Source organism: Pedobacter fastidiosus (assembly GCF_014306625.1).
GTDB lineage: Bacteria > Bacteroidota > Bacteroidia > Sphingobacteriales > Sphingobacteriaceae > Pedobacter > Pedobacter fastidiosus.
In genome coordinates this window covers 25,509-83,179 of sequence record NZ_JACRYL010000016.1, presented here as the reverse complement: position 1 = coordinate 83,179, position 57,671 = coordinate 25,509, and the positions used below count along the sequence as shown (strand labels likewise).

38 protein-coding genes (1 of these 38 only partly in view) are annotated in these 57,671 nt (G+C 34.4%); 23 read left to right on the top strand and 15 right to left on the bottom strand.

What is annotated here, in order from left to right:
- From H7U22_RS17045 to H7U22_RS17030, 4 genes are all read left to right on the top strand, one after another.
- Positions 1–175: the end of a glycosyltransferase family 4 protein gene (locus H7U22_RS17045; protein ID WP_187072549.1), read on the top strand. Its footprint begins 950 nt before the window's first position; 175 of the gene's 1,125 nt are visible here — the last part of the coding sequence; its start codon lies beyond the left edge, outside the window; it ends in the stop codon at positions 173–175.
- Between the two features lie 62 nt (positions 176–237).
- Positions 238–813 carry a gluconate 2-dehydrogenase subunit 3 family protein gene (locus tag H7U22_RS17040; RefSeq protein ID WP_187072548.1) on the top strand — a complete coding sequence of 192 codons (576 nt, stop codon included), beginning with the start codon at positions 238–240 and terminating at the stop codon, positions 811–813.
- A 9-nt stretch (positions 814–822) separates the two neighbouring features.
- Positions 823–2,499 carry a GMC oxidoreductase gene (locus tag H7U22_RS17035; RefSeq protein WP_187072547.1) on the top strand — a complete coding sequence of 559 codons (1,677 nt, stop codon included), beginning with the start codon at positions 823–825 and terminating at the stop codon, positions 2,497–2,499.
- Positions 2,500–2,598: 99 nt separating this feature from the next.
- On the top strand, positions 2,599–3,951 hold the full coding sequence (locus tag H7U22_RS17030; RefSeq protein ID WP_187072546.1) for a lipopolysaccharide biosynthesis protein: 1,353 nt from the start codon (positions 2,599–2,601) through the stop codon (positions 3,949–3,951).
- Positions 3,952–4,186: 235 nt separating this feature from the next.
- Here the strand turns inward: H7U22_RS17030 and H7U22_RS17025 are convergent, their stop codons facing one another.
- Complete coding sequence (locus H7U22_RS17025; protein ID WP_187072545.1) at positions 4,187–5,488, bottom strand: hypothetical protein; 1,302 nt, start codon at positions 5,486–5,488, stop codon at positions 4,187–4,189.
- Between the two features lie 496 nt (positions 5,489–5,984).
- On the opposite strand from H7U22_RS17025, the gene H7U22_RS17020 reads away from it, so the two are divergent.
- From H7U22_RS17020 to H7U22_RS17000, 5 genes are all read left to right on the top strand, one after another.
- A complete protein-coding gene (locus tag H7U22_RS17020; protein ID WP_187072544.1) occupies positions 5,985–6,386 on the top strand; it encodes a cupin domain-containing protein in 402 nt (133 codons plus the stop codon).
- Positions 6,387–6,388: 2 nt separating this feature from the next.
- Positions 6,389–7,141: a class I SAM-dependent DNA methyltransferase gene (locus H7U22_RS17015; protein WP_187072543.1), complete on the top strand. Its 753-nt coding sequence runs from the start codon at positions 6,389–6,391 to the stop codon at positions 7,139–7,141.
- Between the two features lie 14 nt (positions 7,142–7,155).
- Positions 7,156–8,274, top strand: coding sequence for a DegT/DnrJ/EryC1/StrS family aminotransferase (locus tag H7U22_RS17010; RefSeq protein ID WP_187072542.1), 1,119 nt, complete (start codon positions 7,156–7,158; stop codon positions 8,272–8,274).
- On the top strand, positions 8,261–9,517 hold the full coding sequence (locus H7U22_RS17005; RefSeq protein ID WP_187072541.1) for a glycosyltransferase family 4 protein: 1,257 nt from the start codon (positions 8,261–8,263) through the stop codon (positions 9,515–9,517). Before H7U22_RS17010 ends, H7U22_RS17005 begins: the two co-directional genes overlap by 14 nt.
- Before the next feature lie 326 nt (positions 9,518–9,843).
- Positions 9,844–10,674 (top strand): DUF707 domain-containing protein, encoded by an 831-nt coding sequence (locus H7U22_RS17000; RefSeq protein WP_187072540.1) that lies wholly within the window; start codon positions 9,844–9,846, stop codon positions 10,672–10,674.
- A gap of 1 nt (position 10,675) precedes the next feature.
- Here the strand turns inward: H7U22_RS17000 and H7U22_RS16995 are convergent, their stop codons facing one another.
- The 3 genes from H7U22_RS16995 to H7U22_RS16985 all read right to left on the bottom strand — a co-directional run bounded on the left by H7U22_RS16995 (position 10,676) and on the right by H7U22_RS16985 (position 13,998).
- Positions 10,676–11,404, bottom strand: coding sequence for a glycosyltransferase family 2 protein (locus H7U22_RS16995; protein WP_187072539.1), 729 nt, complete (start codon positions 11,402–11,404; stop codon positions 10,676–10,678).
- Between the two features lie 31 nt (positions 11,405–11,435).
- Positions 11,436–12,287 carry a beta-1,6-N-acetylglucosaminyltransferase gene (locus H7U22_RS16990; RefSeq protein ID WP_187072538.1) on the bottom strand — a complete coding sequence of 284 codons (852 nt, stop codon included), beginning with the start codon at positions 12,285–12,287 and terminating at the stop codon, positions 11,436–11,438.
- An 85-nt stretch (positions 12,288–12,372) separates the two neighbouring features.
- Positions 12,373–13,998: a glycosyltransferase family 39 protein gene (locus tag H7U22_RS16985; RefSeq protein WP_187072537.1), complete on the bottom strand. Its 1,626-nt coding sequence runs from the start codon at positions 13,996–13,998 to the stop codon at positions 12,373–12,375.
- Between the two features lie 63 nt (positions 13,999–14,061).
- On the opposite strand from H7U22_RS16985, the gene H7U22_RS16980 reads away from it, so the two are divergent.
- The 4 genes from H7U22_RS16980 to H7U22_RS16965 are packed head-to-tail and all read left to right on the top strand — an operon-like array spanning position 14,062 to position 17,691.
- Positions 14,062–14,739 (top strand): HAD family hydrolase, encoded by a 678-nt coding sequence (locus H7U22_RS16980; protein ID WP_187072536.1) that lies wholly within the window; start codon positions 14,062–14,064, stop codon positions 14,737–14,739.
- 12 nt (positions 14,740–14,751) lie between these two features.
- Complete coding sequence (locus H7U22_RS16975; RefSeq protein WP_248284778.1) at positions 14,752–15,798, top strand: UbiA prenyltransferase family protein; 1,047 nt, start codon at positions 14,752–14,754, stop codon at positions 15,796–15,798.
- A gap of 23 nt (positions 15,799–15,821) precedes the next feature.
- Entirely contained in the window at positions 15,822–17,261 is a 1,440-nt protein-coding gene (locus H7U22_RS16970) for a GMC oxidoreductase (RefSeq protein WP_187072535.1), read from the top strand.
- Position 17,262: 1 nt separating this feature from the next.
- Positions 17,263–17,691 (top strand): hypothetical protein, encoded by a 429-nt coding sequence (locus tag H7U22_RS16965; RefSeq protein ID WP_187072534.1) that lies wholly within the window; start codon positions 17,263–17,265, stop codon positions 17,689–17,691.
- Here the strand turns inward: H7U22_RS16965 and H7U22_RS16960 are convergent.
- The 5 genes from H7U22_RS16960 to H7U22_RS16940 form a co-directional block, all read right to left on the bottom strand.
- On the bottom strand, positions 17,678–18,655 hold the full coding sequence (locus tag H7U22_RS16960; protein ID WP_187072533.1) for a glycosyltransferase family 2 protein: 978 nt from the start codon (positions 18,653–18,655) through the stop codon (positions 17,678–17,680). The genes H7U22_RS16965 and H7U22_RS16960 overlap by 14 nt on opposite strands.
- 74 nt (positions 18,656–18,729) lie before the next feature.
- On the bottom strand, positions 18,730–19,743 hold the full coding sequence (locus tag H7U22_RS16955) for a UbiA family prenyltransferase (RefSeq protein WP_187072532.1): 1,014 nt from the start codon (positions 19,741–19,743) through the stop codon (positions 18,730–18,732).
- 6 nt (positions 19,744–19,749) lie between these two features.
- Positions 19,750–20,802, bottom strand: coding sequence for a prenyltransferase/squalene oxidase repeat-containing protein (locus H7U22_RS16950; RefSeq protein ID WP_187072531.1), 1,053 nt, complete (start codon positions 20,800–20,802; stop codon positions 19,750–19,752).
- A 14-nt stretch (positions 20,803–20,816) separates the two neighbouring features.
- On the bottom strand, positions 20,817–22,001 hold the full coding sequence (locus tag H7U22_RS16945; RefSeq protein WP_187072530.1) for a glycosyltransferase family 4 protein: 1,185 nt from the start codon (positions 21,999–22,001) through the stop codon (positions 20,817–20,819).
- Positions 22,002–22,003: 2 nt separating this feature from the next.
- On the bottom strand, positions 22,004–23,815 hold the full coding sequence (locus H7U22_RS16940) for an ABC transporter ATP-binding protein (protein ID WP_187072529.1): 1,812 nt from the start codon (positions 23,813–23,815) through the stop codon (positions 22,004–22,006).
- 264 nt (positions 23,816–24,079) lie between these two features.
- Between H7U22_RS16940 and H7U22_RS16935 the strand changes: the two genes are divergently transcribed.
- Together H7U22_RS16935 and H7U22_RS16930 are read left to right on the top strand one after the other, a co-directional pair.
- Positions 24,080–24,991, top strand: coding sequence for a glycosyltransferase family 2 protein (locus H7U22_RS16935; RefSeq protein ID WP_187072528.1), 912 nt, complete (start codon positions 24,080–24,082; stop codon positions 24,989–24,991).
- Positions 24,992–24,996: 5 nt separating this feature from the next.
- Positions 24,997–26,163: a glycosyltransferase family 2 protein gene (locus H7U22_RS16930; RefSeq protein WP_187072527.1), complete on the top strand. Its 1,167-nt coding sequence runs from the start codon at positions 24,997–24,999 to the stop codon at positions 26,161–26,163.
- A gap of 3 nt (positions 26,164–26,166) precedes the next feature.
- Here the strand turns inward: H7U22_RS16930 and H7U22_RS16925 are convergent, their stop codons facing one another.
- The 5 genes from H7U22_RS16925 to H7U22_RS16905 all read right to left on the bottom strand — a co-directional run bounded on the left by H7U22_RS16925 (position 26,167) and on the right by H7U22_RS16905 (position 39,712).
- The gene (locus H7U22_RS16925; protein WP_187072526.1) at positions 26,167–26,865 is read right to left on the bottom strand and encodes a 4'-phosphopantetheinyl transferase family protein; all 699 of its coding nucleotides are present in this window, start codon (positions 26,863–26,865) and stop codon (positions 26,167–26,169) included.
- A gap of 13 nt (positions 26,866–26,878) precedes the next feature.
- Positions 26,879–30,874: a non-ribosomal peptide synthetase gene (locus H7U22_RS16920; protein ID WP_187072525.1), complete on the bottom strand. Its 3,996-nt coding sequence runs from the start codon at positions 30,872–30,874 to the stop codon at positions 26,879–26,881.
- 5 nt (positions 30,875–30,879) lie between these two features.
- Positions 30,880–37,500 (bottom strand): polyketide synthase, encoded by a 6,621-nt coding sequence (locus tag H7U22_RS16915; protein WP_187072524.1) that lies wholly within the window; start codon positions 37,498–37,500, stop codon positions 30,880–30,882.
- Between the two features lie 821 nt (positions 37,501–38,321).
- Positions 38,322–39,158, bottom strand: a complete 837-nt coding sequence (locus H7U22_RS16910) for an MBL fold metallo-hydrolase (protein WP_187072523.1) — start codon at positions 39,156–39,158, stop codon at positions 38,322–38,324.
- Between the two features lie 110 nt (positions 39,159–39,268).
- Entirely contained in the window at positions 39,269–39,712 is a 444-nt protein-coding gene (locus H7U22_RS16905) for a MarR family winged helix-turn-helix transcriptional regulator (RefSeq protein WP_187072522.1), read from the bottom strand.
- A gap of 170 nt (positions 39,713–39,882) precedes the next feature.
- Here H7U22_RS16905 and H7U22_RS16900 point away from each other — a divergent pair, with 170 nt between their 5' ends.
- The gene (locus H7U22_RS16900; RefSeq protein WP_187072521.1) at positions 39,883–41,112 is read left to right on the top strand and encodes an MFS transporter; all 1,230 of its coding nucleotides are present in this window, start codon (positions 39,883–39,885) and stop codon (positions 41,110–41,112) included.
- Here H7U22_RS16900 and H7U22_RS16895 read toward each other — a convergent pair.
- On the bottom strand, positions 41,109–42,122 hold the full coding sequence (locus tag H7U22_RS16895) for a LacI family DNA-binding transcriptional regulator (protein WP_262890371.1): 1,014 nt from the start codon (positions 42,120–42,122) through the stop codon (positions 41,109–41,111). The two genes, H7U22_RS16900 and H7U22_RS16895, sit on opposite strands and share 4 nt — an antisense overlap.
- A gap of 441 nt (positions 42,123–42,563) precedes the next feature.
- Between H7U22_RS16895 and H7U22_RS16890 the strand changes: the two genes are divergently transcribed.
- The 7 genes from H7U22_RS16890 to bglX all read left to right on the top strand — a co-directional run bounded on the left by H7U22_RS16890 (position 42,564) and on the right by bglX (position 57,528).
- Positions 42,564–45,701 (top strand): SusC/RagA family TonB-linked outer membrane protein, encoded by a 3,138-nt coding sequence (locus H7U22_RS16890; RefSeq protein WP_187072520.1) that lies wholly within the window; start codon positions 42,564–42,566, stop codon positions 45,699–45,701.
- Positions 45,702–45,705: 4 nt separating this feature from the next.
- Positions 45,706–47,400, top strand: coding sequence for a RagB/SusD family nutrient uptake outer membrane protein (locus tag H7U22_RS16885; RefSeq protein ID WP_187072519.1), 1,695 nt, complete (start codon positions 45,706–45,708; stop codon positions 47,398–47,400).
- A 38-nt stretch (positions 47,401–47,438) separates the two neighbouring features.
- Entirely contained in the window at positions 47,439–50,513 is a 3,075-nt protein-coding gene (locus H7U22_RS16880) for a SusC/RagA family TonB-linked outer membrane protein (protein ID WP_187072518.1), read from the top strand.
- Positions 50,514–50,524: 11 nt separating this feature from the next.
- Entirely contained in the window at positions 50,525–52,273 is a 1,749-nt protein-coding gene (locus tag H7U22_RS16875) for a RagB/SusD family nutrient uptake outer membrane protein (RefSeq protein WP_187072517.1), read from the top strand.
- A gap of 105 nt (positions 52,274–52,378) precedes the next feature.
- A complete protein-coding gene (locus H7U22_RS16870) occupies positions 52,379–54,208 on the top strand; it encodes a glycoside hydrolase family 2 protein (protein ID WP_187072516.1) in 1,830 nt (609 codons plus the stop codon).
- A gap of 8 nt (positions 54,209–54,216) precedes the next feature.
- The gene (locus H7U22_RS16865; RefSeq protein ID WP_187072515.1) at positions 54,217–55,293 is read left to right on the top strand and encodes an endo-1,4-beta-xylanase; all 1,077 of its coding nucleotides are present in this window, start codon (positions 54,217–54,219) and stop codon (positions 55,291–55,293) included.
- Between the two features lie 15 nt (positions 55,294–55,308).
- Complete coding sequence (gene bglX, locus H7U22_RS16860) at positions 55,309–57,528, top strand: beta-glucosidase BglX (RefSeq protein ID WP_187072514.1); 2,220 nt, start codon at positions 55,309–55,311, stop codon at positions 57,526–57,528.
- Positions 57,529–57,671 lie beyond the last annotated feature (143 nt).

Sequence of the window (57,671 nt, the reverse complement as noted above, 5' to 3'; positions counted from 1 at the left end):
AGTTCCCGTACAAAATCCTCAAAAATTGGCTGATGCCCTAGTTCTTGTCGCTAATGACGCAATACTTAGAAAGAAAATTGGAGATAATGCAGGTGAAACCATTCTTAAAAATTTTAGTGTGGCAAAAATGACAAGGCAAATAGAGTTTCAGTATGATAAGTTGGTAAATAAATAATTTATTTTAAGGATTATTTATTATAAATCAATTATTTTTGTTTGCAATCACCCTAAAGCTTAATGAACCGACGATCCTCTATAAAAAGTGCAATTCTTTTAGGAATTCTTGGTGTTTCAACTTTGTCAATTTATAAGTATAGAGTTTTAAATATAGAAGTTGATTTAAAACGTTTTTACGATTATCAAAAACTAATAGCTGAGTTAGCCGAATGTATAATACCTAAAAGTGATTCGCCAGGTGCTAAAGAGGCAAATGTTGATCAATATATAATTAATGTTTTAATTAATTGTACGCCAATAAAAGAGCAACATAAATTTTTGGATGGATTAGAATATTTGGAAACTTATACCAGAGACATGTACGATAAATCTTTTTTTAAATGTACTGAAAAGGAGAAATTAGACGTGCTTCAGTATTTTGAGGATAGAGATAATTACAATTTTTCTATCTTAAATAAGATTAACGCCAAATTTTTAGGACAATCCTTTTTTAACAAACTAAAACGCTTAACAATAGAAGGTTACTTTAGTTCTAATTTGGGAGCTACAAAATGTCTCTCTTATGATTATGTACCTGTTAATTATATAGCATGTAAACCGTTAGGTTTAAATCAAAAATCTTGGGCAACAAGATAAAATCTCAAAATGAATAAAAAAGTTGAAGATACTTACGATGCAATTGTAGTCGGCTCGGGCATTAGTGGCGGTTGGGCTGCTATGGAATTGTGTAAAAAAGGATTAAAAACTTTATTGTTAGATAGAGGTCGTGATGTAAAGCATATTGTTGATTATCCAACCGCATTTCTTAATCCATGGGATTTTAAAAATGGCTTTAACAACACCAATCAAGATAAAATAGACAATCCTATTCAAAGCCATAATTACAGCCCTGCAGATAAGCACTTTTATGTAAGTGATAAAGAGCATCCTTATATTCAAGAAAAGCCTTTTAACTGGTTAAGAGGGTATCAAATAGGAGGAAGATCTTTAGTTTGGGGTAGGCAATGTTATAGACTTAGCAATTTAGATTTTGAAGCAAACCTTAAGGATGGTGTTGCTGTTGATTGGCCAGTTCGATATGAAGATATTGCACCTTGGTATGATTATGTCGAATCCTTTGTTGGTATTAGCGGTCAGGCTGAAAATTTACCCCATCTTCCTGATGGCAAGTTTTTAGAGCCAATGGAGTTAAACTGTATTGAAAAGCATTTGGCAAATTCGATAAAAAAAAATAATGAAAAAAGAGTTTTAACTATAGCTCGGGTTGCAAATTTGACAAGGGGATGGGACAATCGAGGGCCATGCATGAACCGAAATTTATGTACTCGTGGTTGCCCTTATGGTGGTTATTTTAGCAGTAATAGTTCAACAATACCCGCCGCAATATCAACCAACAATTTAACGATAAGACCTTTTTCAATTGTTGCAGAAATTATTTATACTGATCAAACAAAAAAAGCAACTGGAGTTAGAGTTATAGATGCAATTTCAAAAGAAGAATTTATATTCAAGTCAAAAATTATTTTTGTTAATGCCTCAACTATTGCAACCACGGCTATTTTGCTTAATTCAAAATCAAAAAGATTTCCAAATGGCTTAGGAAATGATAGTGGAGAGTTGGGGCATAACCTTATGGATCATCATTCCTCTACAGGAGCAATGGGAATTCATAATGGTTTCAATAATATGTACTATAAAGGAAGGAGACCATGTGGCTTTTTAATCCCACGGTTTGTAGATGAAAATAATCCCAATTATTTGAGAGGATATAATATACAAGGAAGAGGAGAACGTCAAAACTGGGAAGACCGGGCTTTAAATATGAAAGGCTTTGGCCTTAACTTTAAAAATGAAATTTCTACTCCCGGTCCATGGTCTGTTTGGATGGCCGGGTGGGGAGAGTGTTTACCTTATCACGACAACAAAATTTCATTATCAGAAGAAGAAAATGATCAATGGGGTTTACCCCTTATAAAAATTGACTTCTCTTTTAAGGAAAATGAAAAATTAATGATGAAAGATATCATGAAAAACTCTGTTAACATTTTAGAGGCTGCTGGTTTTGAAAATGTTGAGGGATTCTCCTATGATAAGCCTGGAGGTTCAACCATTCATGAAATGGGTACGGCAAGAATGGGTAGAGATCCTGAAACATCTGTGTTAAATGGAAATAATCAAATCCATGCAGTTAAAAATGTTTTTATAACCGATGGAAGTTGTATGACTTCTTCTGCGTGCCAAAACCCATCTTTAACTTATATGGCACTAACAGCAAGAGCTTGTGATTTTGCTGTTAATGAGCTAAAATCAGGAAGGTTATAATTAGGTTCAGGTTGGAAATAATTATAATTTTATTTCAACTCAACCCTAATTGAAGCGATTAGATTTTTTTTATTGTATCTTCGAGAATTCCCGAAATTGATGAAGTCTACGTTTAAATTTTTATTTGGTGTACTTAAAAGTAAGCATACGCTCTCTTTAATAAGTAATGGAATTAATGCTCTTGTAGGGATTGTAACTTTCTCCATATTATATAGATTTCTTACCTCTGACGAAGTTGGAAACTGGGGCTTTTTCTTAACAATACTACTTCTTGTTGATACATTTAGATCAGGTTTTTTAACAACAGCTTTTGTTAAATTTTATGCAGGCTCGTCAGAAGATCGTCAAAATGAAATAGTTGGATCTAGTTGGTTTATTGCTATTTTAATTACCCTTGGCTTAATCGTTTTAAATATTCCAGCCTACTTTTTATCCATTTACGTTAAAGATCCAAGCTTCACGCTGTTTCTTAAGTTTTTTGGAATAAATTATATTTTATCCTTACCGTTTTTTGTTTCTAATTGTGTTTTACAAGGCAAACAAAGATTTGATAGGCTTTTAATTTTGAATTTTTCAAACCAAGGAACTTTTTTGATTTCATTGATCGTTGTTATTGCTCTCGGAAAGATTGATATTTATTCAACGCTATATTGCTATCTTTTTGCCAATTTACTCTCCAGCTTGATTGCATTATTTTCTGGATGGACTGGTTTTTCCAAATTACGTTTTAGAACATCTAGCGCTATAAAGGAAATCTATCACTTTGGGAAGTTCAGTGTTGGTACAAATTTAAGCGCAACATTATTAGGTACAGCAGACTCCTTCATCATAAAATTATTTTTAGGTCCGGCTGCGTTAGCAGTTTATGGAGCAGGCACCAAGCTTACACAAATTGTTGAAATCCCCTTAAGAAGCTTTATATATACTGCGATGCCTACTTTATCAGCTCGTTACAATTCTGGGCAAAAATCTGAAGTAATTAGAGTAATGAAAAAATATGTTGGGATGCTTAGCATTCTGCTTATGCCAGTATTTATTTTGGTATTTATTTTTGCTGATTATGCAATATTAATTATTGGCGGTAAAAATTATGCTATTACTGAGGCCCCAAATATTTTAAGGATATATATGTTCATTGCTATCCTATACCCAGCAGAGCGATTTTTTGCGCTAACATTAGATGTTATTCATCTTCCTAAAATTAACTTTAAGAAAGTAATATTAATGGTTTTGGTAACAGTTGTAACCGATTTAGTAGCTGTAAAATTAACGAATAGTGTTTATGGCATAGCAGTTTCATCAATTTTCACAACTGCCTCAGGCATGCTTATTGCTTTTTATGCCATCAATAGATACTATCAAAAGTTTACCTTAAAAGATCTTTATAAGGAAGGTTATCAAGAAGTTATACTCATGGTTAAAGATGTATTAAGTAAGTTAAAAGCGAAATAGCTTTTGTACTTACTATTCAACTATCATTAAAATGCCTATAGCATTTGATGGTGTTAAATAGTAAAGATTATTGCTTCAACTTTAAGATAGAATGCATTTCACATCTATTATAGGAAGTTTTTCAGTTTAACTTAACGGCTTAATGAATAAAAAAATCCTTATAAAAACAATAAACATAGTTTTTATAAGGATTTGAATATCAAGGTTTTTCTGCCTAAATTAAAATACTACTTCATTATCTTGTTGCACCAATACCTGCGAATACCGAAGTAAAAGTATTTAAATCTATTACAGCACCAGCTTGGGTTAATAGATACTTATTATTCTCTTCTTTTGTTATTATGGACTCACTCATATTGTTAATCATATTAGTAATGCCCCTATATGTATTGCTGGTGAAAAGACTGAAGCCAAGATTATTGTAATATTCTAGAGTTCCGCCAATGTTATAAAGATCTAAAATTTGCCCGTCCCAGTCTTTCGAAGTATTCATTAAACCTACAGTATTGTTATATACTTTTGCATTTGCGAAAGTTGTTTTTCCAGAATACATATTTCTGTCGAAAGATTGTAATTCAAAAGCTCCATATTTCCTTGTATTATAACAGATGTTGTTGTAAATTTCATTCGTAGCTGGTGTAGAACCTCTTGAGTATAACCACATTCTGATTGAGTTACCTTGATAATTTGTTAACTTGTTTGAATAAAATTTCCCATTTCCTTGCATAAAAAATACTCCATTATGATTATTATTGGTAGGGTTAATGTTGTTTACAACATTATCATGAACCAAATAGTCTTGAACATTTGAAAATGAACATACAGTACCCGCATTAGTATTTTGAAAAGTATTGAAAGCAATTTCAACATCTTTAAAGAAACCAGAGTCCTCTCCGGTATCCTTATTTAGTGCCCCGCCAAAAACCATTGTTCCGGTATTATCAAATAAACAATTTAGAACTTTGAAGTTTTCTGTACGAGTATCAGCAGAACCTGTATATTTTAAAGTAGAATTTTCAGATGTGATAACGTAATCTCCAACATTTTTAAAGCTTAAGCTTTTTAAAGTTAAATAATTCATCTTACCGTTTAACCGGAAAGCCCTAAATGCTATGTTTTCAAAATTAAATCCATAAGCAATACCATCAGTATTATCTCCAGATATTGTAACATAATTAAGGTTTTCGGTAGTCATTATTTCACTAATGTTTACCAGTCCATCATTTTTAATTACAATAGGTTGAGTTGAAGAACCAGTGATATTAGAAATCGTTATAGTTTTATATGAACCTGCTTTTACTTTTACCAACTTAATATTAGTAAAATCCATTGATTTTCCATCAATTACTAAATTACCCGAGCCTGTTCCAACTGAATAGAAAGGGATAATTGGAGAAGTTGGAGTTGTTGGGGGTGTAGGAACTATAGTAACTGGAGTTTCCTGGGCTATTTCTACAGGTGTCTCGGTTTTTTTGCATGCTGCAAATAGGATTATAAGCACGGATAAAAAAAGGTGCATTTGATTTTTTTTCGTCATTAAGTATCTCTAAATATAATGGATAATTTGTTTGTTATGTCTTAAACGACAATTGTAATAAATATTATACACAATTTTTAAAATGAACAAAAACAATTTATTGATTACTTTGTTGACAAAAGTCAAAAATCTACCCCTAAGGATTATCAAAAGGCATAACTCGTTAAAATTATATAAAAGAAATAAAATAATATGACTTTATTATGATATTCTTTGATTGCTTAACTTAATTTGATGTAAAGTGTTCATTATGTGAGTTTTATTCAATTTTATTAGAGTTTTATGATTGAGTTTGTATGATTAAAATGTCGTAAAAAACAATTTTTGTTGGAATTAACATCCTTTTTTCATAGGTTGCATTTTTGTTAAAAAAATTAGTTTTATTTTAATCTATGCATCTATTCTTTCTTTTGAAAGAAGATTCTATCTCAAACTTTTTCTTTCAGTATAAAGTAATTACCTTGCGGTATCAAATCTGAAAACCCCTCACTCTATTATGGTCGAAAAAGTTGAACATAATAATGCCTTACTGGCAATTATTATAAGGTCCAATTATCAAAAAGAAGGAATATCTTTTTTTACCCCCGATGATTTTTCGCAACAATTGGGTTATATGAATAGGAAAAAAGGATATATTATTGATCCTCACGTTCATAGATTAGTCGAAAGAAAAGTTACCCTAACGCAAGAGGTTTTGTATGTTAAAACAGGGAAAGTTCTAGTTAACTTTTATGATAATGACAAAAACTACCTAGAAGCTCGAATTATTGAGACTGGAGACGTTATATTGTTAGCGGATGGCGGACATGGCTTTGAAATGCTTGAAGATTCTGAAATGATCGAGATTAAGCAAGGCCCATACGTTGGTGAAGAGGATAAAGTAAGATTTAAGCATTAATTATGAGTGGAAACTTTAATGCCTATAGTTCTTATTACGATCTTATATATAAGGATAAAGATTATGTTGGTGAATCGGAATATATTCTAAATCTACTTAAAACGTATGGCAATAATGTACAAACAGTTGTCGAATTTGGATCTGGTACGGGTAAACATGCATTGCTTTTTTGCCAAAATGGTCTTTCTGTGGTTGGGGTAGAACCAAGTCAAGAAATGCTAAATATCGCTAATAACAATAGTCATCCTAATCTTTCCTTTAAACTAGATACAATTGCAACTTACAAAAGTGATAATCGTTATGATGCAGCACTCTCGCTATTTCATGTAATTAGTTATCTTAATACAAATAAGGAGCTTAGAGAGGCATTTGAAAATGTAAATAAACATTTAAAAGAAGGTGGGTTATTTATATTTGATGTTTGGTATAGCGCAGCCGTTTTAAATCTAGTTCCAGAGAAGCGCACTAAAACTATAGAAAATGATCTGATTCAGGTTGTTAGGTACGCCAACCCGATTAATCATTGGAATAAAAACATTATCGATGTAAATTACGATATCGAGATTACTGAAAAAAATGACAAGTTAAAGCATCATATTAAGGAAACTCATTCAATGAGGCATTTTAGCATCCCCGAAATCGAAATGTTGGCTCATGTTGCTGGTTTCCAGATTCTACACACTGAAGAATTTGGTACCTCGAATTTACCTGGCCCTCAAACCTGGGGTGTTTGCTTTGTATTAAAGAAACTATAAATTAACTTACTTAAATGAATTTCATACCTGTTAACGTTCCCTTATTAAATGGTAATGAATTAAAATACCTCACAGAATGTATAGAAACTGGCTGGATTAGCAGTGAGGGGCCATTTATTTCAAGATTTGAAGACGAATTTTCCAAATATATTGGAATGGCCTACGGAATAGCTGTTAGCAATGGTTCTGCTGCTTTAGATGTTGCCATTAAAGCCTTAGGAATTACTAAAGGTGATGAAGTAATAATGCCAAGTTTCACAATAATCTCTCCAGCACAATCCTTGGTTACGGTAGACGCCATCCCAGTACTTGTGGATAATGATCCACTTACTTGGAATATGGATGTACAGGCAATTGAGAAAAAAATAACGAGCAAAACCAAAGCAATTTTGATTGTTCATATCTACGGTTTGCCTGTAGATTTAAATCCTATTCTCGATCTGGCGAAGAAATACAACTTAAAAATTATAGAGGATGCGGCTGAAATGCATGGACAAACCTATAATGGGCAAAAATGCGGATCTTTTGGCGATATAAGTATTTTTAGTTTTTATCCAAATAAGCACATTACAACAGGCGAGGGAGGCATGATTTTAACTAATAATACAGACCTTTCGGAAAGATGTAAAAAATTAAGAAATCTTTGTTTTGAGCCAGATGGCCCCAGATTTGTACATCATGAAATTGGATGGAATTATCGCATGACGAATCTTCAAGCCGCACTTGGGGTAGCTCAATTAGAACAAATTGATGCATTTTTAATAAGAAAAAGGGAAATTGGGAAGTTCTATCACGAAAACCTTGCCTTCTTAGAATCAAAAGGTTTTCAATTGCCAACTGTTAAAACTGCCTATGCAGATAATATTTATTGGGTATTTGGAATGCTGGCTCCTTCTCCGCTTGAAAAGGAAAAGATAGTTGATGCTTTGAGTAAAAATAAAATAGCAACCCGTCCATTTTTTTGGTGTATGCATGAGCAACCTGTTTTTGAAAAAATGGGGCTGTTTAGTGGTGAAAGTTATCCTGTTGGAGAAAAAATGGCTAGAAATGGATTTTATTTGCCATCAGGATTAGGCATTACAAATGAGGAATTATTTAGGGTTGTAGCAGTTATAAAAAATGTATTCAAATAAACTTCGAGTTGGCGTTATTCTAGAAAACTATAAGAAGGAAGAGGGGGGGAAATTTTCTTATTATAGTACGTTGGTTGATGGGATTGCTAACTTTAATTTTGAAGATGGATTAGAGTTCGTTTTCGTAGCTTTTGATGCAGACTCTATTATTGGAAGCCCAACAAATACCTTTTGTTTTAACATTACCGAAATTGTTAAAAAGAAATATAAAATTCTAAGCATACTCCACACATTATCTAAATTTAAGATAATCAATCTTTTTTCTATAGTTTCTCAAATTCAAATTTCATATAATAAGAGGTTTAATCAAGAGGTTAAGTCCAAACTTGCTGAAAATAATATCGATTTAATTTATGCTTTAACTCCCTTTTTTAAAGATTTAAATTATCCAACTGTTACTACCCACTGGGACATTGGCCATAAAAGTATGTTCTCTTTTCCTGAAGTTACCAATGATGGAGAATTTGAGTTTAGAGAAGATTACTACCAAAAATATTTAGAAAAAGCTTTTGCGATAATATGCGAATCTGAAGCTGGAAAGCAAGAGCTATGTAAATATAAAAATATTAATACTAATCGAGTTTTTGTAGTTCCAATGTTTGCTGGGCATATTGTTGGTTTAAATGTGAGTAAAACAGAGCAACAAGTTTTTCTGGACAAATTTGGATTGACCAAAAACAAGTTTTTTATGTATCCTGCTCAATTTTGGGCGCATAAAAATCACTATAACCTAATTAGAGCTTTTTTATTACTGCATAAAAAATATCCTGAGCTTAAGCTTATTTTTTCTGGCAGTGATAAGGGTAACTTAGACTATATTATTGAAGTGGTTAAGTATTACGAAATAGAAAACAGCGTTATTTTTTGTGGTTTTATCAGTAACGAAGAATTGTTTAGTGCATATAAAAACTCAATTAGTTTAGTAATGCCGACACTTTTGGGTCCAACAAACATGCCTCTTTTAGAGGCTCGTGCATTGGGTTGTAAGGTTATATGTTCAGATTTAGAGGGGCATAGAGAAAGTTTGGGGGATTATCCTATGTATGTAAATCCTTTAAATTATGATGAAATATTTAAAGCTATGGAGCACTACTACCTAAGCGAGAGTATAGAAACACTTCAGGGGCAAGACGATGATTTTAATACATCAAACACAGCTCTTATCGAAATTAATAAAGTATTTAAAAATCTTTATGTAATCCGTAAAACCTTTTCTTCGAACTTTAAAATTAATAGAGTTTAATTAAGTTTTATGTATTTCAGCTTTAGTTGACTTTGTACATCATTAATAAAGTAGCTTTTTTCATAATTTAGACAAGCTATTTAGAGGTTTTTTGCCCAATTTTTAAGTGTTTTTAATGAAAAATTATGATAAGTGTTAAATTATTGAAATTCGATTATTATATTGTTTCAAATGATTATTATTGTGTAGCATAAATGATATATAAAAAGCGTTAACCATTATTTCTATTTGCGTTCATCATCTCCTATAAAATATCTACCAAAACAAACATTTATACAAAAATCCTTGTTTAATAATTAACACCCCTAACAACAATTCGTCCCTGAATGAAAAGTAAGAATATTGTCATAGCTCCTTGTGGGAATAAATCCCATTTATTTAAAAGTAGCTGGCTAAAAAATGAAGAAATAAGAGACTTTGATTTGTGTCTGCTTTTCTACCATGAAAATATTGATAACCCTGATTTGTACAAAAATATAGATCTATTTTATCATCTAAAAGATTTTAAATACATGATGTTACATAATCTTTTGGTGAATGTAAAACCTGAATTGCTAGAAGAATATGATCATTTTTATTTTCTTGATGATGATATTGACATTGACACAGTAGGTATTAATAAAATGTTTGAGCTAAGCAAAACATTTAATTCTAGTATTTCACAGGCTGCTTTATCTCATGATTCATTTTGTAGTTGGCCAATGTTTAAAAGACAAGACAACTGTTATTTGAGATATGTAGGACAGATTGAAGTTATGGCTCCGTTATTTAGTAAAGAAGCTTTGGTTAAATGTTTACCAAGTTTTACCGGTACGCTTTCTAGCTGGGGTCTTGATTCGGTTTGGTCGAAGATATTAAACTATGCAGAAGACAAAATGATTGTTTTTGACTCAGTTGAAATGAAGCATACTTTGCCTGTAGGCGGTGGCGAATTATACACTAAATTGGGTGTAGATCCTTATGTAGAGTGGCGGGAAATAACATCGAAATATGGTGCGAAGCTTCACAATTATATAGAATACGGGAGATTAGTTTTGCATCACATTAACAATGATAAGTTATACAGCCTGCAAAATTTTATAAAAGAAAATTTTGTTCTATTAAAGAGGAAGGTTAATGATTATAACATTTTATCAAGACTTAAGCTTAAATCTTAACCTACTTTTTTAGAAACCTATTGATAAAAAGTTTGGAATAAAAATATGGTGTCATTATTGGGTTATCATCTTTAAGATGCGCTTTAGCCGTTTTATGAAGATGATAACCTGCATCTATTGTAGCGGTTTTGTTTGCTCCATCAGAATGGAAAATACCTAAAATTTCATTAATCTTAGTTATCTTGAAGTTTTTATAGGCTTTTAATAAAAACCACATATCCATAGCATAGTGCTCATCTATTGGGAATTTGCCAATGGTTTCTTGCACTTTTCTTTTATAGAAATAACTTACAGGGTTATTTGGAAATAGATTTAACCAATATAAAAGGATCTTATTGTATTGGTGTGATGGAACTCTTCTTAGTGTTTCTGTTTCTGTTTTAAAAAGCAAATCTCCAACAACCATATCGGTATCCGGATTGGCTTTAAAAGCGCTGATAATATTTTCGAAGGCGTTAGGCAAAAATTCATCATCTGCATTTAGATAAACAATAATATCTCCGGTACTTCTTGCAAATGCTTTATTCATGGCGTCGGATTGACCATGATCTGGTTCTGAAATAAAATTTATGAACGAATAATTCTTTACAATATCTTTTGTATTATCGGTAGAGTTACCATCAGCAATAATATACTCGTAGTTTTTGAAACCCTGATTAATTACACTATCTATTGCTCTTTTTAAATATTTACCAGAGTTATAGCTTGGTGTTAAAATGCTTATCTTCATCTTAATATTCGTTTTCCTCTAATTCTAGGGCTTATCCCTTGTCATCAATCATATCTAATATCTTGGAATCTTGATCAGAGTCGAATTTTCTAGCAAAAAGGTTATCAGAGTTTTTTAAGCGCTCGAAATCTTCTGTTGTTAGTAACTTTGGGTGTGCATTTCCTTCAGACCAATCTATATATCTAAGATTATTATTGATTGTTTTATTCTTGTATTTAGAATTCATTATTAATGATGGAATTACAAATTCATCTGTACCCCAACAATATTTTAAAAATGTTTTTAATTTTCTATCCTTGGCAATATTGTCGGTTATTTCCACAGCGCATTCGCCATTAATAGTCCACCATGTAGATTTGCTTCCTCCATAAAGCTGCATCTCCACTGGGAATTTTCTTTTTGGTGCTACTTTATTTAAAATTCTTTCAAAAAAATACTTCCATTTAAAATTAAAATCTGTTAAATGATATTTCTCGAATCTAGATCTTGCAGATACCCACCATTCTGATTCATTTGATTCTTCATAGGAGATAAAATTAGTTCCAACATGCAATGATAGATAATTATAAATGCTTTCGGCATTATTTAAAGGATAATCTTGTGCACTAAGTAGATTTATAAAATCATATTTTACACTTTGGTTTGCAACTTCTTCTAGCGCAGCTATAATACCTCTTGATAGGCTATTGCCTCCCCAATTACATTTTACTCTGTTTTTTATAAAATAAACATTCTTCAAATCCCTTATTATACTAAAATTTTCAATTGGAACTTTTGCGTCAACATGTATAAAAATATCTGTTTTTGGGTGTTCCAATCTCTTTATTAATCTTAATAACTGATCAGGGTTTTTGTGAACCATTATTATATGTGCAATGCGCATATGATTATTTGGGATGATTTATAATTGAAAATTTAGAGATATTACTAACATATAAAATTAGAATAAAATTATATTATTTTATCTTTTATTTACGCTCAAGCAAATATACGGTTACATCTTTGCTACGGTATATTTTTATGGGCTTATATGTTTTTAAAAACTCATTAATTAGATGTTGGGTTGGAGTAGATTTTTTTTCATAATACCATTTAGGTTCATCTATTTTATCTCCAATATCAGTTAAAAACTGTGTATTGTAAACCACCCAAACTCGCTTATTGTTTGAGAATTTATTAAAATCGACATTTAGTTTTTGATAATAGTCAACAAAACCTGTTGAGGCAAGTCTTAAGTCTGTTCCTTCAATTGCGGTAAACCGGAAATTATACATTTTCTTGTATAATTTATAACCAGGTAAATCATTCCAGTAGATATAAACAGCATCGTTGATTTTATATCTTTCATTAATAAATTGAAGTGATTCTCTTTGAAATGATTTTTTGTGGCTGTAAAAATTTTCAGGATAAATGACGCTAGATATTGCACCTGTTAATGGACCTATTAGTAACAGTATAAATAATAGAAAAGATGTAAATCTTAATTTGAATTTATCTGTAATAAAACTTAAGCCTGATGCTATAAAAATTATAAATACGGGCGATATAAAAACCCAAAATCGTTCTGTAAGCGGATATAATTCAATCCCAGAAGCTAAGAACATCAAAACAATGGGAAATAACAAAATTACTGACTTGGAAGCATTCCTTTTAAAAAATGCGAATATCCCTAAACCAAATAAAATAATTGGCAGAAAGGGCATTTTTAAGACCATATTTAAAGCTTGATGTGAGGAAACACCGCTGAAATTCCACAGTAAACCTAAAGGATAATCCATCATTCTGTAAAGATTTGTGGCGAACCATTTTACGTCTTCAACTGATTTAGGTGGAAAAGGCATAAAATTTTGATAGGCTCTAAACCAATAAGCAATCCATTGCGACTCTGCATGCTTATGGGTAAATAAGAAGTAATTTAAAACAAAACTTAGCAACCAAAGTGAGAATGGGATTAGGCTTACAAAAAATATTTTCCACTCTTTTTTGATTAGATAAATAAGGCTTAGGCCAATTCCAAATCCAGCAAGAATAAATATTGAAGAGTAAGAAAACCAAAGAATTATTGAGCCTAAAATACCCCACGTAAACAAATCTTTAATCTCATTTCGATCTTTATATTTTATTAGAAAGTTAAAGCATAAAATGGTACCTAAAAGTTCGGTAGAATATTGTTTTATTTCTACACTATGATATATTATTGCTGGTGATAAACACAAAATCCCAACCGCTAGAATTGCGGGAATATCTTTTAAAAAATATTTAGCAATTGGAACAAATAAAATCGTTGAAAGAAAACCACAGATAAGAGGAAATAACCTAAGCGATATTTCATTTTTTCCGAATAGATTTACAAAAAACTTTACAAATAATAAAAAGCCAATTGGTGCTTTTTGCTGATAATCTAATGGGCCTGTAATTAACTGGCTATAATTCATTTTTATTAAACTTGATGAAAGATATACTTCATCCATCCATAAAGAACGGTTATAAAAAAAATGAAATAACCTAATGGCAAAGCCTAGCAAAATAAAGATTACCAAAAGGACATTAAGGCGCTGATTTTTAAACAAAAAAGCCTTGAGAGTTGTACGCATTTATTGGGATTAACTGTTTGCAATATCGGATTTTTTAATAATTTTACCTTATAAATAATTGCTTTGATAAATCCTATTACTGAAAATTTAGAATTAGTCATTTTTGATGTTGATGGAACGCTTTATGATCAATCTAAATTAAGAAGTAAGATGTTGCTCGCCTTGCTATCTTATTACTTTTTAAGGCCATGGAAATTTAGCGAACTCTTAATTTTATATCATTTCAGAAAAGAACGAGAGAAAAGGGCGGGAGAGGAAATTGTAGATTTACAAAACGAACAGTTTGTATGGTGTGCTAAAAAAACAAACTATTCAGTAAAAAAAATAAAGGCTGTTATTGAAAAATGGATATTTAATTTTCCTAATAAATATTTAAAAGATTGTATATATCCTGATGTTGACACATTTTTTAAAGAATTAAAAAAAAATAACATTCTGATCGCTATTTATTCGGATTATGATGCTGGTTTAAAAATGCAAAGTATGGGTTTAAAAGCAGACCTTCTAGTAAGTTCTACTGATGAAAACATAAACGCAATGAAGCCATTGCCAAATGGATTAAATTATATCTTTTCGGCTTTAGCGATAAAAAATAAAACAAATTGTATATTTATAGGAGATCGCCAGGAGTTAGACGGTAGATGTGCTGAAATTGCTGGTGTTCCTTTTTTATTAATTGATAAACCACAAGCTAATAATTTTTATAAATCTCTCTCAAAAACTTTGCTTAACGTAAGTTAGGTCATCCCTATTATGACAGATAAATTCACGTTGTCTGATGATACATTTTCATCAGAGGATACCTCATCCGCTAGAGAGATGCGCCCTGCGTCTCTTAAAGAATATATTGCAATTGCCAGACCAGATAACTGGGTTAAAAATTTATTTATGTTTCCAGGTATGCTTTTTGCCTTATCTGTATTTCATACGCCTTTTACATTAGATTTGATTTTTAAGGTTTTTATTGGTGTTATTAGTATCTGTTTAATCGCATCTGCTAATTATGTTATTAACGAATATCTCGACGCGGGCTTTGATAAATATCACCCACTAAAGAATAATCGCTCATCCGTAATTACAATTATAAACCCAAAAATTGTTTACAGCGAGTACACCGTTTTGGCTATAATAGGGCTATCGTTAGCCTTTATGGTTTCAATTAAATTTCTTGCAATTGCATCGCTCTTGTTAATAATGGGCATCATTTATAATGTAAAACCCTTTAGAAGTAAAGACCGAGTTTTTTTAGATGTTTTAAGCGAGTCTGTTAATAATCCAATAAGATTTGCCGCAGGCTGGTTTATCTTCAGCCCGGCTTTAGGGATTCCAAATAGTAAGTGGGATTTGAATTGGATAAATACTTTTCCTCCCGTTAGCATAATCTTGGCTTATTGGATGGGTGGAGCTTTCCTTATGGCAACCAAAAGATTTGCAGAATTTAGGTTAATAGACAACCCCCACCTAGCTGGCCTTTACCGAAAATCTTTTAAAATTTACACGGAAAATAGTTTACTCGTATCGATGTTTTTTTATGCGATAACCTGCGCTTTTTTTATGGGGATATTTTTAGTGAAAGATAGAATTGAGCTTTTAATTAGCTTCCCGTTTTTTGCATTGTTGTTTTCGTGGTATTTAAGAATTGGCTTACTTAATGATTCGCCAGTACAAGGATCAGAAAAATTATATACCAGAAAGTGGTTTATGTTATACTTAGTTCTTTTCACCATTTTACTTTGTGGCTTAATGTTTATTGACATTCCATGGTTACATTGGTTTTTGAAAAATGCAAACAATTATTAATTAATAAGCGTGGTTAAGAGCAAATGAAAAGAGATTATTATGATTTAGTTGTAGTAGGTACGGGCTTCGCTTCAAGTTTTTTTTTAAAGAAATATCTATCAAAAGCAAAGCGTGATCAAAAGATTCTTGTTTTAGAGAGAGGACATTTTTATCCACATGAAGAAAGACTGAAGGCAAAAAGAAAAGAACATACCGATTATGAAAAGTATGAAGAGCCCTGGGAAAAGGCTATAAATAATAATAGTCCATACAAGAAGTGGCCATTTACAACTGGCTTGGGTGGCTGTTCAAACTGCTGGTGGGGCTGTACACCAAGGTTTATGCCTTCTGATTTTAAAATGAAAACACTTTACGGCGTTGGTGAAGATTGGCCGATTGATTATAATGATTTAGACCCTTACTATTACGAAGCCGAAGAATTAATGCATGTTTCCGGTCCTGAAGGAACACCATTTCCAAGAGTGGGAAAATATCCATTACCCGCACATGAATTTAGTATAGTAGATAAGATTCTCCATAAAACATACGGGAACAAATATATCAGTCAACCCACGGCAAGAGCCAGTAGAAGTACTGTTGGAAGAAACAGATGCATGACTTCGAGTACTTGTGATACTTGCCCTGTTAATGCGAAATTTACAATAGAAAATTCAAATCTTGGTGTTTACGAAGATGACCGAGTGGAGTTGGTTTATGGCGCACAAGTTTATAGTTTAGAATTATCTGGCGATGTTGTAAAGAAAGTGCACTTTATTCAAGATGGGAAAGAGCAAAGTATTGGTGGCGAGGTTATCGTTTTGGGCGCTAATCCATTTTTTAATTCTAATATTTTACAAAATGCCGGGGATAAAAATCCATTTGTAGGGAAAGGTGTAGGAGAACAATTAGGCGTGCAGGTACTGATCTATTTGGATAATATGAGTAATGCAGGAGGAAGTACATGGGTAAATGCCAATGGTTATATGCTTTATGATGGCGCACATAGAAAAGATTTTGCTGCATGTTTAATGGAAGTGAGCAACGCACCATATTATATTCGTTTGGAGAGAGGAAAATATTTAAATATAGCCAGCTTCCGTTTATTGTTTGAAGACATCCCACTGGATAATAATTATGTTAAAAACACATCTAATAAGTTGGTGCCTGATGTTTTTCATACAAAACGATCTGATTATACACTAAAAGCATTAGAGAATATGAAGAAAAAACTGCCTGATATTTTATCTTGCTTACCAGTAGAAAAGCTTAAGTTCTTAGATCCTTTTCCAAATGAAGGACACATAATTGGGGGAACTAGAATGAGTAAAGATTCTGCATCAGGCGTGGTAGATAAGCATATGGTGCATCATCAATATAGAAATTTATTTGTTTTAGGCGCTGGCGCATTTACAACATATAGTGCTTCAAATCCAACATTAACCCTTTCTGCCATGTCGTTATTTGCTGCCGATAAAGTGTTTTAATATGAACAGAAGAAAGTTTTTAATATTATCTGGCGTTGCAGTTGGAGGAGTTGCAATACCCGCATCGGTATTTTTTGTTTCTGGGACAATAAAAAATTATGCAGTTTTATTTATTGAAAGGGAATTAAGTTACTTAAAATTGGAGCCCGGAAGCGTAGCAAAATATGTAGATGATCGCTTCGATGGAACGAATAATCTTATGGATAGGGTAAAGTGGAAGGCCATGTATTATTTAAATGTGAGCTGGAAAAGTTCAGATCAAATTTTAGAGCTTATTAAATACTACCTTCTATCGAGCGATTTCTTTATTAATAAAATGGACGAAAGTAAAATGGTTAGCTATTTAGGTTTATATAGCCCTTATAAAAGCCCCGTACCTAACCCCTTTGCCTATACCTTACATCCACCTATAGAAATTAAGAACGCTTAGCTTTAAACTTATCTATAATTTTAGTTCTAAATGATTTCATAAAAACGATTGGCATTGCTTTAAAAGTGTACACAACATCTAATTTAAAAGATCTTCTCAATAATTTAATGGCATGAGCAAACTCGAATTCGCGAAGAAAATTATGCTTTGCAAGTTCTACCAAGCTTACCATATAGCGTTTTTGAAAAATTCTAAGTTCATTTTTTCTAAGAACGTTTTTAAATTTTTCTATTTTAATTTCTAAATCAGCAATGTATAAAAATTCCAATATTTCACTTCTCTTCCGTCCGTCATATACATTTATCTGATCTAACCTTTTTAGCCAAAGCCGATCTAAAGTATAAGCAACACTGCTTTTTTTAGATAAAATAGTTTCCAGATAAAGGCACCAATCATCTCCAATATGTATTCTTTCGTCCCATCCGGAAATTATAGATGATTTTCTCATAATTACGGAGGAAGAAGGAGACGGACAGGTATCGATATAAAGTTCCCTTAGTTCGTCACTTTCCAAGTTTACCCAATCATTTTTAACTTTATTATTGTATGGAATTAATGAATCATCGTTCCTTAAAAAATCTATAACTTTTCCATCAGTAGTTTGTTGATCCCAGTTAGTGAAAACAAAATCAAGATTTTCTGCTTCAAGTTTTTCTACACAACGACGCAAAAAATCAGGATACCAGATGTCATCAGAATCAAGCGTTGCAATAATAGAGCCTTTAGAATGTTTAAAGCCTAAGTTTCTGGCAGACGCCTGACCACCATTTTTTTTATAATAGTATTCGACGGTAGGATATCTTTTTAAAATTTCTACCGTATGATCAGTAGAACCATCATCTATAATTAAGATTTGAACATATGGGTGAGTTTGATTTATAACGCTTTCAATTGCATCAGGTAACTTATCGGCTCTGTTGTAAGTGGGAATAATAACGGTAACTAAATTGGATGGGATGATCATTAGGGAGGATGAAAGTTTGGATGCGCTTAAGTATTTATGTATTGCTTGTATTTCATAATTTGATTGCTTAGATGCTAACTATTAGAGGGATATTTTCTAATGATCATTCTAATAAAATAGCGAAAATCTTTTAGGAATAAAATTAATTTTTGATGGAATAAAATAAGATGTAAGCAAAAAATGAGCCAAGCATATGGGTTATTTATGGCTTGGGCTAAAAGTAGTGAAATTGGTGCAAAAACTAAATAAAAATCGTTCATTAGTAATTCGTAAGGCTCAGAAACAGGACAAATAATGATGCAGATTTTGTATTTAAAAGCCAATTTTCTTATAAAAACCAGTACACAATAGGAAATTATTGCTAAGAAGATCCAAATATTGAAAATATAAGATAATATGGTAATCAATGCTATAATTTCTATTGTTAAAATGATTCTTTCTTGAGTTTTAAAATTCTCTGGCATAATTGCTACAGCAAAAGTTTTTGTATTTGATAAGATATCGTTTTCTCTATCGAAATATTGATGCCATAGAATGCCACGCAATCCATAAGATAAAGACCAAATTCCTATTGCGGAGATCCAAATCATATCGAGATCAGATTTGCAAAAAAAGATCAGATTTGTTGTAATAAGCAATGATGGGAAAAAGTGTGCGCCCATTGCATCGCACATCGGACCCAAGAAACCTCTTTTTTTTAGCCTAATTGGAGGAACAGAATAGAGAGTAAAAACTAAATAAGCAAGAATATAAAAGGTTAAAGAAATTACATCAGGATATATTAAGTAGCCAAAAATGAAACCAAGCAAAATACATATAGCTAAAATAATAGCTCTCCAGAAAGGGGGAACTTTGGCCATTCGGTTGTTTTTGCCGGCAATTTCATCCTCTTTTATATCCGTTATATCATTTATTACGCTTACATAAATTGCGCCTACAACAATTGCGCCCAATAAAAAAAGGATTTGTAGTCCTACTTTTTCTATTGGATAGCCATTAAAAGTTACTGTGGCATAACCAACGAATAAAAGTGGTACCAGTTTATATTCCCACCATTCGCCATATCTGGTAAACTTTAATAAATTCATAAGTTTTTAAATTAAAGTTGCATTTCTATAACTTACTAATGCCTCAATGCAGTGAGCGGTAATTATTTCTTCCGATCCCCAGCCAACTACCTTGGAAGGGCCTGAGTAATAAAATATATGTCTTTTCCAATAGCCTGATTTAGATTGCATATTTAATAAAGTACAAACAGCCTTTTCTAAATGCAAATCGATATGCTTTAAATTAATTAAAGTTGATATAGCTAAAGCGTTTTCAAATGCATTATTGCCAAATCCTCCATCTGTATTTTTTAATTTGTAAATTTTCGAAATTATTTTGTCTCTAACCGGCTCTAATTCTTTTATGGTTAAATAGTTTCTGGAAACGAAGTAATAAAATGCAAAGGGATTTTTATACCATTTATCTGTTGTTTCTTCATCGTTATTATTAATTATCTCTATTAAGTAGTTAATTATTGGCTTTGTTATTTCGTTTAAACCCAAATAAAATAATATGTTCGCATTAACAATTGCATCTACATCATTTCGCTTAACTTCATGTCGAGACCAAAACGCGAGGGAATCTATTGGTCTTTTCAGCTCTCTTCCAGTTACTTTCCAATAATTTAGGTCTTTGTTTAGAGATGGTCTTAAAACAATCCAAGTATAAAAAAGTCCTTTACTATTTCTACTTCCGCTAAAAATTTTTGAGTTATCAGGAAAATTGATGCCTAGATCTCTCAGTGCATAAGAAACAATTGCGGTATCATCTAAATCCGCAGGGGAATATTTAAACAATGGATTCCATTTTGTGTAATAACTCCAAACCCCTCCACGCATCATTTGATATTGCAAAAAACCTGTAGTTAGGCCTAATATCTTTTTTACTTTAGGCAAATCTTTGATTTTTAACAAGCAACATGCTATTAACGCTGATGGAAAGACAGTGCTATCTGGAACGCACCATTCTTGCATTTCATCATCTGGAGCGTAATAGCAACAAAATTCTCCGTTAGGAAATTGATGTTCATACAGGTAATCTATACCTTTTTCAATTGCATCATCAATTTTACCAATCAAATCATTACCAGTTTTCTCCATTTATTGATTTTTAGCTATTTGCTATTTAAAGTTTCTGTAACTAAATCGGCGAATATTTTCTCTGGTTTTTTGGGTAAGGTTTTGCTTATATATTCCGCAGATTTTAGGCCCATTGTTTCCCATTCATCTCTCTTTTTCCAAGCTCTTTCCATAGCCTCTTCAAAATCTTTTTCGTTGCACTCACCAATAAAACCAGTAATTCCTTCTTCCAGTACCTCAGCATTTCCTCCGGCATTGGTAACGATTGATACCCTACCTAAAGACATTGCCTCGATTATTGTTAGGGGTAAGCCCTCACTTCTAGATGGCAAAATTAACGCATGGTGATGGTTCCAAATTTCTTTTAAATCTCCATTAAACCCTCCGAAAGAAATATTTTGAATATTTAATAGTTTAGCCATTTCCGAAATCCCATCCTTATCTGGTCCTTTGCCTATAAACGAGACTGAAATATTTCTCTCTCTCCACTTTGGTTGATTTAAAATTCTCAGTAAAATATCCTGCCCTTTATCAATTACAAACAAACGACCAATGCAAGCCAGCTTAAAGCCTTTAGAAATATCTGGATAGGGTTGAGGATTTATTTCAACCTTTACGGGATTAATAACTAGATCACTATTTGTTAATCTAATTCCAAATTGTTCCTCGGTTAAATTTAGATTGTGTTGTGAAACGAAGAGACATTTTTTTGCCTTTAATAAAGTTTCTCGCATAAAGTTACGATCACTTTCGGCAGGCCAATAAAAATCTACAGCTTTATGGCAAACTATAATATAGGGGATATTTAATTTTAGGCATTCATAAGCATAGGCTAAACCATCAAAATTTATTCCTTGAGAAATAATGGCAAACCCGGGTTTGTTTTTCTTTAAATGTTTAGCCAGTTGGTTTGCAACACGATTTGGCTGGTAGCGATTGATTTTTAACTTTCCACTAAACTGATAAATTAAATCGGTAAGTTTTAAGTAAACAGATTTTGATAAACTGGTTTGAGGCCATAATTCTTTTAAGACTATATTTCTATCAATCAGTTTAATAAATTCAGGATGATCTTTATTGATTTCATTCTTGTAAACTGTTATATTCGAAATTCCATTATCTAAAAGATAGGGAATGCTTTTTGCCCACAACTCTTCGCTTCCTCCCCAATCGTCAAAGCAACAGGTTATTATCGCTAATTTTTTTTTATTTTCAGCCATAATTAAATCGAAGGGTTTGGTGTTTTAAACAGCTTTGCATAATCACCTTCCATATTTAGCAGTTCTTCATCTGTTCCATGTTGCAGTATTGTACCTCCAGATAGTACGTAAATATAATCGGCATGTTTTATAGCCGAATGCCTATGGCTAATAATAACGGCACTTCTATTACTTATTCTTTTTCGGAAAGAATCATAAAGTTCTTTTTCTGCAACAGCATCCAATGCACTTGTAGCCTCATCAAAAATCAATATTCTTGCCGAGCTAAACAATGCCCGGGCAATTGCAAGTTTTTGCCATTGACCAATGCTTACCTCATGGCCATCTTCAAATAAACGACCCATCATAGTTTTATATTGATTGGGAAATTCTTCCACAAAACTGTGTGCTCCAGATTTTTTAGATGCATCGACAATGTCTTCTTCTGAATAGGGTTTTGAAATATTCCCGAATCGGATGTTATCCTCTGCACTAACATTATACTTTGAAAAATCTTGGAATACTGGACTTACCTGGTTTCGGTAATCTGCATCATCAAGTTCATTAATATTAACTTCACCTAGGGTTATTTCTCCTAAATTTGGTTTGTATAATTTGCATAAAAGCTTAATCAAAGTTGATTTACCTGCTCCATTTAATCCCACAATCGCTATAATTTTACCAGCAGGAATTTTTAAATCTATATTGGTTAAAGTAGGCTTATTAGAATGCGGGTAGGTAAAGGATACATTTCTCAGTTCTAAATCTAAATCCTGACTTTCTACCATTGCCTTAGAGCTGTTAAGAGCTGTTTCCTCAGTTTTTAAATCGAACAGTTCGAATATGCTGTTGATAAAAATATTGTTGTGATAAAGAATGGAGATACCTGAAGAAATATTTTGAATCAGTGTAAAAGATTGAGGAAATATGACTAGAAAAAGTACAATATCGCCAACGCTTGTTGTACCTCTAACGGTTCCAACAGCTATATATCCAATACAAGCGAAGAAACCCATACTAGCCATTGAGGTTGTCACAATTTCACTTAATGTTCTTTTATATGATAATTTAAGATTTTGCTGAAAAACCTCGACACGAATTTTTTTGTAAAGATTGTTTAGATAATCGCCTAAACCAAAAGCCCTTATTTCTTTCGCAGATACATCTGATGTAAGTAAATTACTTAAGTACGCAGATTTTCTTTCTAAAGGTGTGTGTTTTATTCTCCATAAATTTTGTTTGTTGGCAAAATATATCCTAACAAAAAGAGTAGGCAAAACAAATACAACTAATAGAGGAAGAAGTACCCAGTTTATAGTAAAAATTAGAGAGCCAACTGCGGCTAGGTTTAATATGTTCTTAGCGATTTCTAGCATAGTTGTAATCACTAAGTTTGGCCGATCAGAACCTGCTTCTTTTGCCCTGCTTAAAACATCATAATAATCTGGACTTTCAAAATAGGAAAGTTCTAGAGAAATGGCTGTTAAATGTATTTTTTCATCAATATAATGTGCAACTCGAGTTGCTTGTATCTCAGTTATGTAAGCTGAAATAGCTTTAGCAATTGCATAGCCAATGGCTAATACAGCTGCTATAACAACATATTTTATAACATCTCTGTCAGAATTTTTATCTGAAAAATTGATATGCGATATTTTATCGACTAATATTTTGAGCGCATATATGGAGCCTAGAAATAAAATTGTTTCGGCCAAGATCATTACAACCGAAAAAATAAGCCAACCTTTTGCTGCTTTTAAAACTAAAAGAAGAGTTTTTTTTAGATTGAGATTTGTTGTTAGTTTTTTTACTTTTTCGCTAAAAGTGTTGATCATTTAGGGTTTTTGAGATACAGTATAATACAATAGGAGATGTTGTTTAATTAAACAAATTACAACACCATAAAGGTAAATATTTTAGGCTAAAAAATTAAGAAATAATCAGGTATTAACTTAAAGATCAACTTGTGTTTTAATTTTTTTAGTAATTTATTTATCTTATTCCTTTTTTAGAGTTATTGCGAATATTCTCTAATAATTTTAGCGTGATTTTATTAGTTTTATAATATTGTAGCCAAGATTCATTACTTTTACTTCAAAATGAATCCCGTTTCAATTATTACAGTAAATTTCAATCAGTATCAGGTAAATATCGATTTTTTGGAATCGATAAAACTGTCTAATTTCAAATCCCCAATAGAGGTTATTTTTGTCGATAATGGAAGTTTGATAGAGCATGAAAAGGAATATAAACAGATTTACCCTGAACTGATTTATATGCGATCTGATAAAAACTTAGGCTTTGCCGGTGGAAATAACTTAGGCATTAAAGCGGCCACTGGTAAGTATCTTTTATTACTAAATAACGATACAGAAATTACCGAAAACCTGATTGATGTTTTAGTAAATGAAATGGAAGCCAACCCCGAAATTGGTTTAATTTCTCCTTTAATTTTATATTTTGATCAACCCAAAACGATTCAGTATGCGGGTTTTTCAGAAATGAACTATCTAACTTGTAGAAATGAGGGCATTGGTAATATGCAGATGAACAATGGTCAATATGATCAAGACAGTAGAGAAACTGGATACTGCCACGGGGCTGCTATGATGTGTAGAAGGGCTGATTTGGAAGCTGTTGGCTTAATGGCAGAAGAATTTTTTCTCTATTACGAAGAATTAGATTGGTGTGAGAAGTTTAAAAAACAAGGAAAAAAAATCTGGTTTACAGGGAAAAGCAAAATTTACCATAAAGAATCTATGAGTGTTGGTAAAGAAAGTAAGATTAAAACTTACTTTATGACACGGAACAGAATGCTTTTTATAAGGCGCAACACAGGTTTATTAAATACGACGTGCTTCAGTTTGTATTATATATTAATGGTTTGTAGTAGAGATACACTTTCCTATTTATCCAAAGGCAGAAAGGATCTTATAAAATATATTTACAAAGGATTATTCTGGAATTTCACTAACTCAAAAAACAGTAAAAATTTAGGTTTTAAAATTTAATATAGATGATCATAGCGCTCTGGATTGCACTTTTTTTAATTGTTTACACATTTGTTGGGTATGGCTTTTTGCTCTATTTAATCATTCGAATTAAAAGAATATTCAAAAAACCTGTTAAATTTCAATACAGTGAAAATTTACCAACGGTAACTTTATTGATTGCAGCTTGGAATGAGGAAGGCATAATTTTGGAAAAAATTAAAAATACCCTGATCCTTGATTATCCTACAGATAAGATTCAGATTGTTTTTATTACAGATGGTTCGACTGATCAAACACCAGAATTGATTAGGCCATATACCGAAGTTTTGTTGTTGCATAACAATGAACGTACGGGGAAAATGGCGGCTATTAAGCGAGCAATTCCGTTTGCAACTGGGGAGATTATGATTTTTACAGATGCAAATACTTTCTTAAATAAAACAGCCATTAAAGAATTAGTTAAACATTATCAAAACGAAAAAGTAGGAGCGGTAGCAGGCGAAAAAAGAATTCTGGTTGATGAAAAAGCTGATGCAAGTTCTGCTGGCGAAGGTTTTTATTGGAAATATGAATCAATGCTTAAAAAATGGGATTACGAATTATATTCGAATGTTGGTGCAGCAGGCGAGTTATTCAGCATTAGAACAGCACTTTATCAGCCTGTGGAAAGTGATACAATAATTGATGATCATATGATTGCAATGCGAATTGCTGAGAATGGATATATTATTGCTTATGAGCCAGAGGCTTATGCAATGGAAACTGCTTCAGCAGACACAAAGGAGGAACTAAAAAGGAAAATTAGAATAGCTGCAGGTGGGATTCAATCTATTTTTAGGTTAAAAAAGGCCGCCAATCCTTTTAATTACCCTTTACTTACTTTTCAATATATCTCGCATAGGGTTTTAAGGTGGACAATTACACCGTTTTTACTGGTGCTGGCTTTTGTACTAAATATTTTAATTGTTGCTCAAACTAGTATATTCTTCTACCAAGTATTATTGTTTGCGCAGGTTGCATTTTACTTGCTAAGCCTTTTGGGGTTATTCTTCGAAAGAAGAAACATTAAAATTAAGGCATTTTTTATTCCTTATTACTTCTGTGTAATGAATTATGCTGTAGTGGCAGGAATTATTAGATATCTTAAAAAGAATCAGAGTGCAGCTTGGGAAAAATCAAAAAGAAAATAAATTTTAGTATCGCCAATAGTTAACGCTTAAATTCGAATGGCTAAGTACGGCCAAAGAGGCAATATAATTCTGATCAATAATAAAACTTTGGATTTGATAATCTAAGCCATTTCTAGAGATAGGATTGAGCAGACAAGCTATTTCCGAGAGGTTATCAACCAAACCTTCTCCAGTTGCTTTTAGTAAAGCTTCCTTTCTTGTCCAAAGATTATAGAATCTCAATAACTTATCTTCAGATTGGTTAATTACCTTAATTTCATTCAAATTAAAGCAGGTTTCTAATATCGGATCAAAATCGAAATCTTTCTTAATTAATTCAACATCAACCCCAATTGTTGATGTATTTATTGCAACCAATAAAATATTTCCACTGTGCGAAATGTTAAATTCAATATCATCTACAGCAAGCTTTTTATTTTCCTTATAATGAAAACGAATCCTTGATGGATCAGTTTCATTGGTAAATAGGCATAATGTTTTTCGAATAAAATATCTGCTGGTGATGTAGGTTATCTTGGAGTTATAGTGCTGATATTTTTCGCTTTTAGCTAATTCTTCGATGCTTAAAATGGATTTATAATCTTGTATTTCCTCAAAATATTTATCAATAAGAATGCTGAAAACATGAGTTTCCTTAGAATTTAAATCTTCTTCTTTGCTGAATTTTCTCCAAATAATATGGTCGATTAAGGGCTGATGCATTTGAGATCAATACCTATTTTGAATCTAATGTTTTCTGTAAAATTTCTGCAAATTCCTTATCATTTGGTGGGAAAAGAAATGTTTTATGGTCTCCGGGAACTTCGTGAATATTGATACCCTGTTTGGCATAATCTTTCCATCCTAAGTAAATGGGATCATCTAGAAAGTAAATTCTTTTCTTAACCCTAAACAAATCAACTTCTAAATCAATTGGTTTAATTCTATAACTATCATAGGCAACATCATAACTTCGAATAATTTCTGGATCATGAGTAAATACATCTTCTTTGGCAACGCTAGTTGTAAATTTATTTTTTATTTTATTTTTTGCTATTAAATATTGATAATCTAATGTCTCTTTAGGTTCAGTAGTTAATCTATTTAGCATAAAAGGAATTTTCTTCAACTGCCTCATTATTTTAAGAGCTATTTTATTTAGTCCAGTTTTTGAAGTGGGGTTGTAAGTATCAAATATCCCGAGCATTTCAATTTTCTTACCCATTTTTAGCAATTGATTTGCCATTTCGTAAGCAATTTTTCCGCCTAATGAATACCCCGCAATTAAATATGGTCCATCTGGATTTTGTTCCAAAATTTCGGAGATGTATTTGTTCGCTATTTCTTCAATTGTATAATAAAGTGTTGTTTCTCCGTTCAAACCTAAAGCTTGCAACGCATAAACGGGTTGTTCTGCATCTAAGTATTTAGACATTGATCTAAATACCAAAACATTTAAACCACCACCATGAATAAGATAAACGGGGTTTTTAGTCCCTGTAGTTTTTATTGGCACTAAAGAATCCCATCTTTTACCTTCACTCGGATTTAATTGGGTAGAAATTTTTTCTATTGTTGGATGATCAAATAAACTTGCAAGAGGAAGGCGTTTGCCTGTTTGCTTTTCAATCTCAATCATTACTTTGATCGCAATCATAGAGTGCCCACCAAGCTCAAAAAAATCATCTTTAATACTGATCTCATTTATTCCCAAGTGTTCAGACCATATTTTAGAAATCAATTCTTGTATGCCATTTTGCGGAGCCACAAAATTATTTTCGGTATGTAAGTCAATTAAAGTGGGCGAGGGAAGTAGCTTTCTATCTATTTTACCGTTTGATGTGAGTGGAATTTTATCAACCTTAACCAAAGTACGGGGAATCATATATTCCGGTAGCTGGCTTCTTAAAAACTGGATAATTTTTTCTTTATCAAGCTCACTTTCGCTAACTATGTATGCAATAAGTTGTTTATTATCTACGTCTGTTTCATCAACAATAACTGCAGACTGTTTCACATCTGGGTATTTTTGTAAAATATTTTGAATTTCTCCTAATTCAATTCTATTTCCCCTAATTTTTACTTGTTCATCTATCCGTCCTAAATATTGAATATGACCATTATCAAGCCATTTAACCAAATCTCCAGTTTTATATATTTTTTTGTGCTGGTTTTCTGAAAACGGATTATGAACGAAGGATTTATTTGTTAACTCTAAATTATTTAAATACCCTTCTGCAACGCCATCACCACCAATATATAATTCTCCAGGAACACCTACAGGAGAATATTTCATAGCGCTATTTAACACATAAACGGATGTATTAGAGAAGGGTTGACCAATTGGAACAGAACCATTGTAATCTTTAGTTTGATCAACAATATGAAGCAGTTTACCAATTGTTGTCTCTGTTGGGCCATAATGATTTATTATTTCACAGGTATTTTTTGCCTGCTTAATTAAATTAATAAATTCTTCTGGTAAGGATTCTCCACCAAACATTAGCGCCTTATTTGGTAATAGTGGCTGTTTCCCAAACATCAGATATTTCCAGTGCGATGGAACTATTTTTAAAAAGTCTATGCTATACTTTTTAAAATAATCATGAATATAGCTTACATCATTAAATCTATCTTTTGCAAATAAGTGAAGTTCTGCACCTAATGATAGTGCGCTATATAATGTTGTATTTCCTAAATCAGTAGATATTGCCGAGCCAAGGGCATAACTTTTACAATTACGTAATAATGGAAGTTTGTTGCTTAACCCAAAAAGGTAGTCGCTTAATGATTTATGACTGATCATAACGCCCTTTGGATTTCCGGTAGATCCTGAAGTATAAATTACATAAACCAAACTATTGGCTTCAACAGTTGCTTTTTCAAAGGTTTTTTTCTCTTTCCAAACTCCGCTTTTCGAGTTATTTAAAGCAATAATATTGGCTTGTATTGAATTTTCAAATTTTGATAAATTAAATAAATCACTAACTAAAATAGTGCTTTTACATTCTTCTATTAAATATTTGATTCTATTAATTGGGTAATCTGGATCAATAGGAACGTATGCAGCGCCTGCCTTTAAAATTCCAATAATTGCAATAACCATTTCTAATGATGGCTGTAAGCATATAGGCACTAAAGAATTTTTACCAATGTTTTGTGCTGTTAAATAATTTGCGAGTTGATTGGCTTTTTCGTCTAAAAATTTGTATGATAAATCGCTTTCTTCAAACCTTAAAGCGATTTTATTAGGATTTAGTTGAGCTTGTTCCTCAAATAAATCGACAAAATTTTTATCTTTTGGATAATCGACAAAATTAGGTGTAACAGTAGGAAATGGATTTGATCTTGTTATCGCATTGCCTATTAAAACTTGATCATCAGATGTTACTTTCTCAATTAAAGCTGTAAACTCAAACATCATTTCATCAATCGTTTCTGATGAAAAGAGTTGTGTGTTATAAGCCCACTCAAATATCATTGCTTCCTTCGATCCATTTACGTTTAAAGAAATTTCGAATGTTTGGCAAACTCTTGGATTAGAGAAAATTTTATGATTAAGACCATCAAATTTAACTCGTTCATCCATAGCCATATCTACGTTGAAAACAACAGGTACCAATGGAATATTAGCCCGATCTCTTTTAGAGGCGATTTTTTTTAATAACTCACTAAAGGTTAGCTTTTGATGTTCATAAACATCGTAAATTTCATTTTTTCTTATTTTTAAGTAATCTAAAAATGGTAACTCAGGAATAATTTTACTCCTTAAAGGAAGCAAGTTTACACAGTGGCCTACAAGGTTCAAATTTTCTGTTGCCAGTTGGCCGGCAGCCGGTAAGCCTAAAATAATATCTTCTTGACCGGATCTGTGGTATAAATATACTTCAAAAAGGGTAATTAAAGTGGTTACAACGCTACAATGAGCCTTATTAGAAAGATTTTTAATGGCTTTTTGGAGTTTGTAATCTACTAATTGATCTTTTCTTTTTCCTTCATAAGTTCGAACAGAAGGTCTATTAAAATCCATCGGCAAGGAAAGAACGGGAACATCCTCCTTATATTTATCAACCCAAAAATTTTGGGTTATTTCATACTCTTCTGTCTTTGCAAAATCAACCTGTTCTTTTGCGTATTTGCTTATTTGATCAACAGGCTCTAGTTTTGGTTGCTCACCTTTTAATAGTGCATTATAAATTTTGCTTAAATCTTCAAGAATAATCCCAATAGACCATCCATCTCCAATAATATGGTGAATAATTATGGTAAAATGATGAGTGTTTTGTTTCGTTTTATGAATGTAGATTTTGAAGAGCGTATCATTATATAAATCGAAAGGAATACTAATTTCGTCTTCTATAAATGAAGTTAAAATCTCATCAATATTCTCTTCATTTCTTTTGGATAAGTCCTCAAAATGAATTGTAGGAATAATTTTTTTATAAATGATCAGATTTTCACCATTTTGACTCAATCCTGCACGGAGCGATTCATGACGTTGGGTTAAATACTCTAGCGATTTTTGAAAAGTATTTAGGTCTAACTCTCCTTCCAACTGAAGTGAAACAGATTCATTATAAGCTAAATTAGCGGGGGTTCCTCCTATAATACAAGAAAGCCAAATTTCTTTCTGAGACTCATTTAAATTGATAATTTTTTCGATCTCTTTATTATCCTCAAATGGATCAAAATCTACCTCAATAAAATTCGTTTCAAGTTCCTGAGTTATCATATATATTAATTAGTCGCCACCTGCAAGTATTTTCCCTCTTTATGGGGATCAGCGATAAACCATGCAGGGTTTCCTTCTTTATCTTTTCCTAATTTAGCACCTTTAACTGGTGGGTTATCCGCACTGAGTACAACAGAGGCAGGATCAAAAGATTTATTGATTTGATTGATTTCTGGAAAAAAACCAGCCTCAGTCATTTCATTTAAACTTTCTCTAAAACTTTCAACAACTTTTTCAATGTCTTGATAAGAAGTTGCCTCCGTTATAAAACAAGGGAAACCATCAAGAATATGAATCCCTTTTTCTCTTAATAGCACAAAAAGTAATTCGCTATAAGGAATTTCTTCCTGGTATTTTATTTTCCATAAAGAACCATAATTCGCAACGAATATAGGCAATTGTCTTTTTTCAAACTCTTCATTTATCAATCCAGAAATGTATTCGCCTTTTTCATTAAGCTCTTGCTGTAAAGTTGGTCCACGTTGTTTCATGTAAGTTAAAGAGGCTTTTGCTGAAGCGAGTGCCAAAGGGTGGCGAACAAATGTTCCTGCAAAATAAGTTACGCCAACTTCCGGATAGGAGGCATCACCATAGTTCCAGTTTCCACCATCTAAAGCATCCATTAAATAGCTTTTTCCAGCAATAACACCAATGGGAGTGCCAGCGCCAACTACTTTGCCATAGGAAGCAAGATCGGCTTTGATTCCAAATATTGCCTGCGCTCCACCAGGATGAAATCTGAAACCTGTTATTACTTCATCAAAAATTAAAACAGCACCCGATTTTTCAGTCACCGCTCTTACTTCCTTTAAAAAATCTATAGGTACAAATTCTGGTCTTCTGCTTTGAATGGGTTCTACTAAAACTGCAGCAATCTCATCTTCTCTTTCTTTGATAATAGCAAGGGCTTCATCGGTACCATAATCTAACACTAAAATATTCTGAACAGATTCTGGCATAATACCAGCAGCAGCTGGGAAAGATTTTAGTTTTTTTGTTCCTCTTACCAATACTTCATCAACAATACCATGGTAAGAACCTGTAAATGCCACAATTAGCGATCGTCCGGTAACGGTTCTTGCAATTCTTACACAACCCAAAACGGCTTCAGAACCTGTACTGCATAACGCAGCTCTATCAAAATCCGTAAATTCGCAAATTAGCTTGCTTACTTCAGCAGCTAATTCATGTTGTGGCCCAACTTCATAACCTTTTTCAATCTGATCATGCATGGCCTCCTTAATTACATCTGGCTGATAGCCAAGCATGTTTGAACCGAAACCATTAAGCACATCAATGTATTCATTTTCATCTAAATCCCACATTTTACTGCCTTTGGATTTATTGATTACAATAGGATAAACCAGCTCTTTTGTAGCTGGCCTAAATCCGGTTACCACTCGTGGATCGGCCATGTAAGATCGGCTTTCGCTGGTGTACTGCTTACTTTTAAAGGTTTTTTTATTATATCGTTCCGTTAAATCTTTCAGAAATTTTTCTTGTTTAGGATTTAACGTTGATGATTGTTTTTCAATTTTAGGGGTTGCTCCAAATGGTTTTTGAATTTCAGCTCTTTCCTCTACAGAAAGGTCAGAATCATTAGTTTTAACCTCTTGGGTTGGTTTTGAAACGGATGGCGTAAAATTTACTTGCTGTTTTTGAGCTGATGATGGAGCCTGTCCCTGCATCAACATAACCTGTTTAGATAAAATTTCTAACTGCTGGGCAATTAAACCTAATGCGCTATCACTTGTTTGTGTTGGAGCATGCCCATTTAAATGTGGTACTGTTAATTGGATTTGTTGAGCCACATGATTTGTTGGTGCTGAGTAATTTTGAATTTCCTGAACAGCGTCTTGTGGTGTATTTTGATCCAAGTATTCTACCAAAGTTTCTATGGTAGAATATTCTTCATTTAATTTTCTAAAGGTAATAGGTAAGCCAAATACTTTTTTTAACGAAATTGCAACTTGAGTAAGCAGTAAAGAATCTAAACCGATTTCTAAAAAATTCTCATCTAGTTTTATTCCATCCATTTCAATTCCCGATGCATCCTCGAGTACTTGTTTAACTTTAGCTGTAAGATTATCTTTTCTCATAATATGAGTGCTTAATATCGTGTCTTGATTGGTTAAATCGGTATAATGTATAGTTTGGTTTGTTGTCTCTATCTTTTTGCCAAGAATATCTACCCAATATTTTTTTCTATCAAATTGATAGGTTGGGAGATTTATAAATACCCTTTTATCGTTTTCAAACGGTCTATCAAGATTAGGTTCTGCTCCATACATCCACAATTGACCTAAGGATTTTAAAATAGAACCGTATTCATCTTGATTAGCACTTATGCTAGAAATTGCTTTTGAAGATTTGGACAAACCTGCTGCAATCTGTTTTGTTAGAGTAGCGGTAACATTTCCTGGGCCTACCTCTAAAAAGATTGGAGAACTATTTTCTAATATGTATTCGATTGCTTTTGCAAACATAACCGGCTTTCTTAAATGAAGTGTCCAATACATTGGATCTAAAGCTTCTTCATCTGTTAAAATTTGGCCTGTTACGGTTGATATAATTGGGATTTTAGGCGGATATAAATTAACGCTTAAAACCACAGCTTTAAATTCATCCAAAATCGGGTCCATCATCGACGAATGAAAAGCGTGACTTGTAAATAATAACTTGTTTACTATTTCGCTTTCATCAAGTGTTTTACTCAGAGTTGCAATTTGTTCTTTTGGCCCGGCAACAACTACTAATTTCGGACTGTTAACTGCAGCAATGCTCAAATCATCTTTCAAATATGTAGAAACGATATCGGCAGATTCTCTAACAGAAAGCATATCTCCATTAGGTAAATCACTAATAAGTGATCCTCTGGTAGAAATGAGCTTCAAGCCATCTTCTAGTGAAAAAATCCCTGCTAAATGCGCAGAAACGTATTCGCCAATACTGTGTCCGCAGAAAAGAGTTGGCTCGACACCAAAGCTTATCCAAAGTTTTGCCAACGCATATTCCGTTACAAACAATGCGGGTTGAGTCCATCTGGTGTCTTTTAATTTATCACTTGCTTCATCAGAAACCTCTTTTGGAAAAATAATTTCTCTGATGTCTTGATTGATGTATTTTAAAAGAATTTCAGCACATTCATCTACTGCTGTTTTATAAACAGGTTCAGTGTTATATAACTGTAAGCCCATGTTTAAATACTGTGCACCTTGTCCGGGAAACATAAAAACAATTTCGCTTGGGGTTTCAGTAAGTAGATTGGCTTGGGTGGATGGCGCTTTATCCAGCGTTTCAAGTAATTCTTCTTTTGATGAAGCGACTACAAATCTCCTGTAACGGAAATCAACTCTTGATTTGTTTAACGTATAGGCAAGATCCGCCAGCTTTACTTCACGGTCTGATTGGACAAGTTTTGCCAAGACCAAAGCATAATTTTCTCTACTTGCTTCAGAATTTGCAGACCAGGTAATTAGTGTTTGTTTATGCTCTGGAGCAGATTCCTGAAACTCATTTTCATATTCCTTTAAAATAATATGAACGTTTGTTCCGCCAACACCGAAAGAGCTAACGCCTGCAATTCTCTTGTTTTCGGTTTCCCATTCTGTTAGGGTACTATTAACAAAGAATGGACTGTTTTCAAAATCTATGTTTCTATTGGGAATAGAATATCCTAAAGAAGCAGGCAGTTTTTTATAATAAAGGGCAAAGCAGGTTTTAATTAATCCGGCAACACCGGCTGCTTGTGTTAAATGACCGAAATTACTTTTAACTGATCCTATTGCACAATATTGTTTTTTTTCTTGATCTCCAAATGCATCAACAAGTCCTTCAAATTCAATTGGATCGCCAATTGGTGTACCCGTTCCGTGGGCTTCTACATAACTTATTTCTGATGCATTAATTCCGGCATCCTGAATTGCACAGGCTATTGCATCAGATTGACCTTCGGTACTTGGCGCAGTGAAACTGCCTTTTCCCAAACCGTCGTTATTTATTCCAACCCCTTTAATTACAGCAAAAATAGTGTCTCCATCTTGTTCGGCTTCATCTAATCTTTTTAAAAGTACAACGCCAGCACCATCACTAAATACAGTTCCGGTTGCAGAATCATCAAATGGTTTGCAGTGTCCATCTTCGCTTAACATACTGCCTTCCTGATAAATATGGCCACTGTTAATGGGCGAGGTAATGCTTGCACCGCCCGCTAAAGCAATAGCACATTGGCCTGCTCTTAAACTGTTTACCGCTTGCGTAATGGCAAGTAGAGAGGTAGAACAAGCTGAATTTATACTTACCGCAGGGCCTTTTAAGTTTAAATGATAAGCTGTTCTGGATGCTGCGTAGTCTTTCTCATTAACAGATAAAACTTGAATTTTACCTTGATTTTCTATTTTATCTAAATGAGATAAAACATTGTTTTCGTAATAAGTATTGGTTCCGAAACCAGAAAATACGCCAACTTTATTGCTGTATTTAGTTGGTAAGTGCCCTGTTTTTTCTAAAGTTTCCCAAGCAATTTCTAAAAATACTCTTTGCTGAGGATCCATTAATTCGGCAAGTTTTGGATTTATTCCGAAGAAAGCTGGATCGAACTGAGTTGCATCCTTTATAATTCCCCTCGCTTTTACATACGATGGATCATTTTTAATATTTTCTGGAATATTTTCATCAATTTCTGATGGCTTGAAAAAAGTTGTCGTTTCCTTGCCCTGTAAAATCAAATCCCAAAACTCTTCCATAGTCTCTGCCCCAGGAAAACGGCCAGACATACCAATTACAGCTATATCCGAAGATGTTGATGATGCTGAAGTTTTTATGGTCTTTGCTTTGTTGTTAGCGCTTGTTTTATCAATAAACTTTGCCAAATCAGCAATTGTTGGGTATTGATAAAGTTTTGTAACACCAAGTTTATAATCGTACTTATGCTTCAGCTCTGCGGTTGTTCTTTGAGCCAAAAGCGAATTGCCACCAAGTTCAAAGAAATTATCGTGAACACCGATTTTTTCTATCTCCAAAAACTCATTCCATACCGAATAAAGATTTTCTTCAGTTTCAGTTTTTGGTTTTTTATAAATTGTTGTTAAATCTGGTCTGCTTATTTTTATTTTATTAAGCGCTTTCTTATCTGCTTTGCCATTACTCGTGAGTGGAATTTCATCCATTTTGATGAAAATTCGGGGCACCATGTAATCGGGCATTTTTTTCTGCAAAAACTTAATTAGTAATTGCTGATCTATTTTATTGCTAGTTTTAATATAGGCAACAAGCTTTTTTTCTCCAAAAAAACTTTCCTTAGCTAAAACTACGGTCTGTTCTACGCCTGCAAAATGGTTTATGTTAGTTTCTATTTCCCCTAGCTCAATTCGATAACCGTTAATTTTTACTTGATCATCAATTCTACCCAAGTATTCGAAACTTCCATCGGGCATTTGTTTGGCTAAATCTCCAGTTCTGTATAATCTGGCATTTACATCGTTACTAAAATGATCTTGAATAAAACGGTAAGCTGTAAGCTCGGGTAGATTTAAATATCCACGGGCTAATCCTTCGCCACCAATGTAAAGCTCGCCTTCTTCATCTAGTTTGGTTTTTTCTTGGGCATCGTTTAATACATAAGCATATAGCGTAGGGATTGGAGAACCGATTACGCTCTTGCTATTTTCGCAATGCTCATTGGTTATTTCAATAAATGTAACATGAACAGTTGTTTCTGTAATTCCATACATATTGATGAGCTTGCAATGCTCAAAACGATTTTTCCAAGTTTTTAATTTTGAAGGATTTAGGGCTTCGCCTCCATAAATAATATATCTTAATCGTAAATCTACGTAGGCTTGATTCAGAATATAATCCTGAAGAATATAGAAAGCTGATGGTGTTTGGTTTAGTATTGTAACTTTTTCCTTAATAAGCAAATTGCCAAAAGCTTGGGCATTTTTAGCTGTTTCTTTAGGAACGATTATCAATTTTCCTCCAAATAAAAGTGCTCCATACATTTCCCAAACAGAAAAATCGAAGCAGAATGAATGGAACATTGTCCACACATCGGTTTCTTTAAAATCGAATAATGGTTGGTCTGTAAAGAAAAGGCGAACAACATTGTGATGTTCGATCATAACGCCTTTAGGATTACCGGTAGAGCCAGAAGTGTAGATAATATACGCCAAATTATTTGGCTTTAAATCTGTTATAGGGGCGGAAAGTGGTTGATCAGAAATTTTTAACCAATCTGTTTGCAGATTTATGACCTCACCATCGAAAGCAAAATCCTTGATCAATTGAGCGCTAGAATAATCTGTAATTAAAAGATTGCTTTTGGTATCCTCTAATATATATTCAATACGATCTCTAGGGTATTCTGGGTCAATTGGTACATAAGCACCGCCAGCTTTTAATATTCCCATTAAACCAATAATCATTTCTATAGAACGATTAATAAAAACGGGAACTAAAGTATCTTCTTTAACGCCTTTGGTTCTTAAATAATGGGCAAGTTGGTTTGATTTTTCTTCTAATTCTAAATATGTTACTGCTTTATCGTTATGTACTAAAGCAATATTTTCTGGCGTAGCTTTGGCTTGCTCAGAAAAAATATCATTTATTGTACTTACGGTTGTCATAATAAAAATAAATAGGGATAATATTTATTAACTATAAAATTAAAACTAATCAGCTTGCTTACTGTTGTATTCTTGGAATTACTTTAATAAAAAATATTCTTTTGAGTGATGTATTGTCTTGATATAAAGAATTATATCTTGAGATATTTATGTTGAGATTAGACTTGTTTGGCATAAGAGCATTTATTAAATATATAGAGATGTATCTGACACACTTCTTTAGATATTGACAATTAAATAGGGGCAACAATTAGTTAAAATAATTAATTATATGGTTGTAAAGATTTAAAGAGTCTCAAAATCATAACATTACCTTCACAAATTTATAATTTAACTACAATCCAAATATAGCAAAATAGACGCATTTATGATACAGAATATGTGTCATAATTTGACTTTGTATGAGGAAATTTACACGAAATAACATTCTTGTTTAAGAATTTTACTCCTTTTCGGTGTAAAAAAAACGCATTAAAACGCGGATTTTAAGCTAATTTATTGATTAGTAATTTTGTAAAAATGCAACAATGATCTGGCAAAATCAATACCGAAAATTCGGTATATGGTAGTGGTTTTTTGGGAAAGAGAAGGGGCTTAAATCCATAAGCCCCTTTAAACCAAACAAACTATTTATGAAGTAATAGTAAAACCAACAGCTCAAAAAATTGTTTTAAAAAAAAAAGAGATTAATAAATTAATCCCTTTTTGAAAGTTAATCTAAATCGTCCCGATGATTTAATTCTAACAGCACAAACTTCTCTAAATTTTATGAATGCATCAATACCAAGATTTTGGTGTTTTGTTAATTAAAAGAGTCTTTTTTAAAAAAGATTAAGCTGTGCAGGTTGGTAGAGTTCGGGATTGAAACTATAAGTTTCAGTTTCTGTATTTTTGCCTCGAACAAAATAAACCTCGCTTTCCTCATATCTAGAAGCCACTTTTATTAGGGTGCTTCCGGCGACAGCTTTAAACAAGGTTTCTACCAAATGGGGGTCGTTATTGTCTTTTGATAAGTGAGCGAGCAATAAATGACTCATGTGCTCGTGCTTATGTTTCAGAAATAAATCTAGTGCTTCGGCATTGCTTAGGTGCCCTTTCCCGCTGGTGATTCTTCTTTTTAAAAAGTACGGATAACTTCCATTTTGTAACATTTCGGTATCGTAATTTGCTTCTAAAAAAGCAGCTTGGCAATCTTTGAAATGATAAATTAAACGATCGCAAACTGAACCTATATCGGTAAAAACGCCAACTTTAACATTGTTGCATTCTACTGTAAAACTAAAAGGATCTGCGGCATCATGATGTTTTGAAAAGGCAGCTATTTTTAAATTGCCAACACTAATCGATTGAAGATGAGATAGTGAATAAACATTATTTCCATCAAGCAATAATTTGCTGTTTCTGAGCGTATCGTTGCTGATGTAAACGGGAAGCTTGTATTTTTTAGCTAATACAGCAAGTCCTTTAATGTGGTCGCTATGTTCGTGAGAAATAAAGATGGCTTTTACCTTCGAGATGGGTAAGCCCAGTCTCAACATTCGTTTTTCTACCTCTTTGCAAGTTAAACCAACATCAACCAACACGGCTTCCTGATCATTACCAACATAGTAACAATTGCCATTACTGCCCGAATTTATTGATGTAAAGTATAATGCCATTTTCAGTGTGCAAGATAAGGCTAATTTATGTCGACTACAAAAATGTGAATTAATTTAGGTTGGATATTGATCTAGTTTCTTCAAGCGGTTACGGCAATGATGCCGCAAAATTAAACTCGAATTCCGTTATATTCCACTAGTCTAATTAAAAGTGGTAAAAAGGCTTGGATCAAGTTAATTTCTTCTGTAGAAAATATCTTCTCCATAGTTTGGCTCAACCATTCTTCTTTAATTTTTCTTGTGGCAACAATATGTTTTTCGCCCAATTTTGTTAATCCAATAAATACTTTTCTCTTATCCTCTGCGCTCGGAAATCTTTCTACACACTTAGCATCAAATAGTCTATTAATGATTTGAGAGATTGCCTGTTTCGAAACCCTTTCCATATCAGCAAGCTCGGTGGAGAGTAATTTTCCGTGTTGCTCCAATAAAGACATGGTTAATAACTCGGCATTACTAAACTCCGAGCTTACATTTTGCTTGCGTAATTGCCTAGTTAGGCGGGTGACTGTACTCCGCAATTTGGCTGCTATTTCTTGAGTTTGGGTTGGCATAATAATGGTAAATGTACTTTACAAATATAATGTATATTTATTTCATTTTAAATCATTTTTGAGTGTGGATAAGAGTTTTTATGATTTAAATGTGATAAAAACGTTTCTTTTTAGTTTTACAGACTAATAAAAAATTCCTAATTTTGTAAAGTTACTTTACTATTTTAAACATGAGTATTTTTCGTTCGTTAAGGCATTATAACTACAGGTTATTTTTTACTGGTCAATCTATTTCATTAGTTGGTACTTGGATGCAGCGTGTTGCTGTAAGCTGGTTAATTTACCGTTTAACAGGATCGGCATTTTTACTGGGACTGGTTACTTTTTTAAGCTTAATCCCATCGTTGGTTTTGGCTCCATATGCAGGCAGTTATGTAGATAGGCACAATAAATTCAAAATCCTCATCATTACACAGGTCATTTTAATGCTCCAAGCAGGAGCGCTGGCTTTAATGATTTGGTTTAAACATTACGATATTTTTTGGATTGCAGCGCTTTCATTAGTTCAGGGTTTGGTAAATGCTTTCGATGTAACTGCAAGGCAATCTTTAATGGTTAACTTAATTGATGATAAAGAAGATTTACCAAATGCAATTGCCCTAAATTCTTCGGTTTTTAATGCTGCCCGATTGGTAGGGCCGGCCTTAGCGGGTGTAATATTAAGCACCTTGGGCGAAGATGTTTGTTTTTTAATCAATTTTGTAAGTTTTATAGCCGTGTTAATCTGTTTGTTAATGATGAAGTTAAATTTATCGGAACATAAAAAATCAACAGAAAATATTTGGGTTGATCTCAAAAACGGATATGAATATTTACGCACATCTCCAGATTTAGCTTCGATGATTTTAATGATGGCTGCGTCAAGCTTATTGGTGATTCCATTTACAACTTTGCTTCCTGTTTTTGCAAAGGATATTTTTAATGGAACTGCTACAACATTTGGCTGGTTTGAAAGCGCTGCGGGTTTGGGTGCTTTCTTTGGTGCAATTTACATGGCTACTTTAAAAGCTGGCCAGCATCTTCAAAAAATCATAATTCTATCTGCATTGCTGCTAGCCGTTTCGGTTATTGCACTGGCAATTTCTCCATCATTAATTTTGGCACTGATTTGTACAGGTTTGGCTGCGTTAGGCTTAATGGCGCAAACTTCATCAATAAATACTTATTTGCAAACCCATGCAGACGATTTGATGAGAGGCAGAACCCTAAGCTATTACATTATGGCCTATCAAGGCGTTTTGCCAATCGGCAGTTTATTAATGGGTTATTTCGCCCACCAATTTGGAACACAAACTGTTGTGGCATTTGAAGGGGTTGCTGGTTTGTTAATTGTAGGTGCTTACGTGTATTATGAAAAGCATAAAAATGACGTCAAGCAAAATTCAATATCAATGAGTTAGTGTACAACCAACTGGCAATCGACCATTATTTTTTGATAATCCTGAATTTCAATTTCTCTATTGATCAACTGAAGCAATAATTTAATTGCATTTTCACCCACCGATTCCGGATTTTCTTCAATGGAAGCAATAGGAGGGGAATCCAAATAGCTGATGAATGGCGTATTTCCAAAACCGATACATTCAATTTCGTTAAATTTCGGATGGTTTATTGATTTGAGGTATTTAATGGCATCAAATAAAATTGGTTCTTTAAAGGCAACCAAAGCTGTAGGCATATTTTCGGCATCGTTAAAAAGGTTCTGAATTGCTGAAACCGTATTTTCCTTGTCAAAATCTGTATAAGCAACCAATTCAGCTTTAAAAGGCACATTGTTATCTTTCAGAGCATTAATATACCCATTAAATCGATCGTGCGTAAAGTTGATCATTTTCGGTCCGCCGAGATAGGCAATTTTTTTATGGCCTCTATCAATCAGGAATTTAGTTGCCTGATAGCAACCTTGAAAAGTATTGCCCAAAACTTTATGACAGCTTAAATTAAAACTTGGGTTTCGGGTGTAATAAACAACAGGAATGCCCATATTCTCAAACTGATCTAAATGACCAAAATCTTGGGTATTCTTAGAAATGGCAACAATTAATCCATCTACACGGCTTTTAAGTAACATGTCGGCCAGCTGGATTTCCTTTTCAAGTTCATCATGAGATTGACTGATGATTACGTTATATCCATTTTTCATGGCGAATTGTTCTACGCCATAAATGCTTCTGGTAAAAAAATAATCCAATAAATTAGGCAAAATAATTCCGATAATTCTCGATTTTCTTTCCTTTAAATTAATGGCAGATTTGTTTGGCGTGAAATGTAAATCACGAGCCATTTCCTGAACACGTTTCTTGGTGTATTCATTAATTGTAGGGTAATTATTAAGGGCTTTAGATACTGTTGATACTGACATTTTTAGCTTTTCAGCCAAGAACTTAAGCGTAATAGGGGTGTTTTGCATCTTCTTTTCCAATCTCTATGCATAGATAAGTAAAATTTCTCAATTATTTCAAACGTTTGAAATGCTATTCTAGTCGATTTTGTGCCTTTGTAACCATTTTAATAATGATTTTTATCTAGACAACTTTCTACATTCGTATTCGCTAAAACCAACTAACCAAATAAATATGAAAGAATCTCTACTTACAGCCCTGATTGCTTTGAAAATACTCAATACTGATCATTCTATTTCTCGTAAAATCGCTCTCTTTTTATAAGCGGAAGATTACGTTTAAAAGACAAAATCGTACAATCTTTTTAAACTTACTGATTCAATAATTCTAAGAAAATAAATTTTTCTGTCTCATAACTGTTGCAGAAAAATCGCTTTCTCCCAGGCTTATCTAATCAGCATTAACTACGCATTAAATTTCAACCAAATAGATTTAATTTTTTAATAATTATGGATAGACTTTACATTTTGAAAAGGATTTTGCCATTTTTTAAATTTGAGGCCACTCAAAGGGCAAAAATCTTTTATTCATTCACTTTCCTTTTACTTTTTTCGCTAGTTGCCGTTGCTCAAACAACAATTTCGGGTACAGTGAAAGATGCCAAAGGCTTAACCTTACCAGGCGTAAGTGTTAGGGTTAAGGGAACACAAACCGGTGCAGTAACCGATGATAACGGAAAGTTTTCCATCAAAACTGCATCCACCACAGGTACACTGGTATTTGTATATGTGGGTTATATAAATAAAGAGGTTGCTATAAATGGCAAAACAACTATAAATGCAAGTTTAGATGAAGATTCGCAAGGATTGGATGAAGTTGTAGTTGTTGGTTATGGCGCACAGAAAAAATCGACTTTAACTGGGGCGGTTGCTCAAATTGGAGCCGAAGATGTAATGAAATCGCCAACTCCAAACCCAACCAACAGTTTAGTTGGAAGGTTGCCTGGTTTACTCGCCGTACAAACGAGCGGACAGCCGGGTGCAGATGGTGCTTCCTTAAAAATAAGAGGTGTAGCAACTTATGGCGTTAACAATGCCGCAATTGTTGTGGTTGATGGAATTGAGCGCCCAAGTTTTTCGGATGTAGACGCAAACGAAATCGAATCGGTAACGGTTTTAAAAGATGCAGCTTCAACTGCAATTTATGGTATTAGAGGTGCAAACGGTATTATCGTAATTACTACCAAACAGGGTAAAATAGGGAAGCCTAAAGTAACCTACACGGGTAACTACGCTTTACAAACTTATACAGGTTTGGCAATTGGACTTCCAGCGTTTGAAAACGCTTCTTTATTAAATCAATCTTATGTAAATGATGGCAAGGCACCATTCTTTTCGGATGTTGAATTGCAAAAATTTAAAGATGGATCTGATCCAATTGGTTACCCCGATGTACAGTGGTTTGATTATTTAACTAAAAAATTCTATTCGCAAACGCAACACAACATCAATATTAACGGTGGAACAAAAATTGCAAAATACTTTGTTTCCGCAGGTTATGCTTTTCAGGATGGTATCTTTAAAAAGTTTGATTCGCCATACGGAATCAACACCGTTCCAAATTACAATCGTTATAATTTCCGTTCTAACGTAGATTTAACATTGAACAAAGATTTTACCGTAGGCATTAAATTGGGCGGTCGTTTTGCTGATCGTTATCAGCCTGCTGGATTAAAATCATCTTCAGCTTTCTCTTATGATACAATTGAGGGGATGATTTCTCGTATTCTTCAGGTTCCAGCTTATGCTTATCCAGTTACTCTTCCTGATGGCAGAATTACGGCCAACCCAAACATCGGTACCAATATTTGGAATCCTTACGCGGTTTTAACCCGTTTTGGAACTCGAAACGATGATACAAATACTATTGAAAGTACTTTTAACTTAAATTATAAATTGGGTTTTATCACTAAAGGATTAGGCTTTAAAACCGTTTTCGGTTATGACTCTTATTACAATAATACCGAAAGACGAAATGCAAACTGGGCAGCTTACGTGTATAACGCGGCAACTGGTCAGGCTACTTTATCTACCGATACCCGTAATCGTGATGAGCCTCTTGGAGCAGTTCAGGATGGTGGTGTAACCGAGGGCAGTACCAATATGAACATACAAAGCGGTTTCGATTACAATCGCGATTTTGGTAAACACAATGTTGGTGCTCTACTTTTGGGTACTCGCCAGTTAATTAAATCAACAGGTTCAACACCATTCACGGCTCCTCCTAAAGCATCGCAAGGTATTGCAAGTCGTGTAACCTATAATTATGGCGAACGTTACTTTGCAGAATTTAATGCTTCTTATAATGGATCGGAAAACTTTGCAAAAGGGTTGCGCTATGGTTTCTTTCCAGCAGTTTCTGCAGGTTGGACGCTTACCAACGAACCGTTTTGGAAAAAGAACAACGTGTTAACGTATTTAAAAATTAGAGGAAGTTACGGACAGGTTGGTAACGATAGGATTTCAGATAATCGCTTTTTGTTTTTAACAACCTATCAGCCCAATTCTAGCGCACCATTCGGAAACCCACTTTCATTATCAAATTATCCAACGGTTTATATTGCCGATAATGCTTTGGGAAATGATCAGGTTACTTGGGAAACGGGTACAAAAAGGAACATTGGTTTAGAAGCTCGGTTTTTAAAAGATAATCTTAAAATGACGGTTGATGTATTTGATGAAACTCGTAAAGATATTTTAACGCCAACTTTAAGCGGATCTGCACTCTTCGGTCACTCATATCCAAACTTAAATAAAGGAATTGTTTATAATAAAGGTTACGAAGTAGAGCTTGATTACCAGCGGGTTGTTGGTAGTGTAACGCTAGGCTTAAACGCACAGATCAGTTACAACAAAAATAAAATCCTTGAAAATGATGAGCCAGATGGTTTACCATTCTCGTTAGTTAGAAAAGGGACCAGTGTTGGCCAGTACTTTGGTTATAAAACCGATGGTTTTTTTCAGTCTGCTGCAGACATTGCTGCTTCACCTAAATTATCCGGTTACAATCCAATCCCCGGAGATTTAAAAATTAAAGATTTGGATGGTGATGGCGTAATTACCAACTTGGATCAAGATGCAATCGGTTATACCAATACACCACAATACATCTATAGTTTTAGTCCGCGGGTTACTTACAAAGGATTCTCACTTTCAGCCTTGTTTCAAGGAGTTGCACACGTAAGTTCGAATGTAATTTTAAACGAACAAAACAATGGACAACAAATGTATCCATTCATGCTGGATGCTTGGACGCCGGCGACAGCTTCAACCGCAACGTGGCCAGCATTACACGCTCGTGGAACAGCCTCTTTAAATTATGCTCAGAACGATTTCACTTTACAGAACTCGGCATACTTAAAAATCAGAAATATCGAGCTTGCGTGGAATCTTCCAAAAACATGGACTAGCTCATTGAAACTGAGTAATATTAGGGTTTTCTTACAGGGACAAAATATTTACACCTGGACAAAATATAAGTTTTATATAGATCCAGAAAACGTGAATACAGTTAATACAGCCTTCCCTTTACAAGCGCTTTATCCAACGTCGAAAATTTACAATTTTGGTTTAAACGTTCAATTTTAAGATCATGAAAAACTATAAAATATATACAGCAGTCCTTTTACTAACGCTGTTCTCTATTTCCTGCAAGAAAGACTTTTTAGAAAGAACACCAGGCGTTGCTTTGAGTGAGGATGAAATTTTTGCAGATCCGGCACAGGCCGCAAGATTTGCAGATAATGCATACAATTATGTAATTAACAAATATGTAAGATTTAATGATCACCGTGGTTGTGTTGCTCAGGCATCAGATGAAGCTGTTTCCGGAAACTCAGAAGGTACAGTAACTACTTTAAATAGAGGTTTATATCACGATCATTCCAATGGAGCATCATTAAATGATATTTACGACATCTGGAAAAGAATGTATGCAGGGATTGCCATCGAAAACAAAATGCTTGCTAGATTGGCCGATGTTCCGCCAGCACCGCCCGCAACAGTTCCAATTTTCCAACCGGTAAGGGTGGAAGGCGAAATGAGATTTTTACGTGCAATGTCTTACTTCGAACTTACCAAAAGATTTGGAGGCGTACCGATTGTAGATAAGGTTTATGATGTAAATGATGAACTAAATCTTCCACGCAGTTCTTTTGATGATGTAACCAAGTACATTCTTGCTGACTTGGTTATTGCAGAAGCCAAACTTGGAAACGATACAGATTATTCTGCTTCAGATTATGGTCGCCCAACTAAAGGCGCTGCTCAGGCATTAAGAGCTAGAGTTCTTTTGTACGCTGCAAGCCCGTTAAATAATCCTACAGGAGATAAAACAAAATGGCAAGCGGCTGCAACTGCTGCTCAAACATTAATGGATGGAAGATATCAACTTCAGGCTTCCTATTCTGATATTTTGAACGTGCCGAATTCTCCAGAATACATCATGATTAGAATTAAAGGCAATACACCTTTAGCTGGAGAAATGATGCAGGATTTTTCGATGTCTCCAGGTTCTGGAGGTGCTCAAGGACAAATGAACCCAACTCAAAATCATGTTGATATGTATGAGATGGCAAATGGAAAAGCAATTACAGATCCTACTTCTGGTTACGATCCGCAAAAGCCATATTTAAATCGCGAGCAACGTTTTTACGATAACATCATTTATAACGATAGACCGTGGCAGGGTAGAGCCATTCAAATGTGGTCTACACCAGCTGGCGCACTAGACTACAGCACTACAATTACTTATACCGCTACACGCTACTATTGCAAAAAATACTGGCCAGAAGTTTACCGTACAGTTGGTGGAAGCACAACTTTGCTTAACTACATCTATTTCCGTTACGCAGAGGTTTTGCTAAACTATGCCGAAGCACAAAATGAAGCAGTTGGTCCTGATGCGAGTGTTTACGCTCAACTTATCGCAATTCGCCAACGTGCATTAATTGCTCCGGGTGTAAATAATCTTTATGGTTTAAAAGCGAACATGACTCAAGATGAAATGCGTACTGCTATAAGACACGAGCGTGCTATAGAACTTGCTTTTGAAGATCACCGCTGGTATGATATTATGCGTTGGAAAATTGGTTCGACAACTATTGGTGTGCCAATGAAAGGTATGGATGTGGTTAAACTAACCAATGGAAGTTTTGTGTATACGCCGTTTGTGCTTACCCAAACTTTCCAAAAAACCTGGACAGAAAAACAAAACCTTTATCCAATCCCTAGAGCAGAGATTTATAAAAGTAAGGGAGTGTTAACACAAAATCCAGGTTGGGAATAGTCAGTTAATCAATATAACGCTAAAAAGATTTATTCAAAATGAAATTAATAAAATCAAAATATATAGTTTGTCTGCTTTTTTTATGGGCCGGCATGCTAAACGTTTACGGGCAAACCCCTGATGAACAAATCACGGTATCTGGAAAGGTTGTTGGTGAAGATAAAAAGCCAATAGCGGGTGTTGCAGTATCACTTCAAGAAGATAAAACCAACAAATCGGTAACAACAGGAGCAGATGGAATTTTTACCATAGAAGCCACTACAAGTGATGTACTTGTTTTTAAATACGTTGGCTATAGAATGGTGCTTAAACCTGCAGGCGAAGTAAATAAAGGCGATATCGTTTTAATTAAGGCATTAATTGATGCTGGCGATGATGATAATGTTTACATTCCTTTCGGTGTAAGAAAAAAGAGAGAAGTAACGGCTACTATTAGTACAATCTCATCAGATAATCTTCCGCAGATTCCTTCTTCATCTTTAACAAATGTATTCACAGGCAGACTCCCAGGATTAGCAATTTATCCAAGTGGATCTCAGCAACCGGGTTATGATGCATCGAGCTTTTTGGTTCGTGGCCGTTCTTCTTACAATAGCAACCAAGAGCCTTTAGTTCTGGTAGATGGAATTGAGCGTAGTTTTAGCTCGATGGATTTGGGTGAAATTGAAAGTGTAAGCGTTTTAAAAGATGCAGCAACTTTAGCTTGGTACGGCATGTATGCAGCAAATGGTGTAATCTATGTTAAAACGAAACGCGGAAGTGCAACGTCTACAAGTGTAACTTTTGATGCACAGGCTGGTTTGCAAGCACCTTTACAAGTTGCAAGACCATTAGATTCTTATACTTATGCAACACTATATAATGAAGCATCGGTTAATAATGGTGGCGCTCCGGTTTACGGCGCTGTAGCTTTGCAGGCTTACCAAGATGGATCAGATCCGATTAAATACCCAAACAATAATTTTGTAAAAGACTTTACCAAAAGTGTAGCACCAACACAACGTTATGTGGCCACTGTAACCGGTGGGAATGCCTTTATTAAATATTACACCTTATTAAGTGCTTACCAACAAGGTGGTTTTTACAAAGGTGGGCACAACGATACATACGATGCAAATACCGATTTCAATAGGTATAATTTAAGAACAAATTTAGATTTGCACGTTAATAAAAACTTAGACGTTGCTTTGGATATTGGTGGTAGAATTACCAACCTTACCTTTCCAAATGCTGGTACCGCAACCTTTTTAAATACGGTATATTCTTTGCCACCAAATGCTTTTCCAGTAATAAACCCTAATGGTTCTTACGGAGGAACATCAATTTTTACACAGAACAATCCACAGGCAATGCTTGAGGCAAAAGGTGCCAGTACAGACCTTGTTCGTAATATGATTGCCACCATCAGGGCCAAACAAAAAATGGATGGCATTTTAAAAGGCTTATCTGGCGAAGTTTTTTACGCTTATGATATTGCCGGTTTATACCGTTCTGGATTTACGCAGTCTTATGCAACTTCAGAGTTAAAAGCAGATGGAACTTACGCTACTTATGGTACAGCTGCAAAAGTTGATTATCAAGGTAATGTATTTTCTGGAAACGTTAGGAAAAGTGAGTTTTGGGCAGGTTTTGATTACAATAGAACTTTCGGAAAACACGATATTAAAGTGAGTACCCGTGTCTCTAGAGCAAATTATGCTTCTTTCGGCAGTTTGGATGCAAGAAGAGAAGGTTGGTCTAACCGAATTTCTTACAATTACATCCAACGTTACTTTCTTGATTTAACCGCTTCTTATGCTGGGTCTGAAGTTTTTGCTCCAGATTCTAGATATGGATTTTTCCCTGCTGCATCTGCCGGATGGATCATCTCTGATGAAAGTTTTATGAAAGGCTCAACTGGTTTTCTAGATTTCTTGAAAATTAGAGGTTCTTACGGACTTGTTGGTAACGATGCAATTGGAACAGCAAGAAGATTTGCTTACAACGATTTCTTTACCAGAAGTGCAACAGGTTATACTTTTGGTACAGGTTATACAGGCGTTAGTGGCTCCGGTCAGTTGGCTTTGGCAAACCCATTCCTTACTTGGGAAAAAGCTTATAAAACAAGTGTAGGTTTCGATGCCAAAATGTTTAAACAATCGCTCTCCATCAGTGCAGATTATTTTTATGAAAATAGAAAAGATTTAACCACAGCTTCTTTACTGCCAAGTCTTTTGGGTCAATCTTTAATTTATGTTAATGAAGGCGAAGCAGAATATAAAGGTTTTGAAGCAGGCGTTAATTACAATAAAAATATAGGTGAACTGAATCTTAATCTTTTCGGAAACTTTACTTACAACACCAGTAAAATTTTAGCCATAAATGAAGGCGCTGGATTGCCAGAATATCAAAAACAATTGGGTCATCCAATTTCGAGTGTAATTTCGCCGGCAGCTACTGCAAATACAGGTGCAGGTTACATCAGCAATATGTTAATCTCTGATGGTATTTTCCAAAGTCAGGCACAGATAGATGCTTCTGCAAAGCAGATTTTATCGAAAGATGTTAGGCCTGGCGATATTAAATATGTAGATCAGAATGGTGATGGTGTAATTAATGATTTAGATCGGGTAAGAACAGATTTCAACTTCGTGCCTAAAGCTTATTTTGGATTCGGTGCATCGCTATCCTTCAAAAATTTTGATGCAAATTTCTTGTTTCAAGGAACAAGCGGTCGCTCCATTACCATTCAACAGTTGGTTAACGCCGGGAATACGAATAATGGTTTCTTAAACCAGTTCAGTGTAGATAGATGGACGCCAAGCAACACTTCAGCGCCTTATCCAAGATTACTTTTAACAGATCGCGGAAACAATACAGCTGCTTCAGATTTCTGGATCAGATCTGGTGATTACATCAGATTGAAAAATGCGGAAATTGGTTATTCATTGCCATCATCATTTACCAAAAAGCTTAAAATTAAACAACTGCGTCTTTATGCAAGTGGTTTAAACTTAATCACTTTTGATCAGCTTGGCGATCTTCCAATCGATCCGGAGTTGCCAGAATCGGGTTACAACTCTTCATATCCTTATATGAAAATATATTCGTTCGGTGTGAACTTGAAATTTTAATAGATAAGACAATGAAAAAAAATATATTCTATATAATTCTTGCTGTTGTAGCCATCTATGCAGCCGGATGTAAAAAAGACGGATTTCTTCAAGATGGTTCATTTAGTGGAGGTAACGATGTTACAGAAGCTCAACTTTGGGCCAATCCAGATTATGCTCGGAATTTCTTGAACAATGTTTATGCATCACTTTCAGATCGTTATGATTTAGACGATGGAGCGTTACTGGCTTCAGGTTCTGATGAAGCCGTAAACTCCAACCAAAATTCATCTATCAATGTATTGAACAATGGAACTTGGAGTGCGGTTAGAACTTTCGATGACGTGTATTTCGCCATGTATTCTGGCATTCGTAAAGCAAATATGTTTCTCGAAAAAATTGATGGTGCGGTTATTATCCCTGCAGATGAAACCCTCCCTGCAAATAATCCGGTAAACCAAACGCTCGATTCTCAAATTGCTCGTTTAAAAGGGCAAGCCTATTTTTTGAGAGCATTTTTTCAATTCGAATTGCTTAAACGCTACGGAAGTTTTGCAATTGTAACCAAAACCCTTACGGTAACGGATGATTTGGATTTGCCCCGAAATTCTTTTGACCAATGTGTTAAACAGATTTCGGCTGATTGCGAAGATGCAATTTCTAGATTGCCTCTATCGCCAACAGAATGGAGTACCCCACTGCGTGGAAGAGCAACACAGACTGCTGCAATGGCGCTTAAAGCAAGATTATTATTATATGCAGCCAGCCCACAGTACAACACAACTGGCGATTTATCTAAATGGCAACTTGCTGCTGATGCAGCTAAAAGATTAATGGATACGAATAAACATTCTATTTACACTTCTTACCCTAATATCTGGTTATGGAATAATGGTGCATTCAACTCTGAAACTATTTTTGCAACCTCTACCTTAAATACGGTTGCCATTGAAACCAACAATGCACCAATAAGTTACGATGCTGCAAACGGCCGTACCAACCCAACACAGGAAATGGTAGATGCCTTCGAAATGAAAACTACTGGGAAACCCATAAGCGATGCAACTTCTGGTTACGTAGCAACAAACCCTTACGCAAACCGCGATCCAAGATTAGGCTTTACTGTTTTGTTTAACACCGCTTCAGTTCAACCAATTATAGCCGCAAATAACTTTAAAAGTAAACCTGTAGAAACTTTCGTAGGTGGAAAAGATGGTTTGGGCTTAAATGTAAATGCCACCAAAACAGGCTATTACATGCGTAAGTATTTAAGTGAAAGTGCAGCTTGGGGCCCCGGTACAACTACAAACGTACGAAGACCATGGATTTTCTTTAGATATGCAGAAGTGTTGTTAAACTATGCTGAAGCTTTAAATGAAGCGCAAGGTGTTGGTGCTCAAACCGAAATATTAAGAGTGCTTAATTTAATAAGAGATAGAACAGGTGTTAAAATGCCACTTTTGCAGGTTACAAATCCTGCGGGCAATGCATACGTAGCACCTACACAAGTAGAACTGCGTAAAAGAATTCGTAACGAACGTAGGGTAGAGCTTTGCTTCGAAGAGCAACGTTTTTATGATGTTCGCCGTTGGAAAGAAGGGGAGATAACCTTTAACAAACCAGTTACAGGTATGAGAATTACACAAATTACTCCAACTACTTTTACTTACACACCATTTACGGTAGAGAATAGAGTTTTCACCGCAAAAAATTATTTATATCCAATTTCTCAAAATGAATTAAATAGGGCACCGAAATTGGGCCAGAACCCAGGATATTAAAGGAAAACTAAATTTTGCTCAAATTTAGGCGGTCGGTGGAAACACCGACCGTTAATTAATTGTTAGTTTTAACAATAAATTAATTTATAGCTAAAAAAACACCTTATGTTAAAATCGACCTTTAGAGTATTTTTAATCTGCTTTTCGCTTCTTTCATCAATCAGTTACGCTCAAGTTAGCTCTATACAAAACATTCAGGCACGTAAAGTTTTAAGCCTAAATGGCAAATGGAATTACATTATCGATCCTTACGAAAACGGTTATTACGACTACAGACATGATCCTTTTGATCAATCTAAAACCGGAACTGGAGGCTACTTTGATGATAAAGTTCAAAAAGATAAATCAGAATTAATCGAATACGATTTCGATCATTCTCCGCAGATGAATATTCCAGGCGATTGGAACTCGCAATCGGAAAAATTGGAGCTTTACGAAGGCAATATTTGGCTCCGCAGAAAGTTTGATGCCAAGCCTGAAAAGGGTAAAAGATATTACGTTTATTTTGCTGCTGTAAATTATGAGGCGCATGTTTATTTAAACGGAAAGAAATTAGGTGTGCATAAAGGTGGTTTCACACCATTTCAGTTTGAGGTAACCAATAACTTAAAATTGGGCGAAAACTCCATTGTCCTTAAGGTTGATAATATCCGCAAGCAAGATGAAATTCCAACGGTAAATACCGATTGGTGGAACTATGGCGGAATCACTCGTGATGTTTATTTGGCCGAATTTCCAGATCATTTTATCAGCGATTATAAACTCCAGTTGGTTAAAGGAAATAAAAACCTTTTAAACTTTACCGTAAAATTAGCAGATGCTACTTCCAATCAGGAAGTAACCTTATCTATTCCCGAATTAAAATTAGAAAAGAAATATAAAACCGATTCAGAAGGTAAAATAACCGATGAATTTGTTTGGAACAACCTAAGTCTATGGTCGCCGGAAAGCCCAAAACTGTACGCCGTAAACGTTAAAACCGACAAAGAAGATATCAACGATAAAATCGGGTTTAGAACCATTCAGGTAGATGGCGATAGCATTCTCTTAAATGGCAAATCGATATTTTTAAGAGGGATTTCCCTGCATGATGAAAACCCATTATTAGCTGGTCGTTTACGGTCTGAAGGTGATATGCGCATGATGTTGCAATGGGCAAAAGATATGAACTGTAATTATGTTCGCTTGGCGCATTATCCGCATAATGAGGAAATGATTCGCCTGGCCGATGAAATGGGATTATTGGTTTGGGCTGAAGTTCCGGTTTATTGGACCATCAGCTGGACCAATCCGGCCACTTATGCAAATGCTAAACAGCAACTTACCGATTTAATTGTTCGCGATAAAAACCGAGCAAGTGTGATCGTTTGGTCTATCGGAAACGAAACACCGTTAAGCGATGCCCGATTAAGTTTTATGAGCAATTTGGCAGAAACCGCTAGATCGTTGGATGATACGCGTTTGGTTGCTGCTGCTTTAGAAGTTCATCGCGATGGCAACAACATTATTTTAAATGATCCGCTAGGAGAGAAAATTGATTTGGTAAGCTTTAACGAATATGCCGGCTGGTATTGGGGCGGTAATCCTTCAGAAATTACCAAGTATAACTTTGATATCAAATATAAAAAACCTGTAGTAATTACAGAGTTTGGTGGCGATGCTTTAGGTGGTTTCCACGCCGATGAAAACACGCGCTGGAGCGAAGAATACCAAGAAGCACTTTATAAAAACCAAATTAAAATGCTTACAAAAATTGGTGCCTTACGTGGAATGACACCTTGGATTTTAGCTGATTTTAGATCACCTAGAAGACAACATCCTATCTATCAAAATTTTTGGAACCGTAAAGGATTAATCAGCGAAACAGGTAAGAAAAAGAAAGCCTTTTTTGTATTGAAAGATTTTTACAGTGAAATGCAGACCAAGTATAAATAATCAACGTCATGAAAAAAGTCAGTACAGTTACAAAAATTATTCTGTCAGTTTCTTTACTGACTTTTTCATGCGCAAAAAATAAGGCGACCAGCATCGAGCCAACGCCAATATTGCCTATAGCAGAAACAACTTTGCAAGCTACTTTGCCTTTTCCAATGGGTGCTGCGGTGAATGTTAGTTTGCTCAAAAGCAATTCGAATTATCGGAATTTAGTGGTGAAAGAATTTAACAGCATCACGGCAGAAAATGCGATGAAATTTGCATCTGTACATCCATCAAAGGATGTTTACAATTTTGCTGATGCAGATTATTTGGTCGATTTTGCAAAAGCCAATGGAAAAAGAGTTCATGGCCACACTTTAAATTGGTATAAATCTTTGCCAGATTGGGTAACCAACTTTCAGGGCACAACGGCCGATTGGGAAAATTTATTGAAAACCCACATTCAAGCTGTAGTTAGTTATTTTAAAGGTAAAGTAGTTTCTTGGGATGTTGTAAATGAAGCCATTGATGAAGATGGAACCATGCGCAATAGCATTTGGTTACAAAAACTTGGAGCCGATTATATCGGTAGAGCTTTTCAATATGCACATGAAGCCGATCCAGATGCGCTATTATTTTACAACGATTATGGTCATGAATTTGGACCTACAAAAAGAATAGCCATTTTAAATTTAGTTACAAGCTTGAAGAACAAAGGAATTCCGATTGATGGAATTGGCTTGCAAATGCATACTCGTGTAACGCAGAGCGATGCAAACTTAGCAAGCGCCATAAATCTTGCTGCAGCAACAGGCTTGAAAATTCACATTTCCGAACTCGATATTGCCTTAAATCCAGATAACAATCAAGCATTAACCTATACCTCAGCGCTTGGAGAACAACAGGCTGTTAAGTATAAATTTATAGTTAAAACATATAATGCAATCCCTAAAAGTCAGCAATTTGGAATTACCACATGGAATGTAACCGATGCCGACAGTTGGATTCCTTCCAATTACAATAGACCGGATTGGCCACTGCCTTTTGATGCGCAATACCAAAGAAAGGCTGCTTACCAGGGAATTTTAGACGGAGTTAAATAGAAATACAAAACACAGATGAAACATTATTTACCATTAGCCTTTATTTTAACCCTATCGTTTTCTGCTTTTGCCCAAAATCAAAAGATAGAAAAGAAAATCGACTCTGTTTTAAAACTGATGACATTGGATGAAAAGATCGGTCAGTTAAATCAGTATACTGGAGATCGCGATGCTACAGGGCCGATTACCAATAACCCAAATAAGTTAAAAGACATTAGGGATGGAAAATTGGGTTCGATGTTAAATGTTCGTGGTGCAAAAGAAACCCGCGAAGTACAGGAAGTTGCCATGCAATCGAGAATGAAAATTCCGTTGATTTTTGGTTTAGATGTAATTCATGGTTATCGGGTTACTTTTCCAATTCCACTTGCCGAGGCTGCTAGCTGGGATTTGGCTGCAATGGAAAATGCTGCTCGTGTTGCGGCAAGGGAAACAGCTGCATCTGGCGTACATTGGACTTTTGCTCCAATGGTTGATATTGCCCGCGATCCACGTTGGGGAAGGGTAATGGAAGGTGCCGGAGAAGATACTTACTTAGGTTCTAAAATTGCCTTTGCTAGAGTTAAAGGTTTTCAGGGCAAAGGATTGGGAAATTTGGATGCGATTATGGCTTGTGCAAAACACTTTGCCGCTTATGGTGCTGCAATTGCCGGAAGAGATTATGCTGCGGTTGATATGAGCGACCATACCCTTTGGGAAGTTTATCTGCCTCCTTTTAAGGCTGCGGTTGATGCTGGCGCTGCAACTTTTATGAATTCTTTCAATACTTTAAATGGAATTCCTGCAACTGGAAATGCCTATTTACAGAGAGATATTTTAAAGGATAAATGGAAATATACGGGCTTTGTGGTCAGTGATTGGGGTTCTATTGGAGAAATGGTTGATCATGGTTTTGCCAAAAATAAAATGCAAGCAGCTGAACTTGCCATCAAAGCAGGAAGCGATATGGATATGGAAAGCAGAAGCTATTTGCCAAATTTAGCCAAGTTGGTTGCCGATAAAAAAGTTTCGGTAGCCATAATTGATGATGCGGTAAGGAGAATTCTCCGCAAGAAATTCGAACTGGGATTGTTTGATGATCCTTATCGTTTTAGTAATGAGGCCCGTCAAGAAAAGGAATTGAATTCGCCAGAAAATAGAAAGGCTTCTTTATCTATGGCAGAAAAAAGTATTGTGCTGTTAAAAAACAACAATCAGGTTTTGCCCTTATCTAAAAACTTAAAGAAAATTGCCGTTATCGGTCCTTTAGGGAAATCTGAAAAGGATATGCAGGGTTTTTGGTCTATTGCTTGGGAAAAAGATAATCTCGTTTCCTTGTATCAAGGCTTGAAAAATAAGCTTGGTGATAAAACTGAATTGCTTTACGCAAAGGGGTGCGAAATTTCAGATTCCTCTAAAACCGGCTTTGCCGAAGCTATAGATGTTGCCAAACAGGCAGATGTTATTGTGATGGCGGTTGGTGAAACGCTGGATATGAGCGGAGAAGCCAAAAGCAAAACGAATATTCACATTCCCGGGGTTCAGGAAGACTTAATAAAAGCCATGCAAGCTACTGGAAAACCTGTTGTGGTATTGGTAATGGCAGGCAGACCTTTAATTTTTAACTGGACGGCCGATAACGTTCCGGCGATTATGTACACTTGGTGGCTGGGGAGCGAAGCTGGAAATGCAATGGCCAACGTTTTGTTCGGTGATTATAATCCTGCTGGAAAACTTCCAATGACGTTTCCACGTGATGAAGGACAGATCCCGGTTTATTACAATTATTTAAGTACAGGTCGTCCGGCTAAAAACGACCAAGATACCCGCTACCGTTCGGCTTATATGGATTTACCGAATAGTCCGAAATTTGCTTTCGGCTACGGCTTAAGTTACACCACTTTCGAATATGCGGATTTAACTTTAAGTGCTCCACAACTAAAAATTGATGGGAAAATCGAAGTGAGTTTTATCTTAAAAAACACAGGGAAGTATGATGGGGAGGAAGTTGCTCAACTTTACCTTCAAGATAAGTTTGCATCTGTTGTGCGCCCAGTTAAAGAACTAAAAGAATTCCAAAAAGTAATGCTGAAAGCAGGAGAAAGTAAGAAAATTACATTTACGATTAATAAAGAAAAGCTCTCCTTTTATAACCAACAACTAAAATGGGGCGCAGAACCAGGCGATTTTAAATTAATGATTGGTACGGCATCGAACAATATAAAATTAGAAAAGGATTTTGTGTTGGTTGAATAGTTTGCACTTATTTGGTTGTGCTTTTGCCGTCATTCTCGCGCAGGCGGGAATCTTAAAGCGTATTATATTTTAGCATCGCTGGTTTAAATAATTTCACCATATAGACATATAAGAAAATATAGTAAGTACAAACGGGCAATTGG

Coding starts and splice junctions, on each gene's coding strand:
- H7U22_RS16900 (WP_187072521.1), top strand. CDS start 39,883: ATGAGTATTTTTCGTTCGTTAAGGCATTATAACTACAGGTTATTTTTT.
- H7U22_RS17035 (WP_187072547.1), top strand. CDS start 823: ATGAATAAAAAAGTTGAAGATACTTACGATGCAATTGTAGTCGGCTCG.
- H7U22_RS16910 (WP_187072523.1), bottom strand. CDS start 39,158: ATGGCATTATACTTTACATCAATAAATTCGGGCAGTAATGGCAATTGT.
- H7U22_RS16990 (WP_187072538.1), bottom strand. CDS start 12,287: ATGCGCATTGCACATATAATAATGGTTCACAAAAACCCTGATCAGTTA.
- H7U22_RS16885 (WP_187072519.1), top strand. CDS start 45,706: ATGAAAAACTATAAAATATATACAGCAGTCCTTTTACTAACGCTGTTC.
- H7U22_RS16940 (WP_187072529.1), bottom strand. CDS start 23,815: ATGATCAACACTTTTAGCGAAAAAGTAAAAAAACTAACAACAAATCTC.
- H7U22_RS16930 (WP_187072527.1), top strand. CDS start 24,997: ATGATCATAGCGCTCTGGATTGCACTTTTTTTAATTGTTTACACATTT.
- H7U22_RS16975 (WP_248284778.1), top strand. CDS start 14,752: ATGACAGATAAATTCACGTTGTCTGATGATACATTTTCATCAGAGGAT.
- H7U22_RS16920 (WP_187072525.1), bottom strand. CDS start 30,874: ATGATAACTCAGGAACTTGAAACGAATTTTATTGAGGTAGATTTTGAT.
- H7U22_RS16995 (WP_187072539.1), bottom strand. CDS start 11,404: ATGAAGATAAGCATTTTAACACCAAGCTATAACTCTGGTAAATATTTA.
- H7U22_RS16905 (WP_187072522.1), bottom strand. CDS start 39,712: ATGCCAACCCAAACTCAAGAAATAGCAGCCAAATTGCGGAGTACAGTC.
- H7U22_RS16970 (WP_187072535.1), top strand. CDS start 15,822: ATGAAAAGAGATTATTATGATTTAGTTGTAGTAGGTACGGGCTTCGCT.
- H7U22_RS16935 (WP_187072528.1), top strand. CDS start 24,080: ATGAATCCCGTTTCAATTATTACAGTAAATTTCAATCAGTATCAGGTA.
- H7U22_RS17030 (WP_187072546.1), top strand. CDS start 2,599: ATGAAGTCTACGTTTAAATTTTTATTTGGTGTACTTAAAAGTAAGCAT.
- H7U22_RS17005 (WP_187072541.1), top strand. CDS start 8,261: ATGTATTCAAATAAACTTCGAGTTGGCGTTATTCTAGAAAACTATAAG.
- H7U22_RS17040 (WP_187072548.1), top strand. CDS start 238: ATGAACCGACGATCCTCTATAAAAAGTGCAATTCTTTTAGGAATTCTT.
- H7U22_RS16915 (WP_187072524.1), bottom strand. CDS start 37,500: ATGACAACCGTAAGTACAATAAATGATATTTTTTCTGAGCAAGCCAAA.
- H7U22_RS16890 (WP_187072520.1), top strand. CDS start 42,564: ATGGATAGACTTTACATTTTGAAAAGGATTTTGCCATTTTTTAAATTT.
- H7U22_RS16865 (WP_187072515.1), top strand. CDS start 54,217: ATGAAAAAAGTCAGTACAGTTACAAAAATTATTCTGTCAGTTTCTTTA.
- H7U22_RS16895 (WP_262890371.1), bottom strand. CDS start 42,122: ATGCAAAACACCCCTATTACGCTTAAGTTCTTGGCTGAAAAGCTAAAA.
- H7U22_RS17015 (WP_187072543.1), top strand. CDS start 6,389: ATGAGTGGAAACTTTAATGCCTATAGTTCTTATTACGATCTTATATAT.
- H7U22_RS16875 (WP_187072517.1), top strand. CDS start 50,525: ATGAAAAAAAATATATTCTATATAATTCTTGCTGTTGTAGCCATCTAT.
- H7U22_RS16955 (WP_187072532.1), bottom strand. CDS start 19,743: ATGAATTTATTAAAGTTTACCAGATATGGCGAATGGTGGGAATATAAA.
- H7U22_RS16960 (WP_187072533.1), bottom strand. CDS start 18,655: ATGATCATCCCATCCAATTTAGTTACCGTTATTATTCCCACTTACAAC.
- H7U22_RS17025 (WP_187072545.1), bottom strand. CDS start 5,488: ATGACGAAAAAAAATCAAATGCACCTTTTTTTATCCGTGCTTATAATC.
- H7U22_RS16925 (WP_187072526.1), bottom strand. CDS start 26,865: ATGCATCAGCCCTTAATCGACCATATTATTTGGAGAAAATTCAGCAAA.
- H7U22_RS16945 (WP_187072530.1), bottom strand. CDS start 22,001: ATGGCTGAAAATAAAAAAAAATTAGCGATAATAACCTGTTGCTTTGAC.
- H7U22_RS16985 (WP_187072537.1), bottom strand. CDS start 13,998: ATGCGTACAACTCTCAAGGCTTTTTTGTTTAAAAATCAGCGCCTTAAT.
- H7U22_RS16950 (WP_187072531.1), bottom strand. CDS start 20,802: ATGGAGAAAACTGGTAATGATTTGATTGGTAAAATTGATGATGCAATT.
- H7U22_RS16870 (WP_187072516.1), top strand. CDS start 52,379: ATGTTAAAATCGACCTTTAGAGTATTTTTAATCTGCTTTTCGCTTCTT.
- H7U22_RS17000 (WP_187072540.1), top strand. CDS start 9,844: ATGAAAAGTAAGAATATTGTCATAGCTCCTTGTGGGAATAAATCCCAT.
- H7U22_RS17020 (WP_187072544.1), top strand. CDS start 5,985: ATGGTCGAAAAAGTTGAACATAATAATGCCTTACTGGCAATTATTATA.
- H7U22_RS16965 (WP_187072534.1), top strand. CDS start 17,263: ATGAACAGAAGAAAGTTTTTAATATTATCTGGCGTTGCAGTTGGAGGA.
- H7U22_RS17010 (WP_187072542.1), top strand. CDS start 7,156: ATGAATTTCATACCTGTTAACGTTCCCTTATTAAATGGTAATGAATTA.
- bglX (WP_187072514.1), top strand. CDS start 55,309: ATGAAACATTATTTACCATTAGCCTTTATTTTAACCCTATCGTTTTCT.
- H7U22_RS16880 (WP_187072518.1), top strand. CDS start 47,439: ATGAAATTAATAAAATCAAAATATATAGTTTGTCTGCTTTTTTTATGG.